Source organism: Bacteroidia bacterium, from assembly GCA_040880525.1.
Lineage (GTDB): Bacteria > Bacteroidota > Bacteroidia > CAILMK01 > JBBDIG01 > JBBDIG01.
The window spans coordinates 1-57,671 of the sequence record JBBDIG010000045.1 but is presented as its reverse complement, the minus strand read 5'-3'; the positions used below and the strand labels follow the sequence as shown (position 1 = coordinate 57,671).

Below are 57,671 nucleotides of genomic sequence, written 5' to 3'. Positions count from 1 at the left end.
GATGATTGCAGGTGCTGTGATCCTCGCTGGAATTCTGGGATTCTTAGGCTATCAGCAGTTTATACAAAAACCTGCACAGAAAGAGGCGCAAAGTAATATCTTCATGGCGCAGGATTATTTTGCAAGAGATTCGTTGAACCTGGCGCTAAACGGTGATGGCCAGAATATGGGGTTCGTTGACATTGCTGATAAATATAGCAATACCAAAACGGGAAACCTTGCCAGCTACTATGCAGGGATCATTTACATGAGGCAGGGCCAGTATGAGGTTGCCCTGGACTACCTCGAAGATTTTAGCTCAGACAGCAAGGTAATATCCGCTTTCAAGTATGGTTTGATCGGTGATGCGCATGTTCAGTTAGGCGATCATGACAAAGCTGTGAGCAGCTACGAGGAAGCAGTTGAAGCCGATGAGAATAGTTATACAGCCCCAATGTTTCTCAAGAAACTTGGCCTGCTGCGGGTGCAAATGGGAGAACATCAGAAAGCCCTTGAGGCGTATGAAAGAATTAAAAATGATTACCCCGAATCCAATGAAGCCGGAGATATTGAAAAGTATATTTCCCAAATGGAAGCCCAACTTTTCGTAGAAAGAAAATGAGTACTGCAGGACAATCCGGCTCTTTCTCTCCTTCTGGTTTACTTCCGAAAATAAAGGAAAAAAAATTCGGGATCGTCTACGCTCAATGGCACGAGGAAATCATTAATTCCCTGGTTACGGGAGCGGAAAAAATCCTTTCCGAATTTGGCATTCCTGAAGCCAATATCACGAAAAGAAGTGTACCCGGTTCTTTTGAGCTTCCGCTCGGAGCGTATTATCTTTCCAAATTTGCGAAGGCTGATGCAGTGATCTGCATTGGCTGTGTCGTTAAAGGCGAAACGCCTCATTTCCACTATATCTGCGATGCTGTCGCCAATCACATAATGCAACTCAGCAGTGTCCACAACAAGCCGTTTATTTTTGGCGTCCTGACGGTAGATACTATGGAGCAGGCGACAGAGCGGGCAGGCGGGAAGCACGGCAACAAAGGCGAGGAAGCTGCTTTGGCGGCTCTGCAAATGTTACAGTTGAAAGAAGAACTGTCTACGCCCAAGCAGGGCGGGCAACTGGGATTTTCAAAATTTTAAGGCAGCCCCAAAGTGGCTGTAACCCCAAATTTCTTTCTTCCTAAAAATCCAGGCCCAGCGAAATATATAAAATCCTTTCCTGGAAAAGTCCGTCTTCTATACCCCATGCGAGATCAGCTTTTACGAAGTAGCCGAGCAAAATACTGCGAAAACCGAAACCCACTCCCTGCACGATGGGCTGTCGAATAGCATCTACTGTGGCGTAGAGCGGAGGCAAATCGAGAGAAGGCAATGGAACCAGGTAGCTGCCGCGCAATATTTCATCCCCGGACCATGCTGTACCCGCATCTCCAAAAAGTACCACCTGAAAATTCTCCGTAAACTCTGACCGGATGGGTTTGGCATTGAGCATCTTAAAAACCGGAAATCGCAACTCGGTATTTAATACACCATAGGAGCTTCCGTTCCTGATGTTTTGCTCAAAACCCCGCAGAGTGGGGGCCAGGACTTTAAAAAGATATTCCTCGTCTTCATCCGTTCCGATGTCTCTATTAAAACTCGGATAGAGCCAGTTATCTATACCTCCCAGGTAAAATGCCACCCGCTGCCTGCCCAGCGAAGTTTCCATTGTAAGCCGCGATGCCCAGGATATGCTGGCCGGAAGTGTGAAATAAGTTCTTACTTCAAAACCCGGCACTGCCAAAATACCGTTGTCCGCATTCAGTCCTTGAAAAATATCGGTCCATGCCCTGAATCGTATACCTTCATATAAATTCAGGGCGCGGGGATAAGCATTATTATAGGCAAACTGAAAACGGGTTCCGGCAAAAGCGCGGGACACGATAGGAGCTTCCGCAGAGGCTGGTCCGGTAGTTCTTGGAATGGTACGATCCAGACGGAAAAAAGGAGCGGCCTGTAAATTCATGATCCTGTTGAGCGGATAGTCCAGCGTCAGGCGGAGTTCCTGCAGGGTTTCTTTGGTTGCCAATTCCTGTGTGGCCAGCTTTTCGGTTTTTCTGAGAAAACTCAGGGTTTTGTCAAGCCGGCCCTTGAGGTAGGCATAATCCATAAAATAATCCAGTTCATTAAAATCAGCCGCGATGCGCACACCTCCGGCAATGCGGTGGTTGCCGGGAACATCAGTGAGCGCAAATTCCATCAGCATATCCCATGGCCGGTCATACAGGAAGTCCCGCCTGCCCAGAAAAGTGATGTACCGGTTGTAGAAGACGCTGTTATTTACCTGCAAAAGCAAATAAAGAGGCGAGAAAGTCAGCGAATAATCAGTTGTTCCCATAGGAACAGGCGGGGTTTCCTGCCTGGGATTTTCTGCCCTTTGCCGCATGTATTCCTTCCATTGTTGTTCTGTCCAGAGAAACCGGGTTTGAAAATAGACGTCCGAAGCAGCGGCAGGCGTATCAATCGCGGAGGAATCAATAATGCCGCTGTCTAATACTGTTTTTTCCGGCATAAATTGCTCAGGAGAAACCGGTTCTGAGGCAAGTGGGGTCAACTTTCGCCTGATGGTGGTTTGCAAAGGAAACTCAGGCACCTGCGAGGAAGAGATGTAATATCCGGCATCGTTGCGCCACAGGTCGTAGAAAACCTGATTGCTTTCATCCACATCATGGTTCTTGATGTTGCTGCTGTAGTTGGTTTGCCGGATGATGGCAGCCGTATCCGCTGTACTGCCGAAGGACGGGAGAATGGCAATGTTGCGATTCCTGATTCCGCTTTCACTCGTAATATACGCCACCGTAGAATCGGAGATCCAGCGAAGCTGTTGCACGTCTTGCGGTCCGTGAAAAGCTACCCGGTGAATTTCCGGTTCTTCATCATTTACTAAAAGCTCAAAAATATTCAGCGCTGTAAACTGAAGCGAATCTTCACCTTCCGCAGATTGCTCTTCTTTACGATTCGATAAAAAGAGCACCCGCCCGTCAGAATTCACAGCAGGCTGGAGATCATCATAAATATCGTTGGTGATCCGCGTCAATTCCCTGAAAGCCATGTCATAGATAAACAGGTCGCTCTGTCCCTGGCTGATGGCGCTCATCATCAGTTGGTCGCCAGCCGGCAGGTAACAAACAGAAAGGACCTGATCCAGCCCTGTCAGCGCTTCTTTATCCTTTTGTAATTTTTTTTGAGTGAAATCATAATTAACCAGGGCGGGTTTCCCTTTTTCCAGGTATGTGATTGATAGCCTTGATCCGTCCGGGTTCCAATCCATGGCCGGTAAAACGGCCGGTTCATAGCTGGACTTAATCCTGAAGCCGCTTTTAAATATTCGTTCAAAATGGCGCATCCTGAAGTCCATAAGCCACACTTCCAGCGCGCCATGATGGTTGACTGTAAATGCTACCACTTCTTCTGTGGGATGAGCCCGCACTGCTTCTACATTCAGTTTATTGAAGCGCTGGGGAAGAGCCGTTTCCCGTGGCATTTCTATCTCAGGATATTTCCGGTATTGCCATTGATTGTGCAGGTACCATTCGTTGTAAAGGGATTCAAGTCGTTTTCCTATTTCAAAGACAAAACCGGCTTCCATATTCTTATTCGTCCTCATATAATAAAGGATGCCGGCTACTTGCTGCAGGCCGTACTGCTGCGCCAGATAGTTCCAAAGAGACTGGCCCACAAGGTCCTGCTCGTGCGGCCGCAACCTATTGAAATCCTTGAATCTGCCTGACAGGATGCCTTCTTTCAACTGCACATCCTTTTGAACCGGCCAGCCTTCCGCAGCAAATTGTACCAGCCCGTTCACATACCAATCCGGCAGATTAATGAGCGTGGAATTCTGCAGAATATCCTGAATGCTGCCGCCATAAAGCCAGTCGTTCAGCACCATACGCGCTACTACAGCCTTGAGTTGTATTCTGAATTCTTCATGATTTCCGGTAAAGTAAACCACGCCTTTCAGCACTTCCATATCAATGTATCCGCCTATGTTGTCATCTTCCCATCTTGGAAAAAGATTGGTTTGCTCAAATTCAGCATAGGAATTATAAATAAGAATCCGGAACTTATTCACCGTGCGATAATCGAATAGTACTTGCGCTTCTTCCAATTGAACAGGAACTTCCTGCATTGCATATTTGGCCAGGTGCTCGCCCCCTTCTGTAAAGTAAATATCAAATCGCTCGCCTGGCAAGAAGTTCCATTCCAGTTGCTTGTATTGCAGCCGGTTTTTTTCGAATACGGAATTGGCAATTTGTGACCAGGCAGTTACAGGAAGTAATACCGCAAGCGGAAAGAGGAACAGACGAAGCGTAAAAATAAGGCTCAGGTTGCCTTGCCGGATCCGTGTTTTCAGGGATTCATGTAAAACCCGGCTATCATATTTTTTTGGCTTAATAGCTTCCATAATACTTCCTGAGAAACCATTCAGCAGCCAATAGCAGGAGGAGAATAAAGAAGAATACCTTGAGGTTGATGAGCTCCCGCAGGTCGAACTGTACATAGCTGATGGCTGCTAGGTCTTCGCGCTGTTGAATCGCTTCCAGCAATTGCTGCTCCTGCCCCGGCCAGAATATGTTACCTCCGCTTTCTTCAGAAAGGCCAAAGAGGAGCCGGTGGTTGGCTACGGTTTGCAGATATTCCAGCCCTGTTGATTTTACCACGATCTGTCCACTCAGGCTATAGCTCTGATTCCCAACATTGACTGAACCTGTATAATCATAACTTCCTGCAGGCAGATAACCCGCATTCAGGGAATAGCGGTTCCGGGCAGGGACAAATGCATAATTGTATTCATTACCGGCAGTGTCGCGGAGTGTCAACCTCACCTGGGCATCCTGAACAGGCTCATAGGATTGATTGTAAACCTCGGCTTCAAACCGCACGGCTTCATTCTCAAAGAATATATTCTTCGCGGGTTGTAACCTGAAGAAGCGTTTATCAGCTCTCAGCGAAAGATATTGGATGGTTTTGCTCAGCAATTCCTCCATCGCTTTATGATTGCCTGTTTCCAGAAAATTATGAAGATACCAGCGCCATATTCCTTCACCCGCAATAACGCCTGTCTTTGCTGTCCCTGCCGGCATAAACGCCATTAAAGGCAAGGCTGTTTCCACCTGGCCAATTTGCTGATGCAGCAACACCTGGTTATCTCCTGTAAAGCGATAATTACCATACGTGCTGATGAGGGGAGGCATGTCCCGGATTAAGGAAACCGATTCTCTTGACAGCATAAACAGATCGAAATCATCATTTATTCTGGGCAAAACTTCGTTGGTGCTTCGTCCGCCTGGCGATATTTCTATTCCGAGATCGAGATTATTCAACTGTCCGAAATTCGTTTTTGTACCGAGTACGAGCAGCATAGGAACCTTCTCTTCATTCAGCATGGAGATAAGGCGCTGGCCTTCTGCGCCTCCGTCAGGAAGCTGGTGAAGGATTACCATGTGGTATTTCCCCAGCGATTCAGCCGAGACTGGCCCCGCCTGCATAAAATCGCGCAGCACCGCAGTTTCCACTTCATAGCGCTCATTCACGGCTATGAGTTTTCTGAGCGCTGCAATGTCAGGATGCGGTGCAGCGGCCAGCAACAGGATGGCTTTCCGGCTGTCCAGCACTTCTATGAAGATATCCTGGCTATTGTTGCGCAAACTGATCTCACCTTCCTGTGGTGTCAACCTCAGGGTGTATTTCTGCACGCCCGGCTCATTTGCCTGAAGAAAGACATTTTCTTCTATTCTGAAATCATCATCTTCTATTTCAAATTGGCTGCTGTGGACTGTTTTGCCCTCGTGCGTAATGGTGAGCGTAGCGTTGGCTCCAGCCAGTTCCGTGGCCCCTGTTTCGATCTGGATCGGAAATTCATTTCCCTGGTAAACAATGTCATTGTGCCGCACATCGCGGAGCACGAGATCGCGCGGAGGAATTGTATCGCCAAGTGCCAGCGTATAAATGGGCACGTTGGGCCGGGATGAAAAAAGCGGATTCACACCTTGATTATAGATGCCGTCCGTGGCGAGTATTACCGCACCCAAATTCTGATTGGTATAGCGGTCCTGCATTTCCCGGAACAATTGCGAATAATTGGTGGCCGGTTCGGAAAAGTCAAGGTCATCGCCCGGAGTGGCCCGGTCTCCGAAAGTATAGATATCCACCTTGTAGTCTTGCCCCAATGCCCCGGCCACTTCGGTGATACGCTGCCTCAATTGTTGCTTGTATTCCAGTGAATCCTTATTCAGCAGAATGGATTGGCTGTTGTCTATTGCCACCGCAATTACAGGTTCCTCAACACTCTTGAAGGCGGTTCTGATAAAAGGCGAAAGAAGGAATATGGTCAGCATCGTTACGCTGAGGAAGCGCAACAGGATCAGCAGGAAGGTGGGATATTTCCACATGCCATTTTTGCTGAACTGGCTATTGTGATAAGTTAGGAAAGCAATCCCCGCCCCGGCTATTAAGCAGAAAATGATGAAGTAAGCAGGGTATTCTAATTTCAGGCTGAAGTCCAAGGAGATGTGAGCTGGATTGTGAAAAATGGGTAGAACGGCAAATTTGCCATATTCTTTTAGATATTCAATGAAGGTGCAGCAGGTGCAAGGTGGCACAAATGCGCGGGTGTCCGGTTAATATTAAAATTTAAATATTCAGGGATTAAATCCGGATTAACTTAATTTTTTATAAACTGGGGAATACGGCCCGTCCGAATTCTCTGTTTTCGTCAATTACGGGAATTATCTTATTACTTAATCTCCTGGAAATACTCCCGCACCTTCAGCCGATAATAGCCATTGAGCGCAGGCGGTACGGTTTGAAGAAGTTCCACCTCCCTGAGTTTGCGCTGCTTGTATTCCTCGAGAGCGCGTTGCTGGGTTTGTGCAATCTGGTCTGCCGTTTTTGATTCACGCTTTTCCTCAAATTCCTGCTGGCGTTCGGCCTTTTCAGCATCCAGAAGTTTCACCATGATGTCTTTCTGGCGGTTCAGCATCTCATTGCTAAGGCGTTTATTTACCAGATCTTTTTCCGTTTCTTCCATCATCTTTTGCAATTCCTGAAGTTCGCTGCCGGGCTTTCCATCCTTGCCCTTTTTCTCGTTCATTTTGCGGATCTCATTCCTGATTGCCTCCTGCATTGCAGCCATGCGCGCCAGTTGTTCGCTCATGCCACGCTGCCCTCCCGGAGTCTTTCCATCCTTCATCTCCTGCAATTGCTGATTAAGCTGCTCCTGCAGTTGTTTCATCTTGCTCATGCTGGGGCCTCCAGCTTTCTTAGGTTTTCCTCCCTCACCCATGTTCTTCGGATTCTGACACTGTTGGCTGCCTTCCATCATGCTGGCCATTTGCTGCTGCATCTGATCCATTACTTCGCTCAGCATTACTGCCAGATTGTTTGCCGAGGTCATAACATATTGCTGGTGATTCCGGGCAGAAGGGATCTGGCGCTCCGAGAGAGCCGCCAATGTTTTATCCATATTATAATTGACCAGCCCTATTTCCTTATTCACAAATGTTTGGATCTGGAAAACGCGTTTGCTCAATGAAAGGAGGCTGTCTTCTATCAGGCGGGCATCATCCTTAAGCTTGCTCTGCTTTTTGCTCAACTCCACAAACTGGGGATTGTATCTCCTTATCTGTCCAAGCTCTTCCATCAGACCTTCCTGCTCCATGCTCAGATTGATGAGGTTCTCCAAAATTTGCCGAAGCGATTCGTAATCCTCCTGCATGCCCTCCATCTCCATACTGCTTTGCGAGCTCTCCATCTGCTCCTTCATTTTCTTCATCTTCTGAGCCGCATTCTTCTGATTTTCTGAAGCCTTGCTGTTTTGCTTTTTCTCCATCTTTTCACTGCCTTCCTGCATTTCCTGTTTTATTTCGTCCTCCTGCTGCTCAGTATCGTCCATATCGCGGGGCCGTTCCAGTTCCTCGTTCATCTCCTTCATTTCCTTCAGGTCTTCCTGCAGGTCCTCAAATTCTTCTTTCAGTTGCTCCTGCTCCTTTTGCAACTCCTCCGTTTTCTCATCGTCCTTTTCATTTCCGGCCTTCTCAGTTTCTTCAGCCAGTTTCTCCTGCTTTTCGGCCAGTTCTTCGAGCTTGTCAATGGCATCCTGCATTTTCTGATCGAGTTCCAGTTCCTTGAAAAGTTCCAGCATCCGGTCCAGTTCCTTCTCCATATCCTTATCCTGAAGGTTCATTTTTTCCAGTTCCTGCTGTATCTGGTCCTTCATGTTTTTATCCATGAGTTCCTCCATCTTCCTGAAGAGTTCCTTCATTTCGTCTGTCATCACCTGGTCAAACATTTCCTGAAGCTGCTGATGCTTCTGCATCAGGTCCTCATCCATCTCTCGATAGTCGGACTGTTCCTTTGTGTTCTCTTTGTATTGCTCCTGAAGGTCTTCCATCGTTTTCTGCATCTCTTCCTGCTTCTTCATGATGTCCTCCAGCATCTTTTTATCTTCCCAATTCAGGTTCTTTTTATTAATGAGTTTCTCCCGGGCATCCTGCATTTCTTTTTGCAATTGCGTAACCTGGCGCACGGCAGCCTGCATTTTATCTTTTATCTCCTGATTCGTTTCATCCATTTTCTGCTCAAGCTCTTTTTTGGTAGGGGCCTGGTAGCGCATCATTGTACTCCGGCTCGATTTGCGTCCATTCACCTGATCATTATCCCATACCTGGAAAAAGTATTCTATTTCATCTCCGGCTTTTATTGCGAATTCATTCAGATCCCAGAAATGATGAAATGCCTGGATGGTTTTGTTGGCTGAAAAGCTGATGTCGCGGCTTTGCAGTTCTGGCTCGCTGTCTTTATCACCTTCACGGAAAATGCGGTAATAAAAGCGCAGGGCCGTGAGGCCGTAGTCGTCCGAAATCTCTCCGGAAAAGAAGAGTTGCCTGTTGCTCAATGAATCCTGCTCCTGCTGCACATTGATAGCAGGATATGCATCCGGAATTACATTTACATGATATAAAATGGAATCGCTGCTTTGAAGGTATTCATTATCGGCTTTCACAAAATATTGGTCATTCCTCAAAAAGCGTTTATCAAACCGGAATTCGTTTTCGCCTGTGCGTTTGGTGGCCAGGGCAGTATCGCTGAAAATAAGGCTCAGGTTGTTGGTAAATGCTGTGTTGAACTCCCATCTCACGCTGGTTCCCGCAGGAATGTTCAGGTCTCCCACATTTTTTAGTTGCTCATCCTTTTTTCCTACATAATCCGGGTAATCCAGGCTCAGGGTAAATCCCTGTAGCAGAGGTTTCGGCAGTACTTTTAACTGGTACGGCCTGGAAATAAAACCGTCTGCGCCAAACTGAAATTCTTGGTCTTCCTGAAGGTTTTTTAGTACAAATTCAAAATTCATCTTGTCCACGCGGGTCATGCGGAACTGGTTTCCATTAAGTACGATGTAACTCTGGTTGGGAATTTCTTTGCCTTTGAGGCGCAACTTCACCGTGAAGTTCTCCTGGCGAAGCGCCTGCATGGAATCGTTGGCTAGGACAAATTCAAAGGGAGCGACCGGCTCATAATAGGTTTGGTGATTAATGAGCCGCGTGGTACTCTCCAGGAGCATATTCCGGGATGTTATCAGGATGGCCAGTAGCGCCACCACAGGAATCAAGGCATATTTCAGGTAGCGGGTATTTCCGCGGAGGTCAATGGCATTGGTGAATGGAACGGGCTGCAACTCACGCGTCCGCTGGGCAATGCTGGCATTGATCAAAGACTGCTGCGAAGGATCGTGCAAGGTCTCCGCCTGATGCTTCAACTGCAGCGTATTCAGCAGCTTATCTTTTACTTCCGCAAAATGCTTTCCTACAATGGCGGCTGCCTGGTCGTGGCTCAGGACTTTTCCCAAGTGCATCCAGTGCGCTGCGGGGATTGCCACATATTTTACAAGGATCGCGATATTCACCAGAAGATAGCTGTAAAACAGGCCGGTACGAACGGCAGTGGAATATTCTCCGAAATATTCGAATGCGGCTACCAGCAGGAATAGCAGCACCGAAATGCCCAGCACATAGATGGCGCCTTTAATGATCTGGTTCAGGTAATATTTTCTGATGAAGCGATCCAGCTTCTCTATCAGGAGTTGATAATTATCTTTCATAGGATTATGATCTCAAATAATGAGTAACGTAAAATACGGAATCATAGTGATGATGTTTCCTCTTTAACACCTTTTAACTAAAAGGAGAAGGAATTTCCGCAACCCCTATTTTACAAAAACCCTACCTGCAAATAGCGGTGAGAATAAGCGCTGGGCGGTTATCAGGGTTTGGCTTGCATATTTCCATCTTTGCCCGGATTTTATATTTCAAAAATAAAATGCAAAATGGCGGCTAATGATCCCTTTCTGGTAAAGACAATGTTTGGCCTCGAACCTGTGCTGGCGCAGGAACTGGAGCAACTCGGAGCTAAGGATATCGTGCAGCAGAATCGTGCAGTTTCCTTTACCGGAGACACGGCAATGCTGTATAAAGCAAACCTCCACTTGCGGACGGCTCTTCGCATTCTGGTTCCAATAGGATCGTTCATTGCCAACAATGAGGAACAACTTTATAAGGGCATCCGGGAGTTCAACTGGCTTCGGCACCTTGGCCCTGATGATACGCTGGCAGTGGATGCTGCAGTACACTCTAGAGAGTTTACCCATTCCAAATATGTGGCACTGAAGACTAAAGATGCGATTGTAGACCAGATCCGCGACATGAAAGGAACCCGTCCTTCCGTGGATATTAAATCTCCAACCGTCCGGATCAATATTCATATCCAGGAAAACCATTGCAATGTATCGCTTGACAGTTCTGGCGACTCGTTGCACAGGCGTGGTTACCGGCTGGATATGAACCCGGCCCCGCTGAATGAGGTGCTGGCAGCCGGACTGGTGCTTTTGAGCGGTTGGGATGCCACAACACCTTTCGCTGATCCGATGTGCGGTTCCGGCACCATCCTCACGGAAGCCGCTATGCTTGCTTATAATATTGCGCCCGGAACGCTGCGCGCTGAGTTTGGCTTTCAGCGGTGGCGGGATTATGAGCCGGAATTATGGGACACGCTATTTAAGGAAGCGCTGCTCCAGGTTAAAGAGGATGGGCCTGAAATTACCGGTGCAGATATTTCCGGTATGGCGCTGCAAAAGGCCGGAGATAATCTGAAGCGGGCGCATCTCGCGCGCGAAGTGGCGCTGAAGAAATCTTCTTTTGAGCACTTTGTCCCCGAGACGGATGGAGGGACGGTCATCATAAATCCTCCCTATGGCGAGCGGTTGAAAGAGGAAGACATCGAAGGGTTTTACAAGATGATCGGGGACCAACTGAAGCAGAAGTTTGCCGGCCATACCGCCTTGATCCTCAGCGGGAATATGGAAGCGCTGAAGTTCATTGGGCTGAAACCCTCCCGGAAAATTCCGCTGTATAACGGAAGCATTGAGTGCCGCTTTTGCCGGTATGATCTGTATGCAGGGAGCCGAAGATAAGCAGCCAATAAAGTCAAATTACAGGTCCTTCTTCTTCAACCTCCACCAACTTATTCCGCTGAAAAGAAGGATGTAGCCAATCGCAATAAAAGGTTCCTTGCCAGTAATTTCAGGAATTGGCATTCCATCTTCTCCAGCCTGCATTAGCAGAAGTTCCAATGGAAAAGGGATGAGGGCAGACATATTCTGGAAAGGTAGATAGAGCCGGTACTCTATAGGCGCTATTAAGGCTCCTATCGGCTCTATAATTATGATGTAGAGCAGAAAAAGCAGGATGGCAAGCCCGCTTTTTTTAATGAGAACCGCCAGCATTAATCCAAAAGAGAGGTAACCACAGGCATGGAGAAAGTAGTAAAAGATAAAAATGATCTTATCTCCAAGAAAAGTATCGGTGGATGAGGGGGTGTAAATTGTTCCGAAAGTTGCTCCCAGAATGAACACAGACACCGTAGCAATTACAGCTAAAACCAGAGCCAAAATTGCTTTCGCCAAAAATAGCTGGTTGCGGGAAAGACCATCAATCATATTTTGCCTGAAGGTGCCATAGCTGTACTCGTTAGCAGTAACAATGACCAGAAGAATGCTCAACAGCATTACAAAAAAGCTGGCTAGATAGGTGGCGAAGTGCCAAACGTTCGGGAAGTAATAAATGCTATCGTGATCCATAAGTGGGATTTTTTCATCGGAAAATCCCGAAATAAAATCCGAGGTAGCATAGAATGCCAAGGGGATAATTATCAGGAACAGCCCCAATATGATCCAGAAAGTTTTATAAGGTAAAAGCTTATGCAGTTCTGCCTTCAGGTAATGTTGTTTCATGTTAAAGTTGGGCTTAGCGGGTAAGTTCAATGAATTGCTCTTCCAGGCGCGTTTTGCGCATTACCAGGTGGGTGAGTACAATGCCGCGGTCAAACAGCAGTTTGTTCAACTGAGCGGTCGTCATATCTTTTTTCATGCTGGCAATCATTACCGATCCTTCCTTCCGCAGCGCATCGGTGGCGGATATTTCGTTGAGCGTATGTTCCAGCATTCCCATGTCTTCGGCAGCCAGTTCCACCGTTTGTTTTTGTCCCAGCAGTTCATCCACACTGCCGGATGCCATGAGCTTTCCCTGTTTCAGGATGGAGACGTGGGTGCAGACTTTCTCCACTTCATCAAGCAGGTGGCTGGCCAGGATGATGGTGCGGTTGCCCTGCCCCAGTTCGCGGATCAGTTCCCGAACCTCCGCAATTCCCTGCGGATCCAGGCCGTTGGTCGGTTCGTCCAGTATCAGCACTTCAGGGTCGTTCAGCAGCGTGGAGGCAATCTGTAGCCGTTGTTTCATTCCGGTGCTGAAACCGCTGTAACGGCTGCTTCTGCGGTCGTAAAGCTTTACAAATTTCAATGATTCGTCAATGCGCGAATAAGGAACACCTTTTATGTCGCACACCACTTTCAGGTTTTGCACTGCGGTGAGGTACGGATACATGTTGGGATTGGCCCATAGCGCCCCGATGCGCAACCGATGCCTGGCCTGCGGCTCCTCGCCAAACCAGCGGAAAGTCCCCTTGTCAGGCTCCACCACGCCCAGCACCATGCTCAGGGTAGTGGTTTTGCCGCTGCCATTTGGACCAAGTATGCCATGCACTCCACCGCTGGAAATGCTCAGTGAAAGATTGTCTACAGCCGTGATCCGGCCATAGCGCTTGGAAAGGTTTTGCGTTTCGAGTACCGTCATAGTTCAGCAAGGGTTGTTTGGTGGCAATTCATCACTGGCAAATTTTTCAATCTGGGGGCAAAGATAGAATCAATATGAGTGGCTTGCTTACAATTGATCGGGAAGCAGGGCTGTAGAAGTTCCTTAAAATTACTTTTGAGGCGGTTGCTTCACGAATAGAATATCTTTGCCCGGAAGTTTTATTTTGTAAACCCTATTGTTGTTTTAGTATTTTCTTTTGATTTTTTTAATTGCACAATATGAATAAGTTACTTTTAACGGTACTGATTACCGGTCTTGGTTATGGCTTTTTACATGCTCAGGACACCTCTAAATTCATGGTTATGGTGAACTTTTCTTATGGTCAGACCAGTCCGGCTTTCTTTAATGCCAGGGAAAAAATTGGGATGCCTACAGTAGCTGTAGGCATTGAAAAAGGACTCCTGTTCCACCAATTGGAACTTACGGATTTTGGCTATGAGAGATACATTGTGAGGAATTCACAACATGGAGATTTTGGTAATGAGCAGCGGCTGGGATTGAAATATCAGTTGAGTATTTTGCCATTCGATAAAAGGAATTCAAAATTCTTCAACCCGATTTTCGCAACTTCACTGGCTGGTATGGCACACCGGGACAAACTCAGAGACAATGCCGGTCCTTCAATTTATGAAAAGAAAACAGCACAAACAGTAGATTTTGCTATAGCTGTGGGTAATAATTTTAGAGTGGGGCGAAATATTGATATAAGGCTGACCATCCCAATAAATATAATGCACTACACGAGAGCGACATATAAGAGAAGAAGTAACGATGCGAACGGTGTTGGCGTAATACAGCAAGATGAATGGAGCAGGAGCCAATTCCTTACCTATTAGCCTTGGTATCAGGCATCTTTGGTCTACACATGGAATTAATCGCCAATCAGTTTAATTCCTAAGACCTTTAAAGATTCTAATCCTGTGAGTTTGCAGTTATCTTCCACTTTGAATTCAGATATTTCTATAGTGCTGCAACGTCTCCCGGTCTATTTTATAGATCGTGACTTTTTCTCCTTTCTGCTCCCCCTTTTGTTCTTGCATTAACAGGTGGAGCCAGCGTGGTATGTCATATCCTGGAAATTGCCTGGAAAATCTGGTATGCCTGTAATTAGAAAAAAGAATATAAAATTCATTATACTTATTTAAATCCAGGGTTTCTAAATTAAACCATGAATCAATGTGTACATTCTTCGGGGTTTTAAAATCAAAATAAATTTCATGTACATTATAAGTGTGGTCCGTTAAAATCAGAACGTTGTCCTCAGTTTTTATTTCATTATAAAATTCTTTTTCGAAAAAATATACCCGTTCCGACCGGGGGTGCTGCCAGTATTGGAATGCCATATAGATAGCGGGCAGCAAAATCACTATCGCAGGAAGGTATTGCCGGTAAGGCTGAAAAACGGGCAAATGTGTGGCGGCAATACAGCCGCAGACGATGGTTAGCAGTAGTATGGAATCATAACCAGATACGAGGGCAGCCACCACAAAAGCCAGCCCGGCAGACAGCCATAGCACCAGTTGCTTCTTCTGGGCCTGCCATTGCCCGAAGCGGAAAAGCGTGAGTGCGGCAAGGACGTTTAATGGAATAATCAGCAACAGCCACATTCTGTAATTAATTGGAATTGGATTATAGCTTTTAAAAGAACTGCTGCCCCACCAGTATAGCACCATCAAAATGAAAAGGAGAATTGTGAAAAATACTTCGAGCCGGTGGAACTGGCGCACCCGCAACCTTAGCGAAGGCACCGCCAGCAGCAAAGGCAGTGAAAATGTGAGGTCGCTAAACAGGAGCAGGATAGGGGCATAGGTAATCCGTTCGATAATTTCCTGGGTGCTTGCAGTATAGTAGCTCCACTCGCTCACGTTGTGGTCATTCTCAATCCCACTGTAACGCAGCAGAAAATCATCGGCAAAAATCTGGTAACCCAAATGGTATAGCAGCAGGATGAGCACTCCCGGGCCGGCAGCCCATATCCAGAACCGCGTTAGCTTTTTATCCCGAAAATTCTGAAACCACACAAAAAGGATAAATGGCAGCAGGAATATGATGGTGAGCTTGGTGACAAAGGCGGCAAACAGGAGCAAAGAGAAAAGCAACCCATTGCGGGCTTCATTTGCAGGTTTATGGTTCATTTTCCAGAGCAGCAGCATGGCGAGGAAGGCAAAGCCCGTCATAATGGTATCTGGCATAATGAGGGCATTGAACCAGATGAAGGTATAACTGAGCCCAACTAGTGCAGCACAGAAAAATGCCGCAGGGGCACTATAAGAATAGAGCAGGCGGTAAATGCCAAAAAGCAGCAAAAGGTAGCAGAGCAGCGGCCACAGAAGTGCGGCCCAGTAGGATATTCCAAATAGTTTGATAAGCAGGCTAAGCGGCACCAACATCCCGAAGCGGTTCCAGAATACACTGCCGTTTATTTCGAAAGTGCCGTTCGCAATTTCCCAGGCATGTTTGAAATAGTAAGCCGGGTCATAGAGGTCAATGCCCAGACCGAAGTAAAAGTGGGAAACAACACCAAAGAGGGAAATCCCAACGAGGAGTAAAGGGTATTTCCTTTTTAAAATCCAATAATACATTTTGCCCTGGATCACAAAACAGGTATTGGTGTTAATGAATGTTTTACGGGTAATTCCGGACAAATTCCAGTGGTTTCCCGTTTCCTGCGCAAGATAGCCCGGAGGCAGGTACTTCTGAAAAATTCCAAGACAGGCGAGGGGTAAACGGTCATCCTCATACCTTTGCTGCCATTACGAAAATCCCCTATGCCGGCAGCAATTGAAACATTCCAACTCACCAAATACTACGGAAAAGTAAAGGGAATAGACAATGTGAACTTTGAGGTGCAGGAGGGTGAGATATTTGGATTTATCGGTCCAAATGGTGCAGGAAAGTCTACCCTGATACGTACGCTGGTTACGCTGCTGTTTCCTACCTCCGGTCGGGCAAGCATTTTTGGGCTGGACGTGCAGCAGGAGCCGAAGAAGATGAAAAGGCTTATTGGCTATGTCCCCAGCGAAGTACACTACTACGATAATATGAGCGGGGATGAGCTGTTGCGCTATTCGGCCTCATTCTATGGCGTAAAGGTGGAGCAGGAATTCTATCAACTGGCAAATGAATTCGATCTTAACCTGAAGCGGGACATCAGCGATCTTTCGATGGGCAACAAAAAGAAAGTAGCACTGCTTCAATGTCTGCTTCACCGGCCGCGGCTGCTCATTCTGGACGAACCTACAACCGGCCTGGATCCTAAAATGCAGGGGCAGTTTTTCGAGCTTTTGCAAAGGCTGAACGGGAAAGGAACCACGATCTTTTTCTCTTCGCATGTGCTGAGCGAAGTTCAGCGCCTGTGCGGACGGGTGGCCATTATCCGCAACGGAGAAGTTGAAACAGTGCAAACGGTCGAAGCGCTCAATACGCAGCGCCTGAAGCGTTGCCGCCTCGAAACGGAGCAGCCCCTGCCGGAGGGGTTCTTTCGGTTGGCCGGAATTGAAAATGCAGAAAGAAAGAACGGACACAGTTCCTTTACCTATAGCGGGGAATTCAACAGCCTGCTGGCAATGCTTCAACCGTACAAGATCATTGACATTACGATTGAAGATCCCCCTCTCGAAGAAGTTTTTATGCATTACTATAATGAATAAATACGGACAATGATCAATCGACATTTGTACCTGAAAGAAATGAAGCGTAACCGGAAAGCCGGCATTGTGTGGACGTTGCTTATCATGGTGCTGGTTATGTTTATTCTCTCGCTTTATCCTACGGTTTCAGGTATGATGGCCCAACTCACCGTGCTGATGCAATCCTTCCCGGTTCCGATGATGCGCATTATCGGTTTCGACTTTGCCGCATGGGGAAGCGTAATAGGATACTACAGTACAGACTATAGCCTGCATGTGATGATCCTCTCCAATATTTACTCGGTCATGCTGGCCGGAAGTATCATTTCCAAAGAAGAAAGAGAGGGAACGGCTGAATTTCTCATAACCCGCCCGCTCACTCGTTGGGATGTATGGTCTGGCAAAGTAGCCGCATATTTTTCGTGGATGTTCATATTTATCTTTTTCCAGGCGCTGGCAGCTTTAACAGGAATGCGCTTATTCGCGGATGAGCATATTCAGTGGCAGCGGTTTTTTACGGTTAATTTATATGGCATGCTCATTATTTTTTTGTTTGGAGGGTTGTCGCTTTTGCTCTCTCTTACAAGTTACCGGGGCCGCCAGGTTACCGCGCTGGCCATAGGTATTCTGCTGGGCACATACGTGGTTGATGCCCTTTCCCGGATTTCGCCTTCCACAGAATGGCTGGGCAGCATCAGCCCCTTTCATTATGCCGATTTCAACGCGGCTGCTGCCGGCTACAAAATGGAATTGTGGCGGTTTTGCCTGTTGTTTTTTCCGGCAATCGGTTTTTTCGCAGCCAGTTTCCTGGTATTCAGAAAAAAAGATTTAACTATTTAATAATGAAATATATTTAGTATAAATAGCAACGTTAATAAATATTTCAAATTAAAGGTTCTTAATATTTAATGAAAACTTAAAAACGAAAAGCTACAATGGAAGGTCATAATCAATTTGATATTTTTGACAAATCCGGTTTTATGCCACATGGCCATTGCTATTTGTGGGAGGAGGACGTGCTTTATATGCATGTCATTTCTGACAGCTTTATTGCGCTGTCATACTTTCTTATCCCGTTTGCGCTGATTTATATCAGTTCTAAACGTAAAGATATTCGCTATGGCTATATGTTGGTGATGTTTGGCCTTTTCATCGTGATGTGCGGAACCACTCACGTGTTTGGCATCATCACCGTGTGGGATCCGATTTACCGGCTTGAGGCATGGATAAAGGCAGGAACGGCTGCGGTATCACTTATTACGGCTGTGTCGCTATATCCGCTGCTTCCCAAGATATTAAAGCTTCCCTCACCGGAGCAATTGAAAAGCAAGAATGAGGATCTGGAGAAGGAAGTTAAGCTCAGGAAGGATGCCGAGATGCGGGAACGCCAATCAAGAAAATATATTGAATACCTGATGGCTACATCTACTTCGGGGATTTATGCTTTTGATACAGAATATAAAATCACGGAGTGGAACCCTGCGCTGGAGCAATGGCGGAATGTGACCAAGAGCGAAGTGATAAACCGGAATATTTTCGAGGCATTTCCGGAACTCCATAATTCACCATTTGGGAAATTGATCAAAGAAGTTTTAGGAGGTGTGAGCACTACCGGAGTAGAAGTAAAATCTACCTTTACTGAAATGTGGTTTGATGTGAGTTTCGTGCCCGTGTATGATGATCACGCAGAGATCATTGGGGGCCTGGCAGTGCTGAATGATATTACTGCCCGGAAAATGGTGGAGGAAGAGTTGCGGCAAAAGAATGAAGAACTGAAAGCCAGCAATAAGGAACTGCAGCAATTCGCATATATAGCGTCTCATGATCTGAAGGCTCCGCTGCGTGGCATCAGCACACTTTCTCAGTGGCTCCTCGAAGATTATGGGGAAAAGCTGGGAGAGGAGGGCAGGAGCAGCCTGATTTTATTGCAGGAGCGCGCTAAGCGGATGCACCGCCTTATTGAGGGAATATTGCAATACAGCCGCATAGGACGAATGCGGGAATCAATTGAAGAAACGGATGTGAATGTTGTTTTGAGTGAGTTGCCTAAGTTGCTTACGATCCCGAAAAATATTGAATTAATTATTAATAAAGATCTTCCGGTACTGGAAATGGAAGTAACCCACATTAACCAGATTTTTCTGAATTTGGTAGGCAATGCGGTTAAATATAATGATAAAGAAAAGGGAGAGGTCAGGATTAAATACAGCGATTTGGGTGATAGGCATCAGTTTACCGTAAGCGACAACGGACCAGGCATTGACCCAAAATATCATGAAAGGATCTTCGAGATGTTCCAGACGCTGCAGCCTGATGAGGATACAGAAAGCACAGGAATTGGCCTTACGGTAGTAAAAAAGATCGTTGAGTTCTATGGCGGAGAAATCATTGTTGATTCTGAGGAAGAAAAGGGAGCTGCGTTTATTTTTACTCTTCCAAAGAAAATTCCCGGTAGAAAATAGCAATAGGTTTTATATGTATTAAAACTTTGAATTTAAATCAAACTCCGGGTTTTATTAAAGTAGGAATTTTTATTATTATTTTAAATTTTTCGTAAAACGGTAAATCATAATTCTTTTTTTATTGAGAAGTAAAAATTGACTCAGTAAGTATTTTTTTAATTAAAAAATAAAGTAAGATTCAAAAACTGAATCCTGCTGAAATATTTCTCATTTTTGTACCTGCAATTATGGCATTTAAACTTAAATCAGACTACGAACCGAAGGGAGACCAGCCGGAAGCGATCAGGCAGCTTACGGAAGGGGTGAAGCGTAACGATCCGTACCAGGTATTACTGGGCGTTACCGGATCTGGCAAAACCTACACGATGGCCAACGTGATCCAGGAGGTGCAGAAACCTACCCTGGTGCTGAGCCATAACAAAACGCTGGTAGCCCAGCTCTATGGGGAATTCATGCAGTTTTTTCCTGATAATGCCGTGGAGTATTTTGTGTCGTACTACGACTATTATCAGCCCGAAGCCTATATTGCTTCCACCGATCTTTATATTGAAAAAGATCTCAGCATCAATGAGCAGATAGAGCGCCTGCGGATGCGAACCACAACTTCGCTGCTTTCCGGCAGAAGGGATGTACTGGTGGTGGCTTCAGTAAGCTGCATTTACGGTATGGGCAATCCGATGTCGTTCGAGAAAATGACAGTAAGGCTCAAGGTGGGGGAGATCATAACCCGAAATAAATTGCTGTTTCAGTTTGTGGAGGCATTGTTTAATCGCACCACCACGGCCCTGCAACGGGGCACTTTCCGCGTACAGGGCGACATTGTGGATGTATGGCCCCCATACGCTGACTTTGCTTTCAGGGTGAACCTGTGGGGAGATGAGATTGAAAGCCTTGAGGTGATCAATCCTGAAGATGGCAAAAAGGTGGAGGAGCGTGAGCAGATCTCGGTTTTCCCGGCAAACCTGTTTGTAACCTCCCGCGATGTGGCAAAAGTTGCCATCCATGAAATACAGGACGATATGGTGGCGCAGGTGCAATATTTTGAGGAGATAGAAAAATATATAGAAGCCAAGCGGCTGGAGGAGCGCGTGACCTTTGATCTGGAGATGATCCGCGAACTCGGTTATTGTTCAGGTATAGAAAATTACAGTCGTTATTTCGACAGGCGGGAAGCAGGGCAACGGCCCTTCTGCCTGCTGGATTATTTCCCGGACGATTTCCTGCTTTTCGTGGATGAAAGCCATGTTACGCTTCCACAGGTGAGAGCGATGTATGCCGGTGACCGCGCCCGCAAATCTTCGCTGGTGGATTATGGATTCCGGCTGCCGGCAGCGCTCGACAATCGGCCGCTTACCTATCAGGAATTTGAAAGCATTATCCCGCAAACCATCTACGTGAGCGCCACGCCCACACAATTTGAGTTGGAGCAAACAGAAGGCGTGGTGGTGGAGCAGTTAGTAAGGCCAACGGGGCTGCTGGATCCGGTGATTGAGGTGCGGCCGTGCCTGAACCAGGTAGATGACTTGCTGGAGGAAATTGATGAACGCACTAAGGTGTCTGAACGTGTGCTGGTCACTACCCTTACTAAGCGAATGGCTGAGGAACTGACGAAATATATGACCAAATTCCGAATCCGTTGCCGCTACATCCACAGCGAAATTGATACGCTGGAGCGGGTGGAGATCCTGCGGGATTTGCGGCTGGGGAAGTTTGATGTATTGGTAGGAATTAACCTGTTGCGAGAAGGGCTGGACTTGCCCGAAGTGAGCCTTGTAGCAATTCTTGATGCTGACAAAGAGGGATTCCTGCGCAGCGAAACTTCCCTTACCCAGATTTCCGGACGGGCTGCCCGGAACGTGAACGGGAAAGTGATCATGTATGCAGATTCGGTTACGAATTCGATGCAACGTACGATTGATGAGACCACCAGACGTAGAGAAAAGCAAATTGAGTATAACGCAGAGCATGGCATTACGCCAATGAGCATCACAAAGACACGCGACCAGATCATGCGGCAAACTTCCGTGGCTGACTCACGCAGGGCGGCAGAGCCGGTTTACGAAATAGAGCAGGGGCCGGCTATCCTTTATGATCCTGTCGTGGCTTACATGACCAAGCCTCAAATGGAGAAGTCAATTGAAGATACACGCAAGAAAATGATGAGGGCTGCAAAGGAAATGGACTTTGTTGAAGCTGCCAGGCTTCGTGACGAAATGCAGGCAATGGAGCTCCTAAAACGTGAAAAATTTGACTAATTCTTTTTTTCTCCCGCAATTTCCCATCAAGTAAACGATTCATTAATTTTTGTAATTCAACAAGATATTTTTCATAATTAAGTCTCGGTCTCTAAATCCTGAATTTCAAGGCATAATTAGTATTTTTGTAAAGAAGCAACCTTCCCTCCCCCTTTTTTACCGTTTTTCAAAAAGTTAATGAATCCCACTTATCCGGGCTGGAAATATTTTCTTCAGCCGGACCATAGTATTTCTTTGACAGCCTATGTTGTTCCACACGCTGGACTATTTTGTTTTCCTGCCAATAGTCTTTATCCTTTATTGGTTCGTCTTTAAGCATTCCCTGAAGTTGCAAAACGGCTTGCTGCTGGTGGCGAGCTATACTTTCTATGCGTGGTGGGACTGGCGATTTCTGTCTCTCATCATTTTTAGTTCTGTGGTGGATTATCTAGCCGCGCTGTTCATGCAGCAATATCCTCAAAGGAAAAAGCTTTTATTGGCAATCAGCCTGCTCGTAAACCTGGGAATGCTGGCCTATTTCAAATATTTTGGCTTTTTTATAGAATCATTCATTGCAGCCTTTGAGTCCATTGGCATCAGTTTAAATTCATTCTCTCTTTCCATTATTTTACCGGTTGGTATCAGCTTTTATACTTTCCAAACCCTGAGCTATACTATTGACGTGTACCGGAACAAATTACCGCCTACCCGAAATTTAGTAGTTTTCATGACCTATGTCAGCTTCTTTCCGCAGTTGGTGGCGGGTCCTATTGAAAGGGCTACACAGCTTCTGCCTCAATTTTTTAAAAGCAGGAAGTTTTCCTATGCGCTTGCTGCTGATGGAATGCGCCAGATCCTGTGGGGATTATTCAAAAAGGTGGTCATAGCGGATCATTGCGCTATGGTAGTAAATGAGGTATTCAGTGAATACCAAACGATGCCCGCAAGTATGCTTGTACTTGGTATCGTATATTTTGCATTTCAGATCTATGGGGACTTTTCAGGTTATTCGGATATTGCGATCGGTACTGCTAAGCTTTTCGGCTTCAATCTGATGCGCAACTTCTCATATCCCTATTTCTCGCGTGATATTGCGGAGTTCTGGCGAAGGTGGCATATTTCCCTCAGCACCTGGTTTCGGGATTATTTATATATACCTCTGGGCGGCAGTCAGGGTACCAGGGCCGCCACTTTGTTCAACGTGATGATCGTATTCGTGGTGAGTGGGTTCTGGCACGGAGCCAACTGGACTTTTGTGGTATGGGGGACATTAAATGGACTCTACTTTATTCCACTAATGCTGGCAAAAGTCAATCATCGGAATACAGGTACTATAGCAGCAGGCCAATTATTTCCTTCGTTCCGGGATTTTATCGCTATGATCTTTACATTCTCTCTAACATGCTTCGCCTGGATATTTTTCAGGTCCATTGATATTCACCATGCCTTTAGCTTCATAAGCCATATTTTTAGTCTCAGCCTGTTTTCGCTTCCGGAAATAAAATATCTCTCTTTCTTATTGCTTCTATTAATTGCATTTGAATGGCTGCAGCGTGAAAAACCTTATGCCTTGGAAATAAGCCGCTGGCCATTTATTGCGCGGTGGGTGGCTTATATTGTTGTTTTTATTTTAATTATTTATCACAGAGAGACGGCCCCCGGTAGTTTCATTTATTATCAATTTTAGGATTTATGAAAAAATTTGTATTAAATATTCTTCTTTTTTCAGGACTCATTGCGCTGCTTTCATTAGGGTCTTATGAACTGAATAAGAGGCTCATAAGTAATGATCCATATTTGATCCCATCAAATGTTCATACGCTTATATTAGGTGATTCGCGCATGCAGACAGCGCTTAATCCTGAACTGCTCCCAAATTCCGTCAACATAAGCATGAGCGGAGAACCGTATATCGCCACCTATTTAAAACTGAAAAAAGTAATAGAGGACAATCCTAATATACAGCAGATAGTTCTGGGATTTTCTCAACATAATATCTCAGGCTACAGCGATTCTAAATTTAAGGATGATAAAATTTCCCGAAAACTTTTCAACCGGTATAATCTGCTTATGAAAAGAAGCGATCTGGAAGGACTGGAATATCACCATACCGCGTGGTATATGCTTTATTTAAACCAGGTCATATTGCCCAATCCTGCATTTGTGCGGAATTGGATTGAAAAGGTAAAAGGAAAGGAACCGCATGGGTATCCTTACATTGGCAAATTTTACAGTTCAGATTATTCCCTGATTGGCAGGAGAGCCAAGAATGACTCCACTATCTCAAGGCACTTTTATAAAAATGGCCAGATTGCCGGAATTTCTCAAATATCACGAAGTAGCTTGGATTCTATGGTGGCGCTCACTCAGAGGCAAAATATTGATCTTTACCTCTTTAAATCACCCGTTCATCCTTATTATGAAAATATGATCCCTGAACTATATAATGAGGTTTTGGGGGAAATTATCAATCAGCTTGCGGAGTATGAACACGTCAGAATTTTTGACTATAGCAAATGGCGCTTTCCAGATTCACATTACGGGGATTACGATCATATAAATAGCAAAGGAGCTGAAATATTGTCTGTGGAATTCAATAAAATAATTAATTCACCAAAAGAGGGACGACTGCATTATATCACCTATCCTCCAACTTTGCAAGTTCATCCTTAACCAAGCATACGCCTGTTCAGATAACTCCTCAGATTATGTGTTCATTTCCGGATATCTTCTTCTTTTCCATTCTTAATTCCTTTGATTCCGTTCCCTTCCTTAATTCGGTTATACTGCGGAGTTATGATCTCATCCCCTTCGGAATTGATGAATCCGAAAAGGCCATCCTTCTTCACCATCGCCCAGTCCGAGTGATATTCTCCGAAATATGAAATTCGGTCGTAGGTAGACTCAATGATTTCATCACCTTCTGAGTTAATAAATCCGAGCAGATTATCCTTTTCCACCATCGCCCAGTCTGTGTGATATTCTCCGAAATAAGAAATTCGGTCGTAGGTGGGCTCAATGACTTCATCGCCTTCTGTGGTAATGAATCCAAGCAGCTCATCTTTTTCCACCATCGCCCAGTCCGAGTGATATTCTCCGAAATAAGATATTCGGTCGTAGGTAGGCTCAATTATTTCATCGCCCTCTGAGGTAATGAATCCGAGCAGATTACCCTTCTCCACCATCGCCCAGTCCGAGTGATATTCTCCGAAATAAGAAATTCGGTCGTAGGTGGGCTCAATTATTTCATCGCCCTCTGAGGTAATGAATCCGAGCAGATTATCCTTTTCCACCATCGCCCAGTCTGTGTGATATTCTCCGAAATAAGATATTCGGTCGTAGGTAGGCTCAATTATTTCATCACCTTTTGTGGTAATGAATCCAAGCAGCTCATCCTTTTCCACCATCGCCCAGTCTGTGTGATATTCTCCGAAATAGGAAATTTTATCATAGGTGGGTTCAAATACCACCTCTCCGTCTTGCGTGATAAATCCTAAAAGGCCGTCATTTTCCACTAAAATCCAATCCGGGTGGTATCCTGAGTTTTGATGGTTTTCTTGAGGAGCATGTTGTGCGAAAGCTGCGATTGAGGCCAATAAAAATGAAAGGGTCAGGATGCATCTTGTTTTCATGGTTATTGTTTTTACAGGTTCGGTGCTAAGCAGTCGGGGCATCATTATTTGGCAAAAACGCCATTATTAATCCCCCGACAAATTGCAAATCAAATATAGAGTTTTGTCTTAAATTTTACGAAATGGGAGGGTTTAATCTACGATAATAAACCTGTAACGGATATGATTATTATATCTGACGAACTAAATATTACCACCAATCTTTCCTTTTAAAATAAATAAGCATTCCGATAGTGGTCAGCGCCATGATTCCTAATACCACAAAATAGCCGTAGCGGAACCCAAGCTCCGGCATATTCTCGAAGTTCATCCCGTACAGGCCGGACAGAAAAGTGAGGGGAATAAAAATGGTGGCAATAATAGTGAGCACCTTCATTACTTCGTTCATCTTATTGCTAAGGCTGGAAAGGTAAAGATCCATAATGCTGCTGACGAACTCACGATGATTTTCCAGCAATTCAATTACATGGATGGTATGATCGAATACATCACGGAAATAAACGATGGCAGGCGGCCGGATGAGTTTATGCGATTCCATTCGCACCAGTTGATTAAGGATTTCACGAACAGGCCAGACGGAGCGCTTCATGTGGGCAAGTTGGCGTCTCATTGTGTTTATCTCCTCCACGGTTTCTCTTGCCGGATCGTTGAGCGCCCGCTCTTCCATTTCCTGTAGTTCATTTCCTATTTCCTCCAGGATCACAAAATAATTATCAACGATAAGATCCAATAATGCATAGCCGAGATAGTCGGTGCCTCCTTCCCTGATCCTGGGTTTACCAATCCTGATGCGCTCGCGCACCATCGGAAATATATCCTCGGGTTTTTCCTGAAAAGAAATAAGAAAAAGCCTGCTGACGATGAGGCTTACCTGCTCCTCCTCCAGGCGCAGTTGACCGCCAACACGCTTGGTACGAAGCATTTTCATTACTAAGTAAAGATATCCATCCCACTCCTCCACTTTGGGCCGCTGTCCGCTGTTCATTATATCTTCCAGGCACAACGGATGGATGGAAAATCCTTCTCCGATTTTTCCTATAAGGGAGGCATCATGCAGCCCCTGCACATGTATCCAGGTGGTGGAAGGAAGTTCACGCAGTTCGAGATAATCCGCAAGATTTGTAATGTCTTCTTCCCTGAGGGTATTCTTATCATAATCCATTAAAAGGATATGCGGCTCCCGTGCTTCTTCCTTTCCGGTATAAACCAACGAGCCAGGCGGAAGGCCGGGCTTCTTTGCAGGGGCAAATATTTTTCGCGGATTGATCATAATACGCAAGGTAAATATGGATTAAAAAGAAAGATCCCTGCTTCTATTATATAAAAACAGGGATCTTTCTTCGCAGAGAATTGAAAAGGATTACCCTTCAGTTTCATCCTGCATTTCGGCTTCCAGCTTATCCATGCTGGCCCTAACGTCAGACTTAAATTCCTCCCATTCTTCGGCAGACTTGTCTTTTGCTTCGTTGAGTTTAGCCTTCAGGTTGTCAAGCTCAGTCCGTGCTTCGTTATAATCTTCTTCGGCCTCTGCCCTTTCATCACCTTCCAGAGCTTCCATTTCGGCTTTCTCCGCCTGCAGTTCATTTTCCCATTCATTCACTTTGTTCTGCATTTCAGTTGTCCAGTCATCTTTCTCTCTCTCCCATTCTACTTCCGCTTCCTGGTCTCCGGCTTGCAATTCCACTTCTCCTTCATCATCATTTCTGGCTGATTCATCACAGGCAGTTGCGAAGAAAAGGGCCAAAGTAGCTACAAATGAGAACAATAAGAATTTCTTTTTCATGGCTCAAACTTTTTGTTAGTTAATTTTTCCAAAGGTATACAAATGCCTGAGCCACGTTATTGTTTAGTATTGCTGCCGGACGCTATTTTGTTGATCAACATCCGTTTGTTCTGATCAAAAATTAAATGTTGAAGAATAGTAAAACCAAAAGGGTTATTTAGATATTTGAAGGGAAAACTAATCTAACCGGCAACCTATATGATCCAGGAATTTAAGGAGAAGACTCCTCCTTTTTATTTTAAGGCCACCATGATCCTTCTTGGTATATCCCTGTTTGTGGCGGGCATTTATTTCGGCAGCAACATTTTCATTCCGCTGGCTCTGGCGGGGTTAATCTCAATTCTGTTGTTTCCTTTGTGCCAGCGGCTGGAAAAGTGGGGTATACACAGAATATTGGCGATAATAATTTGCATCATTCTTATCTTCATTGTCCTGGGAGGGATCATTTTTCTGCTCTCTACGCAGGTGATCCGGTTTACGAATGAATTACCGCAACTGCTTGAATCCGTCTCTAAGAAGTTCAATGATATACAGGATCATTTTTCAAGATGGTTCAATGTATCACCCGAAGGCCAGATGGATTGGTTGCGCAAGCAAACCGAAAATTTGCTGGCAAGCGGTGGATCAATGCTCCAGTCTACGCTTTTTGCCACTACCAATACTTTCGCTGTCCTGGGCCTTCTTCCTATTTATATCTTCTTCTTTCTCTTTTACAGGGATAAATTTAAAAACTTTGTTTACAAGGTTTCTCCCAATGAAAAACATGAGAAAGCCAAGATGATAATGGGCAAAATAAAGAATGTGGTACAGAGCTACATAGCAGGTTTGCTCATTGTAATTATCATTCTTGCGATCCTGAATACGGTAGGACTGACCATCATTGGAATACGGTATGCGCTGTTCTTTGGAGTGATGGCGGCCTTGCTGACCGTAATCCCATATATTGGGATCTTTATCGGTTCTGCACTTCCTATTCTCATGGCGCTGCTCACAAAAGATTCCCTGGTCTACCCTTTAGCGGTATTTATTCTTTTTACCGTCATTCAATTTCTTGAAGGAAATTTTATCACGCCAAATGTAGTGGGAAGCAAAGTCAGCATCAATCCTTTTGCGGCCATCCTTGCACTCATCATTGGGGGTGCAATCTGGGGCATTCCCGGTATGATCATCAGCGTTCCTATGCTGGGGATGCTGAAAGTAATCCTTGATAATGTGGAAGAGCTGAAACCTTATGGCTACCTGATGGGCACGGAAGGCTCAGATGAGCATTCCGTTTCGCTATCCGGCACCTGGCGAAAGATCAAGCGAATATTCTCTGGCAGTTCCCGTAACAGAGAATGATCTGTTATCATGGCTGTATTCGCTTTAATGCAGCCGTAGCTTTTTGGTCAAATGACTTTTTATACGAATAATTGTCATAGGCGAGGCATGCATTGAACATGGCTGCGGCCTTTTCTGCGTTGCCCTGTTCTTCATAGATAAGTCCTGAAAAATAACATGAAGCCGGTGCGAAATAGGTATTCGAGTTTTTGCTGGTATTGATCACTCGCTTATAGTTGTGCAGAGCCTGCTCGGCCTTTCCTGAATGATGATAGATCCTGGCCCTCCGGTAATAGTATTCGCTCAGCTTTCCATGCTCCTCTGCCTGTGCCGGTGAGGTTGCTTCCAGTTCCTTCAGCGCCAGGGCGTAATATCCACCGTCAAAGAGGAGCCTCGATTTCAACAGGTAGGGCACAGCCACATAATCCATTGAAATTTCCTTCATCGCCTGTTTGTCTTCATCCCTCACTCCGGAACCTTCGCGCTCCGTGATCAGCATGAATTTGCGGTAGCTGGCCGTGTCCTGCTCCAGGAGATAGCTCCAGCCAATCCTGAGATAGCTGTCCTTAATATAATTACCACCCTTATACTTTTTGGTATATCGCAAAAAATAGGTGCGTGCCTGAGGTTGGAGCTTTTGCAGGGTGGCATTCCCCATCAGGTAGTCAAGGTGCGGGATGGCCGGGGCCGACTGAACGTGCGGGCGCAGGATTGCAAGGGCTTCCTCATTCTTCTTCAGGTTGATGGCAATGTTTCCCCGAACAAACGCGCTCAATTCATTCCGGGCATGGTCTGGCGTGGCCTCCTTCCCCAGCCGCCAGGCTTCATCACTATTGTTCATCAGATTTAATTGCAAAAAGCAAAGAATGATGGTTGATTCCCTGTAATAAATAGCCAGTGTATCATTCTCTCTGATGTCTTGCCGGAGATTTTCGCATTTCCGGATTGCCTCGGTTAAATCGGCTTCGTATCCCAAAAGGCTCAGCAGCCACCTGTAGTTGGATGGTACTGCACCGATAAGCGCCCTGAGCGGATAAAGGGTTTTTCCGGTGAGCAGAAAATTTGGATGTGCTTTCATATTTGCTTCCAAATGCCGGTAGCACTGCCGCAACTGAATAGCGCCCTGAAGAAAGCTGCCTTGCTTGATGAGCAGCATGGCATTTTGAATGTGTATCTCCGCCAGGCAGAAGCGGTAATAGGGAGAATTATCATCAGATTCCTTCAGCCGTTCCAGCCTCAACTCTGAGGCGCTGCTATACTCATCCAGCACCTTCTTTTCATCCCGAACCATTGCCTTCAGAAAATGGCCATAATTTTCCAGGTAGAGAGGAAAGGCATTGAGGGGATTTTGGGCATATTCCTGCTTCGTCAGGCGGTCTGCGGTTTCCAGGTCATATCTCAGCACTGCACGGTAGGCATCACGGCAATTCTGATTAAAATCAAAACCGGCTTTTTGTGCAGACGCAGCCCAGGCAATACATAAGAATAAGATTAAGATGCCGCTATGCCTCATGACTGATTGCTGCCGGTTTATATAACCACAAAGTAAAAAAGCCCGTGAATTACGGGCTTTTTCTATGGATTAATGACGGGCTGGACAATTATGCTTTCACATCGTCAGCCACTTCTATCGCCATATCCTTGTCAACGAAAATACGTCCGCAGTTTTCGCAGACAATTATTTTTTTGCGCTGGCGAATATCAAGCTGGCGCTGTGGTGGGATTTGGCTGAAACAACCACCGCATGCTTCACGCTCAATAGTAACCACTGCCTGGCCATTCACTACGTTGGAGCGAATTCGCACATAAGCGGCTTCAAGCCGGTCGTCAATAGCCGCCAATGCTTTCTCACGCTTGGCTATCAGGCTTGAAGTTTCCTTTTCAGTATCTTCTATTATACTTCCAAGTTCACCTTTCTTACCTTCAAGCTCGCGGCTGCGATCTTCTAATTCAGATTTGGTTTTGGTGAGCAGCAGTTCCTTGGCCTCAATATCCTGCTGGTGTTCCTTGATCTTCTTTTCAGAAGCCATGATCTCCAGTTTTTGCAATTCAACCTCTTTGGTCAGCGCCAGGAATTCGCGGTTGTTCTTAACATCATTCTGCTGCTCTTCGTACTTCTGAATGAGGTTTTTACTTTCTTTGATTCCGCTTTTACGATCTTCAATGGTTTTTGTCAGATCGTTAATATCATTCTGCAATTTCTCAACGCGCGTCTGCAATCCTTCAATTGTGTCTTCCAGATCGCTCACTTCCATTGGCAATTCGCCACGGATGTTTTTGATCCTGTCCAATTCGGTGTCAATAAGTTGCAGGTGATAAAGCGCTTGCAGTTTATTCTCAACTGATGCGTCCATTAATAGAAATAGTTTACGGGATTAGTGATAAGCTCCGTTTTTCGGAGTGCAAAAGTAGTGAATTTCTCAGTTAAAAGTTCGTGCAATAGGTGGATAGTGTACTGCTCACTTTCATAATGGCCAATATCTGCTATGAGGATATTTCCTTCCCCATCAAAAAACTGGTGGTATTTAAAATCTCCGGTTATAAAAACATCCGCACCGGCACTGATGGCTTTCTCTAGCAGGAAACTTCCTGACCCTCCGCATACTGCCACCCTTTGGATATCAGTGCCTCTGAGCTGCGTATGCCTTATCACTTTCACATTCATCCGGTCTTTCAGCCACTGCATAAAGTCATGCTCCGGAATCGGGGCTTCCAGATTTCCAATCATGCCAGCTCCGGTACGAGGATGCTCGTTCTCCAGGGGATAAATATCATACGCCACTTCCTCATAAGGATGAGCCTCAATCATTGCCTGTATGATTTGCCGTTGCAGGTAGCGCGGAGCAATGGTTTCAATTCGCTCCTCCTGCTCGTGGTGCTCCTTTTCCAGATCGCCAACAAAAGGATCTGCACCTTTGCCCGCTCTGAATGTTCCTGTGCCCGATAGGATGTAGCTGCAGTGATCATAATTGCCAATATGGCCGGCACCTGCAGCAAACATGGCTTCCCGAACTTTTTGCGGAATGGAATTGCCATCTTCGTCAGCGCCTGAGGGACAAAACGTAACGATCTTTATGAGACCGCCATTTTTGGGTGCAAGTATTTCACGCTCCCGGATTCCCAGCCGCTCGCAAATTCGGGCATTCACTCCGTTGAAAATATTGTCCAGGTTTGTATGTACGGCCAATATTCCTATGTCATTCTTTATTGCTTTAATGACCGTGCGTTCCACCCAGTCTCGCCCTGTCAGACTTTTTATACCTTTAAATATAAGGGGATGGTGCGCCACTATTAAATTGCATTTCTTTTCAATGGCTTCATCTATTATGTCCTCGGTAACATCCAGGGCGATTAAGACTCCTTTTACCCTGGTCCCCGGATTACCGGTGAGTAATCCCGAATTGTCATATTGCTCCTGAAGCGCAGGAGGTGCTACGGAGTTAAGAAATGTTACGATGTCCTGAAAAGCTGCGCTCATAGCCGGGTAGAATGAATATTTGTAATTTTAGCGCGTGAAAATACTAAAATTACTTCTCCTTCCATTTTCACTTTTTTATGGCATTGCCATTTGGTGCCGTAACAAGCTGTATGACTGGAAAATTCTCAAAAGTACGCGCTTCGACTTTCCTGTGATAGGTATAGGAAATCTTTCAGTGGGAGGAACGGGCAAAACCCCCACAGTTGAATACCTGGTAAAACTGTGTTATGCTAATAAAATCAAACCCGCTGTCATTAGCCGCGGATATAAGCGCAATACAAAAGGCTATTATCTTTTAGATAAAAAAGCGACCGCACAGAATGCCGGTGACGAACCTTATCAGCTCAAGCGGAAATTTCCTGAGCTTGCTGTGGCAGTTTCAGAAAACCGGGTGGCAGGCATCCAACGGCTAAAGAAGGAAGTGAAGGATACGCAAGTGGTAATTCTTGATGATTCATTCCAGCACCGGGCGGTAGAGCCGGGCCTCAATATTCTGCTGACGGATTATTCCCTTCCATTTTTTGAAGGTTTCCTGCTTCCGGCAGGACGACTCCGTGAGCCAAGAGGCAGCCGCAAAAGAGCAGACATTATAGTTGTCACCAAAAACCCGATCGTGCTTTCGCCCTTTGAGGAAAGACGATTGCTGGATCGTTTGAAACCGTACCCACACCAGCCGGTTTATTTTTCATTTATTAAATATGAAGAACTGCAGCACGCCACCGATCCCGCCACTGATCCTCCTGAAACCCGTGAACTGAGCCGGACCAGTGTTCTCCTGTTTACCGGAATTGCCAATCCTGTTCCCATGAAATTTTTTCTGGAGCGCAAATGCAAGGAAGTTTTCCTGATGGAATTCCAGGATCACCACCGCTTTTCAGAAAAGGATCTGGAAAAAATTCTTGTTCGGTACAAGGAAATGTATAATCCTAATAAAATACTTATTACAACTGAGAAGGATCTGCGGAGGCTGGAAACGATGAAACATTTTAGCCTTATCAAGAATCATCCGCTCTTCTACCTTCCAATTACTTATAAATTTCACGAGCATAAAGAGGTTTCATTTGATGAACGGACTCTTCGTTTTATTAAAGAGTTTTAGCTTTACTTAAATATATCAGCCGAATAAAATAAACAATTATATCGCGACAAAGAGTACTATAGAATTATAGTTGGAAGCTTTTCTATTTAAGCGTTCTAATGTCCTTTTGCTGCATGCCACATTACCCGTGGTATACTGTCATCTGTAAACTGCCAATTTCTTTTTATGACTATTTCGGATCAATGGCGTCCCGCAATCCTTCGCCTATTAAATTAAAAGCAGTAACAGTAAAAAATACGGCCAGCCCCGGAAATATCACCAGCCACCAGGCCTGAAATTGTTGCCTGCCCGCACTTAGCAGCGATCCCCAGGAAACCGTCTCCGCAGGCAAGCCAATCCCCAAAAAGCTGAGCGCAGACTCCAGCAGAATGGCGGCTGCCACAGCAAAGGCCACGGAAACGAATACTGGCCCAAGAGCATTTGGCAAGGCGTGAACCCAAATGATCCTCCGCTGCTGGAAACCCAGCGCATGAGATGCTTCAATAAAACCGAGGTGGCGCAACCTTAGCATTTCCGCACGAGTGATTCGCGCAATGCCCGTCCACATGGTGAATCCGATCACCAGAATTATCATCGCGATGCTTCGCCCTGCTATTGCCGCTATGGTAAGGATGAGTAAAAGACGCGGCAATGAATTGAGTATTTCTATGATTTTCATTACCACCGTATCCACCGGCACGGGTATTTTACTTTTTTTATTTTTAAATATTAATTTGGAAATTAAAATTAAAATTAAAACGAATACAGAAGCGATGACGATGCCGGCAAAAAGCTGAAACATTCCGGGTACTATTCCTTTTGCAAAAGCATCAGAAATGATAAAACGCCTGACCGAAAACCCATAGAAGAATCCGAGGCAGATGCCGACAAGGGCAGCCCAAAAATCAGCAGTTCCCATTTGCAGGCGGTCGTTACCTGAAAATCCTGCAAAAGCGCCCAGCAAAATTCCAATGAAGGTGCCAATGGCGGCAGCCAGCAATCCAACTTGCAGCGAGACGGCAGCACCATGAACAATACCGGCTGCAACGTCCTGTCCAATTGCGTTAGTTCCCAGAAAATGACGAAATCTGAGCGGCATCTCGGCAAGCTTTCCTTCCTGTGAAAGAATATGCTGCTGCTCCGCAGGCCCCACGTAATTACTGTTCAGCCGGTCAGGCCTGTGGGGCGACCAGGGAATGGGTGCCCACCAGACAGCTTCGAAATTCAGTTGCTTCCAATTTACGATGTCATATTGCAGCCGCTCCCATTTCCCAGTTGCCGGATCCTGAAAGGAATCTGTTGCTGCCACTTCCGTTATGGCTGCAAAAGCCGGATAGAAGGACTGGCCGTGAAAGCGCGCATACAGCGGCAGATCAGTGGCGAGAAGGTCTTTGAGCAAAGCGATGAGCAACAGAAGGCCCACAAGCCAGAGCGAAAGCAGGGCAGCGCGATTTTTCCTGAACCTGGCCCAGGCAGCCTTTCGGGGTGAGGGATGGCGGGTTTTCTTCATGGGAGCTAACGCGGATTGGAATACGAAATGCGGGGATCAGCCAGGACATAAAGGATATCCGCCAGCAGGTAGCCCGAAAGGGTGAGGAAGCCGGTCAGGGTAAATATGGCCACCACCATCGGGTAGTCGTGGTTCAGGATGGATTGATATATCTCCAGGCCCATTCCGGGAATGGAAAAGATGGTTTCAACAATAACGGAACCTGCAATGGCAGCCGGAAAGACATTGGCGAAAAGCGTAATGATTGGCAGCAGTGAGTTTTTAAGCGCGTGTTTCGTTACCACCTTCCATTCGTTCAGACCCTTAGCGCGGGCGGTTATAATGTACTCCTGCTGCAGGGTATCCACCATTGCGGCCCGCATTTGCCTGCTCAGAAATGCAAAGGAACCGTAGGCATAAGTGATGACAGGCAGCACAAGATAGGGCGCGCTGTGCAAGGCGCGCTTCCAAAGCGGCCAGCCGGAATCAAACACCACAGGGTTGTTAACCCCGGAAACCGGGAACCAGTCAAAAACCTCCGGATTAGCAAAAAGCACCAGGAGCAGCGTTCCTGCAAAAAAATTGGGAAGGGAATAAAGTCCGAAGAAAAGCATAGACAGGCCGCGATCAGCAAACCGGTCACGATAGTACGCTGCAAACATCCCCGCAGGAAGGCTTACGCTGTAGGCAAGTACAACGGCAAAAAAGGCCAGGATGAATGACCACCAAAATCGTTCAGGCAGGCGGCTGCTGATCTCCCGATGATCCCGGTAAGAAATGCCGAAATCGCCCCGGACAATTCCCTGTGCGGTTTGCCCATCGCCAAACATCCAGCGGTGATATTGATTCCGGAAGCCATGCCAGTGAAGCATGGGAACGAGGACTTGCCAGCGTTTCTCATTTTCCAGAACACTTTCAAAAGCAACAGCCGATTGATCCAATGACTGGTACAGTACCGATATTTCTGTCTGCGATGCAATATTTTTCAGTAGCTGCAAGCGTTCCCGGATCAGTACAGGATCCCAGCTTTGAAGCAGCGATTGAATATGGATCAGCGAGGTTTGGAGCAACTCGGGATCTTTGGGATTTTGCCTTAAAAGTTGTTCATTCAACGTGTAGGCAGTTTTCAGTTGCAGGTAATATTTTTTGACGGCATTCCAGTTTCCATGCGCTGCTACCAGCCGCTCCAGTGCCTGGCGATGACTTTTTTCAGGGATACGGTGGAGCGTATCAGGCGTGGCAATACTGGCAACGCTGAAATAGAATAAGGGCAAGTTGAGACCCAGCCGTTCCCGCATCTGTTGTTGTGCCCTCAATGTGGAAGATGACGATTGCAGCGGCCCTTCATTTCCACCTTTCGCCAGACGACTCACCGGATCGCCAGGGGCACTCGCACTGATGGCAAAAGCCAGCAGCGAGATGATAAACAAAGACGGAATAAATAGCAGAAGGCGCCTGACGAAGTACATTGTCATGAGCCAAAACTCCTACTAATTTATGATTAAGCGGTGGGAATGACTGATTTTATTAAGAATTCAAAAATCATAAAATAGCGAAGGAGGAACTGCTTGCTCCTCCTTCGCTGACTGGAATAGATACTTAAAAAAGATGGTAATGAAAAGGATAGTCTTTTACGTATGCTCAGGTTCAACCTGTTCGGAAGCCGAAGATGAAGTTTGCTTTTTTTATTACGATGCAAAGATGCCTGTTAAGCATAAAGGCATCCTTACCCGAAAATTAATAAAGGGTTAATCGTAAATGATTGAGGCGATGTCAGGAGAGTTCCCCGCTTGCCTGATTAGAAAGGCACGGATGAAGATCCACGAGGCGGGAGCACCGGCAGTAAAAAAGAAAAGGGAAGCAACCTTCCCTTGAAAACACGTTCGTCAAAAACCGGAAGGAGAGAATTTTCCCAAAAGACTCCTCCGGTTTTTATCCCAACTTCACTTATCCAACTACTTTCTGCGTGCTTTCAGGTTCAGGCATTTTCCCTTTTCCTAACAGTACTTGCTTTCCGATACAAAAGTAAAGGGGCCATTCTCGCAAACCGGGCTTGAACCGGCCATACTCTTACAGGAGCAATGCAAACTCTATTTGTGCAAATAAGCAGATTTATCGTAGTCAAATGCTACGGGGCAGGAGGAGGTAGAAATGATTTTGAAATGAATGGATTCTGTGGATAGGAATGACGAGTGCAGGAAAATAAAATTACTTCGGCAGATGAAGAAAGTTAATATATTCAGTACCAATACAGGATGCCAAAGACCAACAAGCCTGCAACACATATTGCTATTTTAATCAATGTATATTTCATTGCATAAAACGAAAAGAAGGGAGAAGGCAAAATCATACTCTAAAGACTTATAGCAGGGGAAAATAGTTGCAAGAGATATGATAAAATTACGATCCTTCACAATTTATTAAAATTGGTTCCGCAGGCGCCATTCAGGGCTTTGTTCCATAAGGCTGAAAGCACGAGCCCCGTGCGGATTTTTCATCTTTGCAAAATGGTTGCGTTAACGCTTCTTTCAGTTTATTGTGTGTTGTTGATGGTGCTGCTGATCTTCAGCCTGGCGCAATGCCATGTTACCCTGCTGGCCCTGAGCGGCAAACGGTCGGGTGAGCCGCTTCCCGAAGCTGTTGAGCTTCCAGCCGTCACCGTGCAGTTGCCTGTATATAATGAATACTATGTGGTGGGACGGCTTATAGATGCTGTTGCCGCATTTGACTATCCCGCTGCGCGCCTGGAAATACAGGTGCTGGATGATTCTACTGACGAGACCTCTGCAATAATATCGGAAAGAGTAAACTTTTGGAAGAACAAGGGCTGCAATATCCGGCACCTGCAGCGCGATGGCAGAAAGGGCTACAAAGCCGGAGCGCTGCAATTTGGCCTTGAGCAGGCGCAAGGCGAGTTCATTGCCATTTTCGATGCAGACTTTCTGCCGGCTCCGGATTTTTTGCGCAGGGCGATGCGGGGATTTACCTCTGAGAAGACAGGAATGGTGCAGGCCAGGTGGACCTACCTGAATGAGCAATATTCCTGGCTCACGCGTATCCAGGCTTTTTTCCTGGATGCCCACTTTCTGGTAGAGCAGCGCGGACGTCACAATGGCCGGCTCTTTTTTAACTTTAACGGAACTGCGGGCGTATGGCGAAAAAACGCCATTACGGATGCGGGCGGCTGGGAGCACGACACCATCACCGAAGACCTGGACCTTAGCTACCGTGCCCAATTGCGGGGATGGCAATTTAATTTTCTCGAAGACCTTGAAGCACCTTCAGAACTGCCGGTGGAAATAAATGCGGTGAAAAGTCAGCAGTATCGCTGGGCTAAGGGTTCTGCAGAAACCGGCCTGAAACTCTGGGCCATGATCCTCCGGGCAAAGATTCCATTTCGCAAAAAGCTCCACGCTCTTTTTCATGTATTCAACAGTACGCTCTTCGTTTTCAGCTTTATACTCGTATTAATAAGTGTACCTTTTTCATTAATAAAATTACAATTACAGGCCACGCTGAATATTGATTTCCTGACCGTATTTATATTATGTTTTATAAATCTCTGTTTCTATTTTTTTATTTCATGTTTAATCAAAAAGAAGGGGTGGAAAGCTGCTATCACCTATTTTCTGCTCCATTTCCCGGTATTTATTGCTTTCTCGATGGCCTTTTCTTTTTTCAATTCACTGGCCGTATTGCGGGCATGGTTGGGTTACCGGTCAGAATTTGTGAGGACACCTAAATTTAATGTTCTTGAGAACGCACAAATGCCGAGCAGGAACCGCTATGTAAAACGCTCATCATTTCACCGTTCCTTTTGGGAAGGGTTGCTCGCGCTTTATTTCTTTGGCGGCCTTATAGGCACTTGCTTCACAGGAGAATTTTTGATCACACCGTTCTTCCTTCTCCTCACCATTGGCTTCGGCAGCCTCGCCTGGATGACGGTGCAGCACAACCGCAAAACCTCACCTTTTCTTGACTGATGCCTAACCTGTTCAATTTCCGCCTTCCGCCTGAGAACCCTGAAATTTGAATGGATATGAACAGGCGCTTGTGGTTTCTTTTGTTGATGATGGCGGGAAGCCTTTTTACAACCATCAGCCTTTGCTATTTTACAGATCGGACGCTCTTTCCGGCTGTCATTGGCCAGTACGCATTGCTGTTCCTATTATATGCGGGAATGATGGCGACCGCGTCTCAGGACAGAATTGTGAAGCTACTTTTGGTATTTGCCGTGCTGATGCGGCTGGTACTGTTGTTTTCGCTGCCTGGCCTGTCTGATGATTTCTACCGGTTTCTGTGGGATGGAAATTTGTGGGCAAACGGTATAAATGCCTATAGCGCCCTGCCCTCACAAATGCTGCAGGAATTGACTGCGGGAGGAGAAGGTGCATTCCCCAACCGGTTGTATCCATTACTCAATTCCCCGGAGTACTTTTCAGTATATCCACCTGTTAACCAGTGGATATTTGCGCTTTCGGCCTGGCTCTTTCCAGGGCAGTTGTGGGAGCCTGTGGTGGTGATGAAAGGATTCATCCTGCTGGCGGAGTGCGGAAGCATTATACTGCTGCTGAAGCTTGCACGGATCTTTAATCTTCCGCAAAAACAAGTGCTGTGGTATGCGTTGAGTCCGCTGATCATAATAGAGCTGATGGGCAATCTGCATTTTGAGGCGCTGATGATCTTTTTTTCATTGCTTATGATTTGGCTTTTGATAAAGGGAAGAACACTTTCTGCGGCTGTAGCACTCGCGTTTGCTGTTGCGGTAAAACTGCTGCCAATTTTCTTTCTGCCCCTGCTCCTGGGTACAGTTCTCATTTCCAATACAAAAAATCCTAAAAACTGGCGGTACAAGAAATCAGTCCTGAATCTGCTAGTCTTTATATCAGTGCTGTTGCTTATAGGCTGGACTATGGGCGGGTTCAGTCCGTACACCGCAATCTGGAGTAGCATTCGCCTGTACTATGAATCTTTTGAGTTCAATCCCGGCCTGTACCTGGTGGCGAAAGAGCTGGCGTATAAATCAGGAGGTGACCGAACTGCTGCTACGCTTGTGATGAATATTGCGCTGCTTGCCGGACTGATCATGGTTTACGCACGCTATCTTTTGCTTTTAATGAACGACCGGCCAAAGGGGTTACGCTATTTGCCACTGGCCATGCTCTGGGTGATGTCCTTTTATTATTTCACTGCCAGCACGGTGCATCCGTGGTATCTTGCTTCGCTCCTCGCATTTTGCAGCCTTACGTCATTGCGCTTTCCGGTGGTATGGAGCGCTTTGATCCCGCTCACTTACATTGCCTATTCTACGTATCCGTATCAGGAAAATTATTTTTTGATATTGTTAGAATATATGATCGTGGCCGGTTGGCTCACATACGAACTTGCAAGACCAGCCCGCCTTTCTGCATTAGTAAGGCAATGAGAGCTACATAGCGTTGCTTAATTTTGTCGGCTTAAAATTGATTAGCTTTTTACTCACGATACAAACAGAATTAAAAAAATGCCGGAAGAAAAGAAAGGGAACACTACCGAACTTAGATTTAATGTGCAACTGGATGAGGATAATGTTCCTGAAAAAATTCAGTGGAGTTCTACTGAAGGTGGACAACTGAGCACAAAGGAATGCAAGGCTTTTATGCTCTCAATTTGGGACGACAAGGAGAACCATGCATTGCGCCTTGATCTTTGGAACAAGGAGATGCGGGTTGATGAAATGAATATTTTCTTTTTTGAGACGATGATGACGATGGCTGAATCGTATGAGCGAGCCACTAATAACTCGGAGATGAGCGTGGAGATACGAAAGTTTGCCCGCGAGTTTGGAGAAAAGACGGAGTTGCTAAAGCAGAAACGTGATGAAAAGTAAGCGGTAGAATTACAGAAAGAACAGAATGGGGCAGAAACCCCTGGACCAGCATAAAATTAAATATGACCCTGGTTGTAGATCATTAATATTTGGTAGTAATTAATACGTATATTTGTGGCGGGGACGAACTCCTTCTTGATATAGGATAATGGTTTACTTCAATTGAATATCTTTTAATATAGGTATTTATACTGAATAAAAATGAACATTTACTTATGTAGTTTGTCTTATTAGTATAAATGTTTCGCAACACAAAAATATATTCGCCATGAAAAATTTAGCCAAGAAACACGGGAATTTCTTTAAAGCCTTGGTCATCCTGTACGGGATATGTTGGATGCTGATTCTGTTTAGCTCTTGTTCAGCATCTGAACAGTTTTATAATCCTTTACCGGCAGATCCGGCCTATAGCACAATTGAAAATACTGATGCTCAGGCAGACGCTACTTTGCCTGGAAAAGAGATTCAGTATTAAATATAAAAAAAATGAATGGACTGAAACAGTTTGGCAATTCTTTCGCAAGAAGGAAGGCAACCTCAGGTGGGAAAGTGAGAGAGGCTCACCTGGAGTCAACGTTAGTTTTTTCATGGTTTTAAATCGCCTGCAACGGGCGATTCGATTAAAAGCCTTTCAGCGCCCGCTGGAAGGCTTTTTTCGTAAGCCGGTATTTCTCTCCTAAATTCGCCCCTTCAAAAAAATTATATACCCATTTAATAAAAGCATGGAAAAAAAGCTATTTGACCGTATTGATCCAAAGATCCTGAAGGCGATTCCCAATCCCTCCAATGGCGCTTACGAAATAAAGATCAAGGTTCCGGAACTCACATTTCTGGGAGTGCAGGAGCAACCGGATTTCGCGACTCTCTACATCACTTTCTATCCTAAGAAAAAGATCATCGAACTCCGGTCCATGAAGCAATACATGTATCAGCTCCGGGATGTCATCGTATCGTACGAACGACTCATCAATATTTTTTATGAACAAATGATGGAGGTTTATGAACCCGAACGCCTGCGGCTGGTCATGATCTGCAATCCGCGCGGAGGCATCAGCTCCCGCCTCACAATTGATTCCGATTGGGAAATCCGTGGTGGCAAGGAGAAATTCCGCGACTGGACGGGCAGTGAGGATACCTGGGATGTGCTGATGTAGCCTTACTCTTTCAGGCGGAGCCAAATGATCCTGGTTGTGTTACCTGTTTTTTTACAGGTGCCGCAAAATGGTGTAAATGATCTTGTACCCGGCCAGCACCGTACCCTTAACCGTTCCTGTGATTTTCGAAACCCCGATCCGCTTCCGGTAGCTCACGGGTACTTCGCAGGTCTTCATTTTCAGCTTAGCGGCTTTCACCTGCATCTCCACTGTCCACCCGAAGGTGGTGTCCTGCATGTTGATATTCATCAGGCTGTTCCATTTTATAGCGCGGAAAGGACCAAGATCAGTGTAGCGGTGGTTGTGCAAAATGCGAATGAGCCGGGTAGCCAGCCAGTTGCCAAACACTTGTTGCGGGAGCATGGCGCCAGATTCGCGGCTTCCTAGTGCGCGTGAGCCAATCACGAGATCGCAATCATCCTCCAGAATTTTCTGTACGAGCAAAGGCATTTCTTCAGGATGGTCAGAATAGTCGGCATCCAGGAATACCACGATCTCTGGCGGCAGAGGTTGTTGCTTCAGATATGCGATGCCCTTGAGGCATGCAAAACCGTATCCGCGCCTTTGTTCATGTAAAACCGTGGCACCTGCTGCTTCGGCTTTCGCCACGGTATCATCCGTAGAAGCGTTGTTCACCACCACTACTTCCTTTACCAGGGACTGTGGGATATCCCCGATCACCTTTCCAATAGAATTACACTCATTGAAAGCAGGAATAATAACCGATATGCGCGGAGGACAAGTCAGGGGAGAAAAGTCTTGAGCTGAGGCAAAGATTGCAGGCATTGTGGATTTGTGGCCTCTCGTTTCATTTGATCAAAATCATTCAAATTTTAACTGCTTCATTTTTTAATGGAGAGCCTGAAAGCAGGATCCAGAAGAAAGCAAAGAATGACACGCCCACCTGCCGTTCCAGCATTGCCTCGGCCATCAGCGCAAAAAATAGGACTAGCCACAAGGTGAGAAAAAGAAAATTATGGCTGGTGTGCCTGAGGAAGAGCGGAAAGAAATAGACGCCAACAAAAACCAGAAAACCTGTAAGTCCGGCACCCGCCAGGAAGATGAGGAATTGGTTGTGTGGCAAATGGCGGCTATTCGGGGCGAGCGCGGGATAATAGGTATCAAAACCATCTTCCATCTCAGTTCTGAGATCGGCTATGCCGGTGCCAAATACCGGATGCTCCAGGAACAACCTGCCGGATACTTCCCATGCCGCCAGCCTCATGGAGATTGAGTACTGGTTGATGTCTTCTCCTTTTACAAATACACTAATATCCTGCATAGATTGTTGAACTCTGGCTTGAAACGGTTTAACGAACCAGAACGCAAGTAACAGCATTCCGCCAAGCGCTGCGACTGAGGCAATGCCGGTAAGATACCTCTTTTTCATAAAGGCGATGTATAGCACGATGAGCAGGAGGGAACCATAAAATGCAAGCATCCCGGTGCGTGCGGAGAGCGAATGCAAAAAGATCAGGCCCAGCACAATAAATAAGTAAAGCGCCCTTCTCAGCCATACCTGAGCAATCCATTTTTGCCAAAGCAGGACAAATGAGGCTAATAAAGCAAAGGCGAGCATCACACTATAATAGATATGATTTAAACCGCCTATAATGATCACCGGCTGATGCGCCTGAATATCCCGCATTACTTCCTCATAATGCAGCAGGAAATAGCTCAGCGTGAACACCCCTGCCGTGCCAATGCCCGCAATAAAAACCAGCACAAAAAACAGCAGGTTCTTCCGTTTATAATAAGTGGGCGAGGCAAGGGCAAAAGGCATAAACAGCAGTGGCAGCCTGATAATGACAGAATCAACAAAGCCGGATTGATTATCCGTAAAAATGCCATTAAACAGTATGATACAGAAAAGCAGGAGCAGGAGCAAAGCAGCTTTATTCCTGAAAAGTTGCCTGCGGAAGGTGGCGAAGTCATCATTCAGTAGCGGGTGGAGCAGCATGAGTACGAGGCCGGCAGTAATCAGCACCCGCGAAAGGGAAAGCCCCAGGAGAAATAACGTTGCGCCAGCCGGCCCGATGTAAGGAAATATTTTTTTCAAGTATGTCGGTTAACTGAATCGAAGTTCCAAAAATAAATCAGCCGTTGGCAGGCGGCACAGCTTGGTAGCGGAATATTTATCATGTCTGAAGGTTTGGTAAGCCGCTAAAGGATTTTTCGATGCACTGCCATAACAGCCGGGCCGACCGGTCCCAGGAGAATTTCTGCTCCTGCTCAAAACCCATCTTCGACATTTTCTGCCGCAGTTCAGGATCTTCTGCTACTTTTTGCATGGCTGCTGCAATATCGTTTATAGAAAAAGGATCGCAATAAACTGCGGCTTCTCCGGCCACTTCGGGCAGCGAGCTTGAGCGTGAAGTAATGACGGGAACTCCGCTTCTCATCGCTTCCAGCACCGGTATTCCAAATCCTTCAAAAAGCGATACGTAGGTCATTGCCATAGCCGAAGCCAGGAGATTCCGAACCTCTTCTTCCCCGTTTATCCGGCCCAGAAAATATACGTCCTCTTTGTGATGGATCGCCTCATGCGTTACCATTATCTCATCACTTTTGTAAGCTGCACGGCCAATTACCAAAAGCTTTATTCCTTGTTCATCGTGCTGTTTAAATTCATTAAATCCCAGGAGCAAACGCTTCAGATTTTTACGTGGATACATTCCGCCAATAAAAATAAAATACGGAGCGCCCCGTGTATATTTTTTGCGCGTCATTTCCTGCACTTCCGCAGCTACCGGTCCGTATGCCTTGTTGGCCCCGTTGTACACCACATCAATTTTTGCCGGGTCAATATGATAGTGGCGGGCAATTTCCTGCTTTGAATATTCTGATACCGTTCCGAGCCTCACCGCCTTTCTGGCATAGCGCGGCATGTAGTAGCGATAAAATTTCCTCCCCAGGTACGGCACCTGCTCCGGGAAATGTTCATACGCCAGATCGTGCAATACAGAAACGGAAGGGACGCGGGTATTTAATGAAAGAAATCCGTCAGGCGAAAAAAAGAGATCCGGCCTGTATTTATTCAATGCCCGCGGAATGGAAAATTCAAAGAACAAGTACCAAAGCAGCGGATGGCGAGCCTGCGGCTGCAAAACCACTGGTGTAATATTATTTGAGGTAATGAATTTATCATGGAAAAGGCGGTCAAAAAAATAAATGAACTGATGCTCAGGGTGCAATTCCACGATGCGTCTCAGGGTTTCGTAGGCAAACCATCCAATTCCATCCATTTTTCCATCCACCAGGAGCCGTGCATTTATTCCTATTTTCATTTATTTAAAATTTAATAATATAAAAATATTAAAACGTTCTGTCATTTTTTAATGGGGAGCTATCATGTAATTTTTAAGAGCCGGCTATGCCTTTATGTTTTGACGCCCGTGGCGGAATGACTCTAATAATATTTCCTTCAATCGGGTTCACAGTTCCTGTTCATTTAAATATATCCGGCAGGTATCCTCAATTGTTTTCTTTAATGGAATAAAATCAAAATTCAGCGCATTCTTTATTTTTTCATTCTTAAAGAAGTAGGATAATTGTGCAGCCTGCGCCAGTTCCCTGGTAATAAAGGGCTCGCTGCCTGTGAGGAGGCTGCGAATGCTTTCCGCACGCCATACCAATTCGCTCATCAGGCGGTTGGCTTTTATTCGCGGAGCCGGAACATTTAAGCATTCAGCGATGGAATTAAAAAGGTCCAAAAACTTCCAATTTTCCGAGACGAGTACATATCGTTCATTTTTTATCTCTGAATTCATAAGGCCAATCAAAGCACGGGCAACATCCCTTGCATCAACAAATCCGGTGGCGCCAGGGGTATAGAATTTCAGGCCATTGGCTACAGAACTGAAAAGCTTGGGCGGTCCGTGACTGAAATCGCCCGGAGCGAGCACCACACCCGGATTGACGATGGCGCAGGGCAATCCTTCAGCCGCTCCACGCCACGCTTCCATTTCGCCAAAATACTTGCTTTCAGAATACCGGGAAGGAAAAATGAAATTCTCAATATGGCTTTCTTCGTCCAGCATTTGGCCGGGCCGCTTGTATAGCGCTCCAATGGAACTTACGTAGCCAAGCTTTTTCACGTTATTGGCCATTGCAGCATCTACTACATTGGCCGTTCCGTTCACATTGGTTTCAATGATCGCGTCTTTCCGCCTGCGGTTGAAGGATACCAAAGCCGCTACGTGATATACCTGTTCAGCGCCCTGCATGGCCTCTTCGAGTTCCGCAGCATCCAGGATATCCGCTTGCCGCCATTCAATATTCTCCAACTTCTGCTGCTGATTGCCCTCTCCGAGCTCATCCAGAAAGCGAAATACATTCTTCACCTGCTCCATCGAACTTGAAGCCCGCCTTATGGCTACAATTTTTTCCGTGCTGAAAGTGAGATAGTAGAGAAGATAGGAGCCGATAAACCCGGTGCCTCCGGTAACGAAAATCATGTGATTGAATTAAAATTCAAAACTAACCATATCTGTGCAAGTAGCGGATGATGTAGCCGCTGTCTTGGCTGCTTCTCATTATATTTGGCCGCACCAAAAAGACACAATGGATTTAGATACTTTTTTTGTCCCTGTTTCAAAAGAGGAAATAGCAGACGGCCGGCCTTTCCAGCCAGATGAATGGGGCACGCAGCTAAAGGTTCATGACAACGGGTTTCCCGAACTGGAAGGATGCACCATCGCACTCGTTGGCATCAGGATGACGGAGGAGGAAGATCCTTTCTCAATGCAGGTGCGCAAATGGCTTTATCGCCTCAGAAGGAAAAGCTATGCAGCCACCATGCTGGATGCAGGCGATCTGCTGCTGGATGATGACCGCGAGAAAAACTGCCAGAGCCTGGGATACGTAATCAGCGAACTGCTGCTGAAAAACATAATGCCCGTCCTTATTGGCGGCCCGCAATATCTGGTGTATGGCCAGTACCTGGCCTTTCAATACATGAAAGAGTTTGCAAATCTTGTTTGCTTTGATAACCGGTTTGCCTTTGAGCCGGAAGAAGCAGGAACGATTACCGATGAAAATTACCTGCAGCGCATGACTTTTAGCGCTAACCCCTATATTTTTAATTTCAGCATTCTGGGCTATCAGGGTTACTTTGTAGATGCTCCTGCTCTTGAAGCGCTGGAGAAACTTTATTTTGACCATTACCGCCTGGGAAATGTACGCGCTGACCTCAAAGAAATTGAGCCGGTGATCCGTGCTGCTGATTTTATGAGCTTCAACGTGTCCGCTGTACGGCAGTCAGATAGCCCGGCCGGTATATTTCCCAGCCCCAATGGGTTTACCGGAGAGGAGGCTTGTGCTCTTGCACGCTATGCGGGCCTCAGCGATTCGCTGCGCTGCATCAGTTTCGGAGGTGTGGATCTATTGCACAAAAACCGGCAGCAAACTGCCCACCTGCTTGCACAGATGATTTGGTATTTCGCAGACGGCACGCTAAATCACATCAGGGAAGAGCCCATCAGCGGGGATCCCGGTTTCACCCGCTTTATCACCACCATCCATAAGGAAGCCTGCGAAATCATTTTTTACAAAAGCAACCGCACCGGGCGCTGGTGGATGGAGATTCCCCTGGACAACCATAATAATAGGGAATTGCCGAACAAGCATGTTATTCCATGTACCTACACGGATTACCAGCACGCCTGCAATGATGAAATGCCGGAACGATGGTGGCAGACTTTTAAGAAATTAAATTGATGGTTAATAGAACATTGAATGGTCTTAATAAGGCATAAAAAATATCACCTTTTCTAATTGCGATTTCTTAACAAAGAGTAGAGTTTTTCCTTGCTGAGGTGCAGTCTCTACCCAGTCGCCCCCTGTGCCGGGTGACGACTACCTTTCGCGGCAGTTTGCCCAAGGTTATAGCCTCAACAGCGTAAGCTACGGTCAAATGTGAAGAGAGTAACCATCACTTGGCAATACCTAATGGGCTGGTCGCGGCACTACTTCTTTCCCGCATTTTGCGAAAATATTCAGTGCGCTGTTCAGGGGTCATGTCTGCGAGTTCAGCGTTCATCTTGTCCCTAATGGATCGCAATTGTTTCACCAAACCCTTTACGGTTTTTACCTTCTTCCTAATCATACCTGAAAATTTCTTTTGGAGTTCATATCTCTAACATAGGGTACCAAGTTTTAAGTTCACAGAATTGCATCCCACACCTCCAAGCCCTTTTCTTTCATGCAGTAGCGCCAGCTTACCAACAACAGGTTCCTGTACTCGTCTCTAATGAATACATCTATCCAATGAACTACTGCTAAGCTGATCAAATGCAATCCTTCCTGATTCAGAACTTTGTATTTTTGTCTCATCGCTGAAAGGTAGGGAAGTTGGCCATTTTCGCTGAATAGCTGTTTTACCAATCAGGCGTGGAAGGCACGAGCAAATGCTCGCGTCAGGTTGGTGCAGTCTAAGCCAACAAAATAAAATTTTGAATCATAACCCTACTACATATAAAACCACCAAATGATACTTTATTCTGACGAATCGGGCCTTTCCAATGATGAAATTGATATAATTAATACTATCAATTCAGAGGTGCTAAGGTTACTCTCTTTTTATGAATGGAAGGAGGATATAAGGAAATCCTTACCTGATCTCTATCAAGAGGCCAAACAAAGATTGATAGCAACTCTCTTTATAAAGCTTGATGAAGATCAGCAAACAGGCTATATCTTGGGTAGCCACGGTACATTTTTGGAGAGGACGAAAGAAATTGCAACTGGCAATGAACTTTCCCAAAAATTTATGGATGGGCTAATAACGCAGGATGAGCTATTAAATATAGGTTTTTCATTTCATCCATACAGTGAAAACATTTACACAACACTGGTAGACTGGAAAAAATGGGAAGGGTTAGCAAAAAAACATCTCAATTCATTTAATATTTCTATAAAGGAAGAAAATAATATTTATGAGAAAATATTAACCATATTTGATAGACGAAATGCTTATCTTAATGTCAATAGAGAACAATTGGTAAGTAAAAAACTTCAAATATTTATGTCTACTCTGGTCGATTTGTTATCAGAATTTAATTATGTTGGAAGCCATAACACCATTCCGTATAAAGATATTTATTCAACTGCTCTACAAGCAGTTGAAGGGGCGCTAACATTTGAAGAACAAATTACTAAGCTTTCTTCCCATGGAGCATTTAATCCTAAAATGGAAATACTTGCACAGGCCCTTTTAAATGCGCCAGTCGAATTAAAAGCCGATTTCTTTACGACAATGAGGGTGGGATACTCAGAGTTTATTGCGGGGATAGAGAGAACTGAAACCAAATTTCATGATCAAGTAATTTCACAAATAGTTCATGTCAGTTATTTTCCTGCAAACATGAACTCATCTAGTAATCTATTAATGAAGGCGTGGAAGGCCACCTATTCGCTTAAAACAATGAACTATACTTCAGAAGACTTTCAATCATTAGCCAATGATCTTGAAAGTCTGTATAATGATATGCACATAAATGGCAGAAATCCTCTTACTGAAAAACACATCGAAAAATTCAGCCTATTCTTATTAAAGATAGGAATAGATATTCCACCTGAAGAAGCTATGAAATATTTTGAAAAGGGAGATGTTATTAAGAACTATAGAACAGCTGGCAAGCATCTTTTTGCTTACTATACTATATCTTCTTCTTTTAATGGAGGGCTGGCTTTTTCTGGGATCATACGGGCAGTAAGGAACCAAGAAAAGCTGTTTACAACAGAAAGAAATAATCTAACAAAGTATACAGATATAAAGAGAAAATTCATTACACATTCAACTTCCTATTTCCTGGGTGGTGATAGCAAATTAGTTTATCCTTATAATGCATTGACCTATATCGATGAACTGTTTGAGCAATATCAACGAGGCATTATACCTTTCAATTTAGAAAGTGATCCTTTGTATTATCAAAAATCGGACGGGAAATATTCTATAAACCACCGCTATAGTGACTTTATTATTAGGGCGGTAAAGGAAGATCCGTCCTTCAGGGAAAACTTCAAACCTGTATATTTTGATGTTTTAAAAATCCAAAGTGAATCAACGGAAAAAGTAAATTACCAAACAATGTCTGCAAAGATGTCTATGTATAACAGGTACAATGCTTTTTTGAAAGGAGGATCTAGGAATGATACTTGGATTGCTTTACCAACATTTGTAGGGTTTCCAACAATGATGTTCATAAAAGTGCGAAGAATCAATCCTTCAGGTAGGCACAATTATCCTTTATCAGCTAAGGAAATGTTGCTATCATTTGTATATCAGGATATAATGAAAGCTAAAGCTGCCCAGGAAGCTTTTAGGATCGCTGTTAACTCTGGTAGGTATTATCATCTTATCTATCCGTATCACATTTGTTGTAAGTCTATGGCAGAAATGATTAGGAAGACATTCAAAGAGGATGGCCCAATAATTCAAGAATTTGAAGACTTGACTATAACTCAGAGGCAAGAAGTTTTAACTAAATTTAAAGGTAGGGCATTTGAATTTTTGCAACTTGATTTCCTCGAGCATAGTGATTCAGCTAAAGAGCTTATGAGATTAATGCTCGAATCTTCCGATGAAGATAAGACATGGGCGGAGAATGATGAACTTGTTGGCCAAGCATATAAAGATATACAAGCTTTTATAAACAACGAGATTGAAAGTGAGAAAATGGCACTAACCTCTTACGGTATCCACACTCAGGGTGATTATGGAATATCTAATCCGCTTGATACCAAGGGGATGAGGCTCTATACTTACAAAGAAGGTAAGAATACCTTAAAGAATAATTTTAACCTCTTGGTTGAAGCCTTTGTGTATAATAATTTGATTTATAAAGTGGAACTTATTAAACTTACTGGTATTAGTCTTGGGTTTAGCAAGTCCATTTTTAGCTTCTATGAAAGTTATGCGGGGCTGTTGACACCCGGACTAAAGGCCTATTCGGCCACAAAGGAATTTGATTACGGAGATAGTGAGGATTATAATATGGCTATCGTAAATGACATTTTCTCAAAAAATACTATAAAATTGTTTCTTGAAGTACTACAAAATATGGACAGCGTAGGTAGAACGGCTATTCAGGCGGACCGCATAATGGCCTTCTTCACTGGGGAGAAAGAGGATAATGCTATAGCCATTACTTCGCTGGACAAGCATCGGAGAAAAATGATGGGATTAGCCGGTGCCTGGACAACAAAGCATGAGGAAGCATATAATAACTATGTTAATTTCGGTCATTTTAGAAGTGATAGTGGGCATATTCCTTGTATTCCGCCTCTATATACATATCATGATGGTTTTTACGAAGATCCTTCAGGCGGATTTGTAAAGCGTATCGTATTACAGCATCTTTCCTTTCCTTTATTTACTGATCTGACCAAAGATATTCCAGTTCTTGACAAGGTAAGACGTAGAATGGAGTTGAAAGGAGAATTTAAATCTGGAGAGGAGGAGAGTCAAAAAGGAAATTTAGAGAAAATTGATGTGGTCACTACAGGATCAGCCATAAAGCAGGGCTTGCAAGATGCTTTTTATTTGTTTGATAAAAATACCAAAATGAATGACTTGAACGACCTAAAGATAACTCAACTTAAAACTTCAAACGAGAAAGTATTCAAACTACCTTTAGGCCAATTCCGAGAAACAACTGGCACGGATAGTTTTGTAGATGGGGACATGGACAGAAGAATAAAGAAAGCTGAAGCAGCCATTTATGGCTTATCAATTAATTCAATGGCGATTGACCGAATTCTTGAAGCAAGAAAGCAATGATTTTTGCGTAACGCATGTTTACCACCCAAGCCCACTCACACAAGGCTCAACTCCCTACCCTTGACAAACCCACAGCCGCAATAAGCTTTGCCGGAAATTAGGAATCGATGGTTTGACGGCTCGTTTGATTCTTCCCTGTGTGCAGATTTCACCCGTTCAGTTTCGGCCTGGCAGAAGATTAGGGCTGGTGGCGGAACTACTTTTTTCCCGCATTTTTCGAAAATATTCAGTGCGCTGTTCAGGGGTCATGTCTGCGAGTTCAGCGTTCATCTTGTCCCTAATGGAACGCAATTGTTTCACCAGGCCCTTTACTGTTTTTACCTTCTTCCTAATCATACCTGAAAATTTCTTTTGGAGCGCAAATGCTCGCGCCAGGTAGGTGCGTTGGGCTCATATCCTATTACTGCGTTGCTGTTTGGCCAATATTTGATTAAAAAGAGCCACGGCTATCGCATAGACCATCATAGCGTCTTCTCTTCGAGCTATCGGCATAACCCTTTGAGCATTACTTTTCAACTTCCTGTTGTGAATGTATTTTGATACATATTGAAATAATGCGTAACAGGCGGCTAACCAACTCTCAAAGGCATCCTCGTCATAATCATCTTTTTTAAAGAGACTCGCAATTATTTCCTTTTGATGATCACTTTCAAGCTCCTTGCTTCCATCGCCAAACTTTAATACCTCTAAGAATGATCTGATGTGAATTAGTACTGAATGCCAATCGCCCATGTTCAAGCTTTGTTGCGCTAATTCCAATTGCCTCTCCAATTCATTCAAAATCGTAGCCCAGTCCTCAGGCAAATTAGCGTTTTCATGATGTCTAATGTCTGGAAGTTCGACAAGCAGGTATCGGCCCACACCAAGTTTGGGTGCATATCCATAGGCCCAATCACTTTGGCTAATAGCCTTCTTAACTGAATAATTGAGCCCATCAACTTTAATATTCGATATTGAATTGCCAATAGTTTTTGTAAGCCTCACGTTTAGGTCTATATTGAAGATAACATCTTTTTTAGTTCGTCCCTCTCTGTATTTTTCAATAGCTTCCATAGCATGTGGAGTTATCGTAGCTCGCAAAGAGAAATATCCCTCAGTTGGAGTTTTCGTTTTACCATCATCGGGATAGCCAGATACCATAAAGCGATTTTTAGAATTATTATCGACATAGAGGTCACAGAGATTTTTCCCAGCTTCCAAACCTAATCGAGCCGACACAAAATCAACGATTTCATTGGCTTGGTCATACATGTACTTTATGGCCACTTCGAGTTCGGGTTGAATGCTCCGCGTTTCATTAGCTGAGATATGACTTATTTCAAGGATTTTCATAAGTGTGTGATCTCTCATTCTCCTGATCCAAACGTTCACTTGAGACATGCGGTGCAACCATTTCGATAGAGATTATAGTGATTGATTCAAGGGCCAAAATTAGCGATATTCACGAAATCATATCCCTTCTCCAGCAAATTCGATTTGTGGATACCGGTCTACCTCTTCGCAATAACCCCCCGCTCACCAACCTACCTTTGCCCCCATTATGTCATCACCAAAGGACAAGAAGAGTTTTCGCGATCAGTTCAGTGCGATGAAGAACCTGCCCCGGTTTTTCCGGCTAATTTGGGATACGAGCAAAGGGCTTAGCATGGCCAACATCCTGTTGCGCTTCGTTAAGTCGGCTATACCGCTGGCGCAGCTTTATATCGGAAAACTGCTGATTGACGAAGTGATAAGGCTGATCAGCGCTGGCACGGAAGGCGGGCTGAACTACCTGTGGCTGCTGGTGGCGCTGGAACTGGCGCTGGCCATTTTCAGCGACCTGCTGAACCGCGGCATCACGCTTTGCGACAGCCTGCTGGGCGACCTGATTTCCAACCGCACTTCCGTGATGCTCATCGAACATGCTGCACGGTTGGACCTCTACCACTTCGAGGATGCCACGTTCTATGACAAACTGGAGCGGGCCAGGCGGCAGACCATCAGCCGGACGGTGCTTATGTCGCAGGTGTTGTCGCAATTCCAGGACATCATTACACTGCTGTTCCTGGCGGGCGGGCTGGTGGCCTTCAACCCGTGGCTGCTGCTGATCCTGGTGGTGGCGGTGATTCCCGCCTTTCTTGGCGAAACCCACTTTAACGAGCGCACCTACTCGCTTTCCCGCTCCTGGACGCCCGAACGCAGGGAACTGGACTACCTGCGCTACATCGGGGCGAGTGACGAAACGGCCAAGGAAATCAAGGTCTTCAATCTTTCGGGCTTTATCGCGGAGCGCTTCCGGGTGCTAGCAGACAAATATTACTACGCCAACCGGAAGCTGGCCCTCAGGCGCAGCCTCTGGGGAAGCGGCCTTAGCACATTCGGGACGCTGGCCTACTATGCGGCCTACGTTTACATCCTGCTGCAAACGGTGAGCGGGGCGATCACGGTGGGCAGCCTCACCTTTTATGCCGGCTCCTTTGAGCGGATGCGCGGGCTGTTGCAAGCCATTATGTCGCGCTTTTCGCAGATTGCCGAGGGCGCGCTCTACCTCCAAGACCTGTTCGATTTCTTCGCCATTAAACCCAACATTGCACTGGGCGAAAACAAGCGGAAAGTACCGCGGCCCATTCAGCAGGGTTTCACGTTTGAGGATGTGGGTTTTAAATATCTGAATAGCGACAAATGGGCGCTGCGCCATGTGAGTTTCCATTTGAAGGCCGGGGAAAAGCTGGCATTGGTAGGCGAAAACGGGGCGGGCAAAACCACGCTGGTAAAGCTGCTGGCCAGGCTTTATGATCCTGCGGAAGGGCGGATTTTACTGGATGGCATTGATCTGAAGGAATATGACCTGCACGACCTCCGCCAGGCAATTGGGATCATCTTCCAGGATTATGTGCGGTTCCAGCTATCGGCTGCGGAGAACATTGCCGTGGGCGACATTGTGGATGTCAGCAACCGTCCGCGCATCACCACTTCTGCCGTGAAAAGCCTGGCCGATTCCGTGATCAGCAAACTCCCGGATGCGTATGAGCAGCGGCTCGGTAAGCGCTTCCAGGATGGCGTAGAGCTATCCGGTGGTGAGTGGCAAAAAGTGGCGCTGGCAAGGGCCTACATGCGCGATGCCCAACTCCTGATCCTGGACGAGCCCACAGCCGCTCTCGATGCCCGTGCCGAACACGAGGTCTTCCTCCGCTTTTCAGAACTGATCTCCGGTAAGTCAGCCGTCCTGATTTCCCACCGTTTCAGCACCGTCCGCATGGCCGACCGTATCCTATTCCTGGAAAACGGCCAGCGAAAAGAAATGGGCACCCACCAAGAACTGCTGGCGAAGGGCGGCAAATATGCGGAGTTGTTTAGGTTGCAGGCGAAGGGGTATGTGTAGGTGCTCCTTGGAACAACCGGAAGTTTTATCTTTGGAGGGCGGTAGCGCTTATGCAAGGAAAATGATGGGTTAAGGGCATGGCGTTTATAAATCGTTAGCCATAATCGAAGAAAATGAATCAGAATAAGATATACTATAAGAGAGCCCTGCGAAGCAAGTTGAAATGGTTCATTCCTATCTCTCTTGCTCTATTGACACTCCTCTATTTTTTATCTATCTGGATCACGAGTCTTGAAAATCAACATTGGACAAATCTCTATTTACTCTTGTCAACTATAGCAGTCAACATTGTGGCAGCTGGCCTGTGGTACTCTCTTTTAAACTCAGCACTTTCATTTCAAAGCAATGCACCTATATTCAAAGCAATGCCCTTTTTGAGAGATCGAAGTTCGAAAGTACATATTCTCTTAGCATCGCTTCCTTCAAACACCAACCATTTGGTAACAGGCATGGGTGAGGCGCGGGCGCTTTCCATGTTACTAGAGACCTTGAAGGTAATCGAATTTCCAATGGAAAATGTTCTAATAAATTATGATGATCATTATTCAAGAGATGAAATTAAGGCGCTGATTGAAAATGAGAATGTACTCATGTTGGGAGGCCCGAATCATAATTCTGCCACCGCGTTTTTTATGGAAGATAATTTCAATAAGCTGTCATATGTTTTCGAAACGGCAACACCTAACGCAAATGGCGGAGAGCAGGCAAGTTTCACTTCAAACATTGTAACAAACACTCAGCGACCACAGGTAGTTACTGGGTCTGAACCAGGTAATGTTGAGTCCGACATTGATTTGACTAAAGATTGTGGGATGATAATCCGTAAAGAAGGGGCCTTTGACAATTTCGCATATGTCCTGGCTGGTGGTATGTCTCCAGGCGTGTGGCTCGCCACCTGTGTACTGACTAGTTACGATGTGTTTTTGTCAAACGGTCAGCTAAGTCAACAAATAGTGTTTGAGAGCAAAATTGAAAACGTATTCTCTGCTAAGTTGGACAGGGTTAAGATCGTAAAAAATCAAGAACTTATCAAATAGAAAGTAATGAACGTAGTACTAATAACTGGTGGGAGTGGCTTAATAGGAGCATCAACAGTCAATGCTTTTCTTGAATCTGGCTACGAGGTGTTGAACGCTGACTTAGTAGATAATGAATCGCTAACCAAAGAATCTGGATATAGTTTTCTTGAGTTTGATATTCGCTCCGAAGAATCAATTGAGAAATTGACCAAGGTGCTTGCCAAAGAAAATCGGTGCCTTCAGCATCTTGTTAGTATCGCAGGTGGAGCGATTCACAGTGAGTTCTATAGCCTTAGCCAAATGACACTTAACGACATAAAGCAATCCATTGAGTTGAATTTAGTTGGGCATATTCAACTTGTAGCTAGCTTGAAGCCTTTGTTGGAAGGAAGTAGTTGTTCTAATAAAACTATTACCCTCGTTTCATCTATAAATGCTATATTGAACTTTGGGCTACCTGCATATAGTGCCGCGAAAAGCGGATTATTAGGGTTTGTGCGAGTAGCTGCTTCTGAATTTGGTTTTAGCGATATACGAGTAAACTCGGTTGTTCCTGGTACCGTAGTTAACAATTCTCGTAATGAGCCAAAGGACTACAGTCAATACTTGAAAGGAAGCTCCTTGAACCGTTTTTCCACTCCTCAAGAGGTGGCCGAGACTATACTTCTATTAGCTGATCGCATGACTGCGATAACTGGTCAGGGGATTACAGTAGATTGTGGCCAATCTATAAGTGGAACCTATCGTCATGATATATGATTCCAATTCGGATAGCTGGTGATTCCATCGTGGGAAGATCTGGAATTAACCTTGATTCATTCGGATATCTCTCAGATAGCTGTTGTACAACTGCCTGGGTAATTGATGGGGTAAGCCCTATCATTCTTAGCTCTATAGATAGATGGAAATTTAGAGACTTTTACACTGCAACTGAAATCGTTAATCAGAAAATGATGAAATCAGATTGGTCAGATGTGCCAAAGCGGTTTAATGAAATTGCGACATTAATTTCATCGGAAGAGTCCCTAAAGAAAATATTCTCCGATAAGAGGCTATCTATGAGGCCTTTATTTTCCATTGCTTTTGTCAAGGTGCAAAAAATTAAAGGCTCGTATAGAGTTGATTACGAACTATACGGTGACTGCTTTATATCGATTTACCATAATGACGGGTTGAGTATTATTGAAAACAAAGAGATTGAAGACTTGAAAAAGAGGTTGGACAGACTGTTTGGTTCTATAGTATTCAACTTGTCTATTTCGTTAAATACATGTCTCAAGAAATTGACATTTATACTAATCAGATTTTTTCAAATTAGGTTTGGCATGCATCGAGTGTATTGCATAAGCAATCACAGACCCGCAGAAGTTCGAGGTGGTTTTGTGACAGCTGATTTACAACGGATTGTGATTGGTTCTGATGGATTATCTTGGTGCCTCAAGAACGAGAAGGTCAGAAAGAATTTCGAACAGTCGCTTAAAAATGATACCTGCACTCAAATATTGGAGACTGTCAGAGAACATGAATCTATGAATAGTGGTTTTGGTAATCATGATGATAGTACAATTGTTAAACTTGATTTTGTATGATACGTCTTTCAAAAGGGAGCATTGAATGCGGTGCGAATGTCAAAATTGCCCCTACCGTAATATTCCTTCGCGGTGATAACATGGGTGGTGAAGTGGCTAAAGTCCGAATTGGCAGTGGTTCAATAATCAGAGATGGAACTATTATATATGAAGGAGTTACATTGGGTCAGAATGTTATAATAGACCACAACTGTATTGTAAGAGAATTCTGTGTGATTGCAGACAACACAAGGCTGATGAATAACTCTGAACTTGGAAGAGAAATAAAGATTGGAGAAAACTCCAGAATATCTGGCTTCCTTGCGAATCGATCTCTTGTCGGTAACAACACAAGTATGTTTGGATCGCTCCTTCATACCAATAAGAAGCACGGAGGTGGATTAATTGAAACTTCACCAAGAATAGGTTCGAACGTCATGATCGGAAAACAATCATTAATAATTGGAGCAGTTGAGGTTAAAGATGGAATGAAGATCAGGGCTGGCTCCATAGTAACCGAGAAAACTATTGTCTTAGACCCCTATTTCTTGGAGAGATTTTTCAAAAGAGTTTAGGTCTATT

The 57,671-nt window shown here is 45.3% G+C and carries 45 protein-coding genes (1 of these 45 running past the window's edge); 24 read left to right on the top strand and 21 right to left on the bottom strand.

Features of this window, described 5'->3' with window-relative positions; translation table 11 throughout:
- Positions 1–601, top strand: partial view of a tetratricopeptide repeat protein gene (locus tag WD077_12910; protein ID MEX0968133.1) — the 3' portion only. 101 nt of this gene lie to the left of the window's left edge; only the last 601 of its 702 coding nucleotides appear in the window; its start codon lies off the left edge, out of view; it ends in the stop codon at positions 599–601.
- The gene (gene ribH, locus WD077_12905) at positions 598–1,128 is read left to right on the top strand and encodes a 6,7-dimethyl-8-ribityllumazine synthase (protein MEX0968132.1); all 531 of its coding nucleotides are present in this window, start codon (positions 598–600) and stop codon (positions 1,126–1,128) included. Before WD077_12910 ends, ribH begins: the two co-directional genes overlap by 4 nt.
- Before the next feature lie 40 nt (positions 1,129–1,168).
- Here ribH and WD077_12900 read toward each other — a convergent pair whose 3' ends face one another.
- The 3 genes from WD077_12900 to WD077_12890 all read right to left on the bottom strand — a co-directional run bounded on the left by WD077_12900 (position 1,169) and on the right by WD077_12890 (position 10,126).
- Positions 1,169–4,432, bottom strand: a complete 3,264-nt coding sequence (locus WD077_12900; protein MEX0968131.1) for a hypothetical protein — start codon at positions 4,430–4,432, stop codon at positions 1,169–1,171.
- Entirely contained in the window at positions 4,419–6,419 is a 2,001-nt protein-coding gene (locus WD077_12895; GenBank protein MEX0968130.1) for a hypothetical protein, read from the bottom strand. Before WD077_12895 ends, WD077_12900 begins: the two co-directional genes overlap by 14 nt.
- A 344-nt stretch (positions 6,420–6,763) precedes the next feature.
- Positions 6,764–10,126: a DUF4175 family protein gene (locus WD077_12890; protein ID MEX0968129.1), complete on the bottom strand. Its 3,363-nt coding sequence runs from the start codon at positions 10,124–10,126 to the stop codon at positions 6,764–6,766.
- Positions 10,127–10,351: 225 nt separating this feature from the next.
- Between WD077_12890 and WD077_12885 the strand changes: the two genes are divergently transcribed.
- Entirely contained in the window at positions 10,352–11,494 is a 1,143-nt protein-coding gene (locus tag WD077_12885; protein MEX0968128.1) for a THUMP domain-containing protein, read from the top strand.
- An 18-nt stretch (positions 11,495–11,512) separates the two neighbouring features.
- Here the strand turns inward: WD077_12885 and WD077_12880 are convergent, their stop codons facing one another.
- On the bottom strand, positions 11,513–12,313 hold the full coding sequence (locus tag WD077_12880; GenBank protein ID MEX0968127.1) for an ABC transporter permease subunit: 801 nt from the start codon (positions 12,311–12,313) through the stop codon (positions 11,513–11,515).
- Positions 12,314–12,326: 13 nt separating this feature from the next.
- Complete coding sequence (locus WD077_12875) at positions 12,327–13,211, bottom strand: ABC transporter ATP-binding protein (GenBank protein ID MEX0968126.1); 885 nt, start codon at positions 13,209–13,211, stop codon at positions 12,327–12,329.
- A 239-nt stretch (positions 13,212–13,450) separates the two neighbouring features.
- On the opposite strand from WD077_12875, the gene WD077_12870 reads away from it, so the two are divergent.
- Positions 13,451–14,068, top strand: coding sequence for a hypothetical protein (locus tag WD077_12870; GenBank protein ID MEX0968125.1), 618 nt, complete (start codon positions 13,451–13,453; stop codon positions 14,066–14,068).
- Between the two features lie 114 nt (positions 14,069–14,182).
- Here WD077_12870 and WD077_12865 read toward each other — a convergent pair whose 3' ends face one another.
- Positions 14,183–15,877, bottom strand: a complete 1,695-nt coding sequence (locus WD077_12865; GenBank protein ID MEX0968124.1) for a glycosyltransferase family 39 protein — start codon at positions 15,875–15,877, stop codon at positions 14,183–14,185.
- A 123-nt stretch (positions 15,878–16,000) separates the two neighbouring features.
- On the opposite strand from WD077_12865, the gene WD077_12860 reads away from it, so the two are divergent.
- From WD077_12860 to WD077_12835, 6 genes are all read left to right on the top strand, one after another.
- Positions 16,001–16,882: an ABC transporter ATP-binding protein gene (locus tag WD077_12860; protein ID MEX0968123.1), complete on the top strand. Its 882-nt coding sequence runs from the start codon at positions 16,001–16,003 to the stop codon at positions 16,880–16,882.
- A 9-nt stretch (positions 16,883–16,891) separates the two neighbouring features.
- A complete protein-coding gene (locus WD077_12855; protein ID MEX0968122.1) occupies positions 16,892–17,701 on the top strand; it encodes an ABC transporter permease subunit in 810 nt (269 codons plus the stop codon).
- Positions 17,702–17,796: 95 nt separating this feature from the next.
- On the top strand, positions 17,797–19,323 hold the full coding sequence (locus tag WD077_12850; protein ID MEX0968121.1) for an ATP-binding protein: 1,527 nt from the start codon (positions 17,797–17,799) through the stop codon (positions 19,321–19,323).
- Positions 19,324–19,550: 227 nt separating this feature from the next.
- Positions 19,551–21,578 (top strand): excinuclease ABC subunit UvrB, encoded by a 2,028-nt coding sequence (gene uvrB / locus WD077_12845; GenBank protein ID MEX0968120.1) that lies wholly within the window; start codon positions 19,551–19,553, stop codon positions 21,576–21,578.
- Positions 21,579–21,822: 244 nt separating this feature from the next.
- The gene (locus tag WD077_12840; protein ID MEX0968119.1) at positions 21,823–23,244 is read left to right on the top strand and encodes an MBOAT family O-acyltransferase; all 1,422 of its coding nucleotides are present in this window, start codon (positions 21,823–21,825) and stop codon (positions 23,242–23,244) included.
- Positions 23,245–23,249: 5 nt separating this feature from the next.
- Positions 23,250–24,230, top strand: coding sequence for a hypothetical protein (locus WD077_12835; GenBank protein MEX0968118.1), 981 nt, complete (start codon positions 23,250–23,252; stop codon positions 24,228–24,230).
- 41 nt (positions 24,231–24,271) lie between these two features.
- Here WD077_12835 and WD077_12830 read toward each other — a convergent pair whose 3' ends face one another.
- The 3 genes from WD077_12830 to WD077_12820 all read right to left on the bottom strand — a co-directional run bounded on the left by WD077_12830 (position 24,272) and on the right by WD077_12820 (position 26,972).
- Positions 24,272–25,189, bottom strand: a complete 918-nt coding sequence (locus WD077_12830) for a WG repeat-containing protein (GenBank protein ID MEX0968117.1) — start codon at positions 25,187–25,189, stop codon at positions 24,272–24,274.
- A 190-nt stretch (positions 25,190–25,379) separates the two neighbouring features.
- Positions 25,380–26,459: a magnesium/cobalt transporter CorA gene (gene corA / locus WD077_12825; protein ID MEX0968116.1), complete on the bottom strand. Its 1,080-nt coding sequence runs from the start codon at positions 26,457–26,459 to the stop codon at positions 25,380–25,382.
- 90 nt (positions 26,460–26,549) lie between these two features.
- Positions 26,550–26,972, bottom strand: coding sequence for a hypothetical protein (locus tag WD077_12820; GenBank protein ID MEX0968115.1), 423 nt, complete (start codon positions 26,970–26,972; stop codon positions 26,550–26,552).
- Between the two features lie 198 nt (positions 26,973–27,170).
- Between WD077_12820 and WD077_12815 the strand changes: the two genes are divergently transcribed.
- Positions 27,171–28,313 carry an AI-2E family transporter gene (locus WD077_12815; GenBank protein MEX0968114.1) on the top strand — a complete coding sequence of 381 codons (1,143 nt, stop codon included), beginning with the start codon at positions 27,171–27,173 and terminating at the stop codon, positions 28,311–28,313.
- 7 nt (positions 28,314–28,320) lie between these two features.
- On the opposite strand, the gene WD077_12810 is transcribed toward WD077_12815, so the two are convergent.
- From WD077_12810 to WD077_12800, 3 genes are all read right to left on the bottom strand, one after another.
- Positions 28,321–29,805, bottom strand: coding sequence for a hypothetical protein (locus tag WD077_12810; protein ID MEX0968113.1), 1,485 nt, complete (start codon positions 29,803–29,805; stop codon positions 28,321–28,323).
- 88 nt (positions 29,806–29,893) lie between these two features.
- Complete coding sequence (locus WD077_12805) at positions 29,894–30,646, bottom strand: C4-type zinc ribbon domain-containing protein (GenBank protein ID MEX0968112.1); 753 nt, start codon at positions 30,644–30,646, stop codon at positions 29,894–29,896.
- Positions 30,646–31,770, bottom strand: a complete 1,125-nt coding sequence (locus tag WD077_12800; GenBank protein MEX0968111.1) for a Nif3-like dinuclear metal center hexameric protein — start codon at positions 31,768–31,770, stop codon at positions 30,646–30,648. The genes WD077_12805 and WD077_12800 overlap by 1 nt, the downstream gene beginning before the upstream one ends.
- A 34-nt stretch (positions 31,771–31,804) precedes the next feature.
- Here WD077_12800 and lpxK point away from each other — a divergent pair, with 34 nt between their 5' ends.
- Positions 31,805–32,869: a tetraacyldisaccharide 4'-kinase gene (lpxK, locus tag WD077_12795; GenBank protein ID MEX0968110.1), complete on the top strand. Its 1,065-nt coding sequence runs from the start codon at positions 31,805–31,807 to the stop codon at positions 32,867–32,869.
- 169 nt (positions 32,870–33,038) lie between these two features.
- On the opposite strand, the gene WD077_12790 is transcribed toward lpxK, so the two are convergent.
- Positions 33,039–34,358, bottom strand: coding sequence for an ABC transporter permease (locus tag WD077_12790; protein ID MEX0968109.1), 1,320 nt, complete (start codon positions 34,356–34,358; stop codon positions 33,039–33,041).
- 5 nt (positions 34,359–34,363) lie between these two features.
- Positions 34,364–35,812 carry an ABC transporter permease gene (locus WD077_12785; GenBank protein ID MEX0968108.1) on the bottom strand — a complete coding sequence of 483 codons (1,449 nt, stop codon included), beginning with the start codon at positions 35,810–35,812 and terminating at the stop codon, positions 34,364–34,366.
- 1,032 nt (positions 35,813–36,844) lie between these two features.
- On the opposite strand from WD077_12785, the gene WD077_12780 reads away from it, so the two are divergent.
- The 5 genes from WD077_12780 to WD077_12760 all read left to right on the top strand — a co-directional run bounded on the left by WD077_12780 (position 36,845) and on the right by WD077_12760 (position 41,360).
- Positions 36,845–38,320 (top strand): glycosyltransferase, encoded by a 1,476-nt coding sequence (locus WD077_12780; GenBank protein ID MEX0968107.1) that lies wholly within the window; start codon positions 36,845–36,847, stop codon positions 38,318–38,320.
- Between the two features lie 56 nt (positions 38,321–38,376).
- Complete coding sequence (locus WD077_12775) at positions 38,377–39,762, top strand: hypothetical protein (protein ID MEX0968106.1); 1,386 nt, start codon at positions 38,377–38,379, stop codon at positions 39,760–39,762.
- A gap of 78 nt (positions 39,763–39,840) precedes the next feature.
- Positions 39,841–40,206, top strand: coding sequence for a gliding motility protein GldC (gldC, locus tag WD077_12770; protein ID MEX0968105.1), 366 nt, complete (start codon positions 39,841–39,843; stop codon positions 40,204–40,206).
- 268 nt (positions 40,207–40,474) lie between these two features.
- A complete protein-coding gene (locus tag WD077_12765) occupies positions 40,475–40,681 on the top strand; it encodes a hypothetical protein (protein ID MEX0968104.1) in 207 nt (68 codons plus the stop codon).
- 247 nt (positions 40,682–40,928) lie between these two features.
- The gene (locus WD077_12760) at positions 40,929–41,360 is read left to right on the top strand and encodes a 7-cyano-7-deazaguanine reductase (protein MEX0968103.1); all 432 of its coding nucleotides are present in this window, start codon (positions 40,929–40,931) and stop codon (positions 41,358–41,360) included.
- Positions 41,361–41,411: 51 nt separating this feature from the next.
- Here the strand turns inward: WD077_12760 and WD077_12755 are convergent, their stop codons facing one another.
- From WD077_12755 to WD077_12740, 4 genes are all read right to left on the bottom strand, one after another.
- On the bottom strand, positions 41,412–42,146 hold the full coding sequence (locus tag WD077_12755) for a glycosyltransferase family 2 protein (protein ID MEX0968102.1): 735 nt from the start codon (positions 42,144–42,146) through the stop codon (positions 41,412–41,414).
- A gap of 40 nt (positions 42,147–42,186) precedes the next feature.
- Entirely contained in the window at positions 42,187–43,419 is a 1,233-nt protein-coding gene (locus tag WD077_12750) for an O-antigen ligase family protein (GenBank protein ID MEX0968101.1), read from the bottom strand.
- A 79-nt stretch (positions 43,420–43,498) separates the two neighbouring features.
- Positions 43,499–44,647, bottom strand: coding sequence for a glycosyltransferase family 1 protein (locus WD077_12745; protein ID MEX0968100.1), 1,149 nt, complete (start codon positions 44,645–44,647; stop codon positions 43,499–43,501).
- 147 nt (positions 44,648–44,794) lie between these two features.
- Entirely contained in the window at positions 44,795–45,817 is a 1,023-nt protein-coding gene (locus tag WD077_12740; protein ID MEX0968099.1) for an NAD-dependent epimerase/dehydratase family protein, read from the bottom strand.
- A gap of 106 nt (positions 45,818–45,923) precedes the next feature.
- On the opposite strand from WD077_12740, the gene WD077_12735 reads away from it, so the two are divergent.
- Positions 45,924–47,078, top strand: coding sequence for a hypothetical protein (locus WD077_12735; GenBank protein MEX0968098.1), 1,155 nt, complete (start codon positions 45,924–45,926; stop codon positions 47,076–47,078).
- A 214-nt stretch (positions 47,079–47,292) separates the two neighbouring features.
- On the opposite strand, the gene WD077_12730 is transcribed toward WD077_12735, so the two are convergent.
- Both WD077_12730 and WD077_12725 read right to left on the bottom strand, forming a co-directional pair.
- Positions 47,293–47,466, bottom strand: coding sequence for a hypothetical protein (locus WD077_12730; GenBank protein MEX0968097.1), 174 nt, complete (start codon positions 47,464–47,466; stop codon positions 47,293–47,295).
- 56 nt (positions 47,467–47,522) lie between these two features.
- Positions 47,523–47,693 carry a hypothetical protein gene (locus WD077_12725; protein ID MEX0968096.1) on the bottom strand — a complete coding sequence of 57 codons (171 nt, stop codon included), beginning with the start codon at positions 47,691–47,693 and terminating at the stop codon, positions 47,523–47,525.
- 154 nt (positions 47,694–47,847) lie between these two features.
- Between WD077_12725 and WD077_12720 the strand changes: the two genes are divergently transcribed.
- The gene (locus tag WD077_12720) at positions 47,848–51,141 is read left to right on the top strand and encodes a hypothetical protein (GenBank protein ID MEX0968095.1); all 3,294 of its coding nucleotides are present in this window, start codon (positions 47,848–47,850) and stop codon (positions 51,139–51,141) included.
- 390 nt (positions 51,142–51,531) lie between these two features.
- Here WD077_12720 and WD077_12715 read toward each other — a convergent pair whose 3' ends face one another.
- Positions 51,532–52,473 (bottom strand): hypothetical protein, encoded by a 942-nt coding sequence (locus WD077_12715; protein ID MEX0968094.1) that lies wholly within the window; start codon positions 52,471–52,473, stop codon positions 51,532–51,534.
- Positions 52,474–52,681: 208 nt separating this feature from the next.
- On the opposite strand from WD077_12715, the gene WD077_12710 reads away from it, so the two are divergent.
- The 5 genes from WD077_12710 to WD077_12690 all read left to right on the top strand — a co-directional run bounded on the left by WD077_12710 (position 52,682) and on the right by WD077_12690 (position 57,664).
- Positions 52,682–54,502 carry an ABC transporter ATP-binding protein gene (locus WD077_12710; GenBank protein MEX0968093.1) on the top strand — a complete coding sequence of 607 codons (1,821 nt, stop codon included), beginning with the start codon at positions 52,682–52,684 and terminating at the stop codon, positions 54,500–54,502.
- A 113-nt stretch (positions 54,503–54,615) separates the two neighbouring features.
- Entirely contained in the window at positions 54,616–55,539 is a 924-nt protein-coding gene (locus tag WD077_12705; protein MEX0968092.1) for a hypothetical protein, read from the top strand.
- 6 nt (positions 55,540–55,545) lie between these two features.
- Entirely contained in the window at positions 55,546–56,280 is a 735-nt protein-coding gene (locus WD077_12700) for an SDR family oxidoreductase (GenBank protein ID MEX0968091.1), read from the top strand.
- Positions 56,277–57,110, top strand: coding sequence for a hypothetical protein (locus WD077_12695; GenBank protein ID MEX0968090.1), 834 nt, complete (start codon positions 56,277–56,279; stop codon positions 57,108–57,110). The genes WD077_12700 and WD077_12695 overlap by 4 nt, the downstream gene beginning before the upstream one ends.
- Positions 57,107–57,664: a DapH/DapD/GlmU-related protein gene (locus tag WD077_12690; GenBank protein ID MEX0968089.1), complete on the top strand. Its 558-nt coding sequence runs from the start codon at positions 57,107–57,109 to the stop codon at positions 57,662–57,664. The genes WD077_12695 and WD077_12690 overlap by 4 nt, the downstream gene beginning before the upstream one ends.
- Positions 57,665–57,671 lie beyond the last annotated feature (7 nt).

What these genes read in the sequence shown, in the direction of transcription:
- WD077_12690 (MEX0968089.1), top strand. Translation starts at nt 57,107, where the DNA reads ATGATACGTCTTTCAAAAGGGAGCATTGAATGCGGTGCGAATGTCAAA.
- WD077_12860 (MEX0968123.1), top strand. Translation starts at nt 16,001, where the DNA reads ATGCCGGCAGCAATTGAAACATTCCAACTCACCAAATACTACGGAAAA.
- WD077_12840 (MEX0968119.1), top strand. Translation starts at nt 21,823, where the DNA reads ATGTTGTTCCACACGCTGGACTATTTTGTTTTCCTGCCAATAGTCTTT.
- WD077_12700 (MEX0968091.1), top strand. Translation starts at nt 55,546, where the DNA reads ATGAACGTAGTACTAATAACTGGTGGGAGTGGCTTAATAGGAGCATCA.
- WD077_12870 (MEX0968125.1), top strand. Translation starts at nt 13,451, where the DNA reads ATGAATAAGTTACTTTTAACGGTACTGATTACCGGTCTTGGTTATGGC.
- WD077_12695 (MEX0968090.1), top strand. Translation starts at nt 56,277, where the DNA reads ATGATTCCAATTCGGATAGCTGGTGATTCCATCGTGGGAAGATCTGGA.
- WD077_12830 (MEX0968117.1), bottom strand. Translation starts at nt 25,189, where the DNA reads ATGAAAACAAGATGCATCCTGACCCTTTCATTTTTATTGGCCTCAATC.
- WD077_12835 (MEX0968118.1), top strand. Translation starts at nt 23,250, where the DNA reads ATGAAAAAATTTGTATTAAATATTCTTCTTTTTTCAGGACTCATTGCG.
- WD077_12710 (MEX0968093.1), top strand. Translation starts at nt 52,682, where the DNA reads ATGTCATCACCAAAGGACAAGAAGAGTTTTCGCGATCAGTTCAGTGCG.
- WD077_12790 (MEX0968109.1), bottom strand. Translation starts at nt 34,358, where the DNA reads ATGAAGAAAACCCGCCATCCCTCACCCCGAAAGGCTGCCTGGGCCAGG.
- WD077_12780 (MEX0968107.1), top strand. Translation starts at nt 36,845, where the DNA reads ATGGTTGCGTTAACGCTTCTTTCAGTTTATTGTGTGTTGTTGATGGTG.
- WD077_12810 (MEX0968113.1), bottom strand. Translation starts at nt 29,805, where the DNA reads ATGAGGCATAGCGGCATCTTAATCTTATTCTTATGTATTGCCTGGGCT.
- WD077_12880 (MEX0968127.1), bottom strand. Translation starts at nt 12,313, where the DNA reads ATGAAACAACATTACCTGAAGGCAGAACTGCATAAGCTTTTACCTTAT.
- WD077_12900 (MEX0968131.1), bottom strand. Translation starts at nt 4,432, where the DNA reads ATGGAAGCTATTAAGCCAAAAAAATATGATAGCCGGGTTTTACATGAA.
- WD077_12715 (MEX0968094.1), bottom strand. Translation starts at nt 52,473, where the DNA reads ATGAAAATCCTTGAAATAAGTCATATCTCAGCTAATGAAACGCGGAGC.
- WD077_12755 (MEX0968102.1), bottom strand. Translation starts at nt 42,146, where the DNA reads ATGCCTGCAATCTTTGCCTCAGCTCAAGACTTTTCTCCCCTGACTTGT.
- WD077_12705 (MEX0968092.1), top strand. Translation starts at nt 54,616, where the DNA reads ATGAATCAGAATAAGATATACTATAAGAGAGCCCTGCGAAGCAAGTTG.
- uvrB (MEX0968120.1), top strand. Translation starts at nt 19,551, where the DNA reads ATGGCATTTAAACTTAAATCAGACTACGAACCGAAGGGAGACCAGCCG.
- WD077_12805 (MEX0968112.1), bottom strand. Translation starts at nt 30,646, where the DNA reads ATGGACGCATCAGTTGAGAATAAACTGCAAGCGCTTTATCACCTGCAA.
- WD077_12720 (MEX0968095.1), top strand. Translation starts at nt 47,848, where the DNA reads ATGATACTTTATTCTGACGAATCGGGCCTTTCCAATGATGAAATTGAT.
- WD077_12875 (MEX0968126.1), bottom strand. Translation starts at nt 13,211, where the DNA reads ATGACGGTACTCGAAACGCAAAACCTTTCCAAGCGCTATGGCCGGATC.
- WD077_12740 (MEX0968099.1), bottom strand. Translation starts at nt 45,817, where the DNA reads ATGATTTTCGTTACCGGAGGCACCGGGTTTATCGGCTCCTATCTTCTC.
- WD077_12895 (MEX0968130.1), bottom strand. Translation starts at nt 6,419, where the DNA reads ATGTGGAAATATCCCACCTTCCTGCTGATCCTGTTGCGCTTCCTCAGC.
- gldC (MEX0968105.1), top strand. Translation starts at nt 39,841, where the DNA reads ATGCCGGAAGAAAAGAAAGGGAACACTACCGAACTTAGATTTAATGTG.
- WD077_12745 (MEX0968100.1), bottom strand. Translation starts at nt 44,647, where the DNA reads ATGAAAATAGGAATAAATGCACGGCTCCTGGTGGATGGAAAAATGGAT.
- WD077_12730 (MEX0968097.1), bottom strand. Translation starts at nt 47,466, where the DNA reads ATGATTAGGAAGAAGGTAAAAACCGTAAAGGGTTTGGTGAAACAATTG.
- WD077_12800 (MEX0968111.1), bottom strand. Translation starts at nt 31,770, where the DNA reads ATGAGCGCAGCTTTTCAGGACATCGTAACATTTCTTAACTCCGTAGCA.
- WD077_12760 (MEX0968103.1), top strand. Translation starts at nt 40,929, where the DNA reads ATGGAAAAAAAGCTATTTGACCGTATTGATCCAAAGATCCTGAAGGCG.
- WD077_12775 (MEX0968106.1), top strand. Translation starts at nt 38,377, where the DNA reads ATGAACAGGCGCTTGTGGTTTCTTTTGTTGATGATGGCGGGAAGCCTT.
- WD077_12890 (MEX0968129.1), bottom strand. Translation starts at nt 10,126, where the DNA reads ATGAAAGATAATTATCAACTCCTGATAGAGAAGCTGGATCGCTTCATC.
- WD077_12855 (MEX0968122.1), top strand. Translation starts at nt 16,892, where the DNA reads ATGATCAATCGACATTTGTACCTGAAAGAAATGAAGCGTAACCGGAAA.
- WD077_12820 (MEX0968115.1), bottom strand. Translation starts at nt 26,972, where the DNA reads ATGAAAAAGAAATTCTTATTGTTCTCATTTGTAGCTACTTTGGCCCTT.
- WD077_12850 (MEX0968121.1), top strand. Translation starts at nt 17,797, where the DNA reads ATGGAAGGTCATAATCAATTTGATATTTTTGACAAATCCGGTTTTATG.
- WD077_12765 (MEX0968104.1), top strand. Translation starts at nt 40,475, where the DNA reads ATGAAAAATTTAGCCAAGAAACACGGGAATTTCTTTAAAGCCTTGGTC.
- ribH (MEX0968132.1), top strand. Translation starts at nt 598, where the DNA reads ATGAGTACTGCAGGACAATCCGGCTCTTTCTCTCCTTCTGGTTTACTT.
- WD077_12815 (MEX0968114.1), top strand. Translation starts at nt 27,171, where the DNA reads ATGATCCAGGAATTTAAGGAGAAGACTCCTCCTTTTTATTTTAAGGCC.
- corA (MEX0968116.1), bottom strand. Translation starts at nt 26,459, where the DNA reads ATGATCAATCCGCGAAAAATATTTGCCCCTGCAAAGAAGCCCGGCCTT.
- WD077_12725 (MEX0968096.1), bottom strand. Translation starts at nt 47,693, where the DNA reads ATGAGACAAAAATACAAAGTTCTGAATCAGGAAGGATTGCATTTGATC.
- WD077_12735 (MEX0968098.1), top strand. Translation starts at nt 45,924, where the DNA reads ATGGATTTAGATACTTTTTTTGTCCCTGTTTCAAAAGAGGAAATAGCA.
- WD077_12885 (MEX0968128.1), top strand. Translation starts at nt 10,352, where the DNA reads ATGGCGGCTAATGATCCCTTTCTGGTAAAGACAATGTTTGGCCTCGAA.
- WD077_12785 (MEX0968108.1), bottom strand. Translation starts at nt 35,812, where the DNA reads ATGACAATGTACTTCGTCAGGCGCCTTCTGCTATTTATTCCGTCTTTG.